The sequence below is a fragment of the Pseudomonas sp. FG35 genome (assembly GCF_057809295.1).
Genome location: NZ_JBMDJR010000010.1, coordinates 1 through 55,809 on the forward strand (window position 1 = coordinate 1; position 55,809 = coordinate 55,809).

Below are 55,809 nucleotides of genomic sequence, written 5' to 3' on the forward strand. Positions count from 1 at the left end.
AGCACGACCTTGCCAAGGTCGGGGTCGCGAGTTCGAGTCTCGTTTCCCGCTCCAAATTCACAAAAACGCCGCTCAGTAATGAGCGGCGTTTTTGTTTGTGCATTTTTTGTCAGGCACTAGAAAAGGACCTCGCGGTCCTTTTTTTGTGGGCCCGCCAATCTGGCGGGCCCGACACGCGATCAGAGCTTCGGCAGCTGCCCGATGCGTCCCATCATTTCGGTGACGATCTGCAGGTCCAGCAGGAACTGGTCAACGGTCTTGAACTCGCCGTCGGTGTGACCGGTGTACTTGACCTCAGGTCGTGCCAGGCCGAACTGCACACCGTTGGGCAGTTCATGCACCGAGGTGGCGCCGGCCGAGGTACCGAATTCGTGTTTCATGCCCAGGTTTTCGGTGGCCACGGCCAGCAGCGCCTTGACCCATTCGCCTTCCGGGTTGCGATACATCGGTTCGGCAATCGAGTAGTCGAAGTTCACTGCGACATGGTTTTTCTTGCTCCAGGCCGCGAGTTTGTCGGCGATTTCTGTTTTGAGCACTTCCGGCGACTTGCCCTTCGGCACGCGCAGGTTGACCGCGAGTTTGAAGGTTTTGTCGTCCATGCCGACGTAGGTCAGGGACGTGGTCAGCGGCCCCATGAAGCTATCCGCGAACCCGACACCCAGCTTGCCGCCCTTGTAATCCAGGCCCCAGTTGTCGGCGGCGTAGTGCGCAGCGTCGGTGATGTGGTTGTGCTTGAAGGCGATCTTGCCGTCCACGCTGTGGATGAAATCGAGCATGCGAGCGACCGGGTTGACGCCGGACTCTGGCTCGGACGAGTGCGCGGAAACACCGGTGACGGTAAGTTTGACGTCTTTGCCATCGACCTTGGCGTTCACTTCAAAATCGCCGCCATTGCGCTTGGCGTATTCGGTGCCGGCCTTTTGCAGGCTGGCCGCCAGGTCGGCGGGTTTGTCGGTCACCAGCGTGACGACCGAAACCGAAGGGATCTGGTTGGTCGCCAGGCCACCGGTCATCGAGATGAGTTCTGCGCCTTTGCCCTCGGCTTTGCGCTTGGCGAACTTGGCCATGACCGTGCCGTAGCCTTTCTCGGCAATCACTACCGGGTAGCCACCGTCCAGTGCCAGGTTGTACTCCGGCGTTGGGTTGCGTTCGAAGTAGTAAGGAATCGCGTCGCCGGTGGTTTCTTCGGTGGTGTCTACCAGCAGTTTGAAATTGCGCGCCAGTGGCAGCTTCTCTTCCTTGATCACCTTCATGGCATACAGCGTCACGACGATGCCGTTTTTATCGTCCTCGGTGCCGCGGCCGTACATGCGGTCGCCGATCAGCGTGACCTTGAACGGATCAAGTTTGGTGCCGTCCTTCAGCACCCAGTTCTCCGGCGTTACCGGCACCACGTCGGCGTGAGCATGAATGCCGACTACGTCCTTGCCGCTGCCGTCGAGGGAGATTTCGTAGACGCGGTTGTCGATGTTGCGGTAGTTCAGGCCGAAAGACTCGGCCAGATCCTTGATCTTGCCGGCGATCTTGATGAATTCGGGATTGTCGTGCTGGTCGACACCGTCCTTGCGGAAGGTCGGGATTTCCACCAGTTCACGCAGGGTTTCCAGCGCAGCTTTGCCGTACTTCAAGCGTGTGTAGAGGCCGAGCAGGCGATGGATTTCGTTCTGCTGTTCGGCGGTCAGCGTCTTGTTGTCGAGGAAAGCGCTGATGGCTGGGCGCAGTTCGTCGGCCTTGCTCAGGTCGTTCTTGGCCAGATCACCGAGAAACGCTCTGAAGTCACTGACCTTTGCCTCATTGAATGTCTTGAGGATGGTCGCGCTCTGCTGCTCGGTAAGGTTCGCGTGGGCTGGCAGTGTCACGGACGAAAGGCTGGCCAGGATCAGCGTCGACGCGGCCAGTTGCTTGAGTGAAAAGTCCATTGCTATGGGCATTCCTTTGCAGGCAGTGAGTAGGAAGTGTCTGATCGATGCGTCAGACGGTTTCGCAAACTAACACCACCCGCAAGTGATAGGGGAGCCCCCGAAGTGGGATGCGTCGCACAGAAATGCAAAAGCGGCGCAGAATCGAAAAAAGCCCGTCCGGTCTGTCTGGATCGGGCTTCTCCGATCAACCTGCTTACATCGACAACACCAGGCGCCCGGCAAACAGGATCAGAATCACCCCCATGCTGCGCTCGAACCAGTGGCCCATGCGCATGAACAGCACGCGCACTTTGCTGCTGGAAAAGAACAGCGCGACGATCACGAACCACAACGCATTCACCCCGCACATCCACAACCCGTACAGCGCCTGAATTTGCAGCGGCGTGCTGGCGCTGATGATCGTGGTGAATATCGCCAGGAAAAACAGCGTGGCCTTGGGGTTGGTGGCGTTGGTCAGGAAACCGGTGGAAAACGCCTTGAACAGCGATTGCTCGACCAGTGGTTCGTCGCTGGTCTTTTCGCCCTCCAGTGCCGTCTTGGGTTTGCTGCGGATCAGGCTGACGCCCAGGTAAAGAATGTAAGCGCCGCCGATCACTTTGGCGACAGTCAGCAGCCAGGGCGTGGTGTGCATCAAGGCTCCAACGCCCAACAGGGTGTACAGCACGTGCACGGAAATTCCCGCGCCGATGCCCAGTGCCGTGCAGATGCCGACCAAGCGGCCGAAGCGCACACTCTGGCGTATGGTCACGGCGAAGTCCGGTCCGGGAGCGACCACGGCCAGAAAGTGGATGGTGGCCAGCGCCAGAAACTCGCCCAGGTAATTCGATGTCATTTCAGCTCCAGAAAGTCAGGGGTGAAGCATTGCCGCGATAGCCGACAAAAAACGAAAGGCTCAAGCGCGGATCGGCCACGCCCGGCGTGACCGAGTGCATGCGACGCGAATTGAACATGATGAAATCCCCCGGTTCCGGGCGTACTTCGAGGGCCGGCGGGCCGAGCAGCGCCGGGTCGATGCCGTAGCTGTCGCCGCGCATCTCGTCGAAGCGGTCCGGCGAGATGTCGTCTTCCCACATCTGCAACGCGCCGCCTTCGGTCGGCATGTTGAGGTAGACGTTGCAGGCGAATTGCGCCTCCAGACTACGGGCCTGAAAACTCTCCGGCGCGTCCTTGGCGAAGATGTCGTGGTGGGCCAGGAAGCACACGCCCGGTTTCACCACCCGGGACAACCCGACGTACATCTTGCGACCGTAGAGGTTTTCCAGGTGGGCGCCCGCCGGCCAGGATTCGTCGAGCATGCAGCGCAGGGTGTCGACCGGCGACGAGTAGGGCGCGCAGCGGTTACGCAGTTCGGCGATGTTGCGGGTGGCGCGCTCGAAGTAGTCTTCGATCAGCAGCGGCTGGTTTTCCGCCTCGTAGAACGCCATGCCGATGCGACCGATGCTGGGCGCGTTGATGTAGCCCTCGAAGCCGGGCGCGAGGATCTTGTCGCCAATCTGGATCGCCTGCGCCTGGGGCAGAAAGCCCTTGACGCGGATGGCGAGGACTTCTTCGTTGGCCAGTTTTTTTATGCACGTCTCATCGAGACGCTCGACGTCAAGCATCATGGTTTCAGGTCCATCTATCGAATAGTCAACGGAACCGGCGAACGCGGTTCCCCCGGCGTCGGACGCTGCATCTGGCAGCGCCCGAAATCCTCAATCCACGCTGTAGTGGACGGACAACGTGCCTTTCTTCTGCGAAAGGGACGCGATCGTGACTGTGCCCAGATCCTTCAGGCTGCGTACATGGGTGCCACCGCAGCCATAGGCTGGCAGTTCACCGAAACCGATTTCCCGTGCGCCTTCGCGCAGGGACGTCAGGCGTGGCAGATCGTGTTCGATCCATTGCCCGATGCCGTATTGAACGACTTGTGCATCGACTTCCTGAGCCGAATCTCCGGGCTTGAATTGCACCCGGCCCTCGTCCGGCCAGTGATGGGCCTTGATCGGCATCCAGCCCATGGCCTGGACAAAGTGGCCGATCAAATGCCCGGCAGAGTGCATGCGGGTGTTGAAGCGGCGGCGTTCTTCGTCGACGCGAATCTGGGTCATGCCCAGTGGCACCGGTTGATCGACGAAATGAATGATCCGGTCCGGTTCCTGAACGACGCGCAGAACCTGGCTGTCGCCAATCCAGCCGGTATCACAGGGTTGGCCACCGCCCTGGGGATGAAAAAGTGTGGCGCGCAACACAACGGCGAATTCGTTCTCTTGGGGCGTGCAGTCGAGGACTTCCACATTGGCCTTGAGGTCATCACTATGGAAAAAGAGGCGAAGCGTCATATTCCATGCCCTTATTAAAGTTTCTTTTTTAATTATATGAATCGTGCAATAACGTGATAATCCGTTCAAACATCAAAGGACTGTTGCGCTGTGAGCATAAATCTTCCACTGCCGCTGCTCGGTGAAATGGCGATTTTCGTCAAGGTCGTAGAGACCGGAAGCTTCTCCGAAGCCGCTCGCCAATTGGGCTCATCGCCATCGGCAGTCAGCCGCAGCATTTCCCGGCTGGAGAAGGCGCTGGCCACGCGGCTGCTGCAACGCACCACGCGCAAACTGCGCTTGAGCGATGGCGGGGAAGAGGTGTTCAAACGCTGTCAGGAAATGGTCAGCGCGGCGAAGTCGGTGATGGAGATCAGCGGCCAGTTCACCCACGAAGCCGAGGGGCTGGTGCGGGTCAGCGTGCCGAAAGCGGTTGGGCGCTTCGTGATTCATCCGCACATGCCGGAGTTTCTGCGGCGCTATCCGAAGGTCGACGTGGAGCTGTTGCTGGAGGACCGCCAGGTCGATCTTATCGACGACCATGTCGACCTGGCCATTCGCATCACGGACCGTCCACCGGCTGGACTGGTGGGACGACAACTGTTGACCATCGACCATTTGCTCTGCGCGACGCCGCAGTATCTGGCCGAACACGGGACGCCGACTCATCCCCATGACTTGCTTAACCACAGTTGCATTTACCTGGGCGAAACCCCGAGCGATGCGCGCTGGAAATTCAAGAAAGGCACGAAAGCCGTCACTGTCGGCGTGCGCGGGCGGTATGCCGCCAATCACACCGGCGTGCGTCTGGGTGCGGTGTTGCAGCACATCGGTATCGGCAGCCTGCCGTATTTCACCGCGCGTTATGCGCTTGAGCAGGGGCTGATCGTGCAGGTGCTGCCGGAATGGACATTCCTGGCCTCGTACCACGGCGGATTGTGGTTGCTGCACTCGCCGACGCGCTATCTGCCGCCGAAGCTGCGGGTGTTCATTGACTATCTGGTGGAGTGCCTGGAGAAAGAGCCGACCCTGAGCAAACCGGGAAAGTCTGGCGGTGCAAAACCGTTGGCCGAGTACGAATTGCCCGAGAGTGAAGGGTTGCTTTGACCTGATAAAAAAAGGCCCGCATGGATCACCGTGCGGGCCTTTTTTTATCGGGCGAAAATCAGTGCTTGCTGTCCTGGGCGGACATCGCCAGCAGCTGTTTTTCCTGGTTCCAGTCGAACGGCTCGTCGTTCTGTTCGGCTTCGTAGCGGCGTTCTTCCAGCGCCTGATACATGTCGATTTCTTCGTCGGAAAGGTAATGCAGGCAGTCGCCGGCGAAGAACCACAGCAGATCCCGCGGGATCAGGTGGGCAATTTGCGGGTAACGGGTAATCACTTGAGTCAGGATGTCCTGGCCCAGGTATTGGCTTTCGATCGGCTCGATCGGCAGGGATGCCAGCAGTTCGTCGAAACGCTCCAGGAACAGGGCATGGCTTTCTTCGGGAACCTGATCGGCCTCACCTACGGCGACCAGGATACTGCGCAGGTGGTCGAGCAAAACCAGATGATCGGCAACGACGTTGGACACGAGATAAGTCCTCAAGAGCAAAACGGGCGCGGGAGTATAAAGCCCCTGCGCCCGTTTTTCACTGATTGAAGGGATCAGCGGATTTTGCCGTCCGCCGGTTTCAGTTGCTCCTTGTCGAAATCATCGACATCGATCACCTTGCGCCGCGCCGCTTCGGCATCACGCAGGGTCTGGGCTTCCACGGCCTGCAACACCCCGGCCTCCAGTGCGGCATCGATGGCGTGTTCGCCGGCAACCGGTTTGACCTGACCGCTCTTGAGCGACGTGTGCAGCTTTTTGTGCAGCGGTTGCGCAGCGTTCAACTGATCGCAGGCGTGTTGCAGAGCACCGACCGCATCGTCGGCCGATTGCGGGCGATAGCAGCCGGCAAGCAGTTCTTCCAGCGCCGGATCGCCCTTGGCCCGGCCGATGACCGCAGCCACTTCGGCGCCGAGTCTGTCCGACGGGCCTTTGTGACGGCGACCGAACGGGAACACGATCACGCGCAGCAGGCAGCCAAAGACTCGGTTCGGGAAGTTGGTCAGCAGTTCATCCAGCGCTTTTTCCGACTGGCCGAGGCTTTCTTCCATGGCCCATCGGAACAGCGGTTCCATGTACGCCGGGGAATCGAGGTCGTGGTAACGCTTGAGCGCCGCCGAGGCCAGATACAGGTTGCTCAGCACATCACCTAGACGCGCCGACAAACGCTCGCGCCGTTTCAGCTCGCCACCCAGCAGCATCATGCTCAGGTCGGCGAGCATGGCAAACGCGGCAGCCTGACGGTTGAGAGCGCGGAAGTAACCTTGGCTGAGCTTGTCTCCCGGTGCATGTTCGAAATGACCGAAGCCGAGGTTCAGCATCAGCGTGCTGGCGGCGTTGCTCACGGCAAATCCGATGTGCTTGAGCAGCAGGCCATCGAATTCCTTGAGCGCCTGGTCCTTGTCCTCGCGTCCGGCGAGGGCCATTTCCTTGAGCACGAACGGATGGCAGCGGATGGCGCCCTGGCCGAAGATCATCAGGTTGCGCGAAAGAATGTTCGCGCCTTCCACGGTGATGAAGATCGGCGCGCCGTTCCAGCTGCGGCCCAGGTAGTTGTTCGGGCCCATGATGATCGCCTTGCCGCCGTGCACGTCCATGGCGTGGCTGATGCACTCGCGACCGCGTTCGGTGAGGTGATATTTGAGGATCGCCGACAGCACAGAAGGTTTCTCGCCCAGATCCACCGCATTGGCAGTCAGCATTCGTGCGGCGTCCATCATCCAGGCGTTGCCGCCGATCCGCGCCATGGCTTCCTGAATGCCTTCGAACGCTGACAGTGGCACGTTGAACTGCTCGCGAATCTGCGCGTATTGCCCGGTCACCAGACTGGTGAACTTGGCCGCGCCGGTACCCACTGCCGGCAGCGAGATCGAACGCCCGACCGACAGGCAGTTCATCAGCATCATCCAGCCTTTGCCGAGCATGTCCTGGCCGCCGATGAGGTAGTCCAGCGGGATGAACACGTTCTTGCCGGAGTTGGGGCCGTTCATGAACGCGGCGCCCAGCGGCAGGTGGCGGCGACCGATTTCCACGCCGGGAGTATCGGTCGGGATCAGCGCGAGGCTGATGCCGAGGTCTTCTTTGTCGCCGAGCAGGTGATCCGGGTCATAGGCCTTGAAGGCCAGGCCGAGCAAGGTCGCGACCGGGCCGAGGGTGATGTAGCGTTTTTCCCAGTTCAGGCGCAGGCCGAGGGTTTCCTGGCCTTCCCATACGCCTTTGCAGATGATCCCGGTGTCGGGCATGGCGCCCGCGTCTGAACCGGCGAGCGGGCCGGTCAGCGCAAAGCACGGAATATCGTCGCCCCGGGCCAGCCGTGGCAGGTAATGATTGCGTTGTTCGTCGGTGCCGTAATGCAGCAGCAGTTCGGCCGGGCCGAGGGAGTTGGGCACCATCACGGTGGAGGCGAGGTCGCCGCTGCGGGTCGCCAGTTTCATCGCCACCTGGGAGTGGGCGTAGGCGGAAAAACCCTTGCCGCCGAACTCCTTGGGAATGATCAGGGCGAAGAAACCGTGTTCCTTGATGTGGGTCCAGGCTTCGGCCGGCAAGTCCATCGACTGGCCGATCTGCCAGTCGGTGACCATCGCGCAGAGTTCTTCGGTCGGGCCGTCGATGAACGCCTGTTCCTCTTCGCTCAGTTGCACCTTGGGATAGGACAGCAGCTTGTCCCAGTCCGGGCGGCCGCTGAACAGTTCGCCGTCCCACCACACCGTGCCGGCGTCGATCGCGTCGCGTTCGGTCTGCGACATCGGTGGCAGGGTTTTCTGGAACCAGCTGAACAGCGGCGCGGTAAAGTGTTTGCGGCGCAGGTCAGGCAACAGCAGCGGGACGGCCACCAGGGCCAGCACGACCCAGAAAATCAGCAGCAACCAGCCCGGTGCGTGGCTGAAAATCCCCATCGCCAACAGGTAAGCGGCGACGATACCCAGTGCCGGCAGCGGGGCGATGCGCCGGTGGGCCAGATACGCCACGCCGACGATCAGAACCAGTATCCACAACAACAGCATATTTAATCCTCCGTGAACCAGGGCGAACCGACCCTCCAGAGCTTAGACGGCATCTGCAAAACGGGGCGGTCAGAGCAAGGTGATTGAAATCGTGGGAAACCCCGGATGTCTTTTGTAGGTTCGGTGGGCAACACGCGTGGGAAATCGTTCGCAGCTTCCGCGTCTTTACGTGCATGTTTGGCCGAAACGTCGTTATCTCTGTGCTGAACCTCTCGCTAGACTCGGGGCTCAATCAGGAGAATGTCGTCATGCACGAGTATCTGAGCCCCGGCCGCTTCATCGATAGTGACCACCCCTCGGTGGTGGAGTTCGCCGAGCAGCACCGTGGTGCCAGTCGCGATCCGCTCGCGCAGGCGATCAGTCTTTATTACGCGGTGCGCGAGGCGGTGCGTTACAACATGTACACCTTCAGCCGCGACCCGCAGACCTTGCGTGGCAGTTTCGCGCTGGCGGCGGGTGAGAGTTATTGCGTGCCCAAGGCCACGTTGCTCGCCGGTTGCGCGCGCCATTGCGGGATCCCCGCGCGCATCGGTCTGGCGGATGTGAAAAATCATCTGTCGACGCCGCGTCTGCTTGAACTGCTGAGAAGCGAAGTGTTCGCCATGCATGGTTATACTGAGCTGTTTCTCAATGATCGCTGGGTGAAAGCCACCCCCGCGTTCAACCAGAAGCTCTGCGAAATGTTCAACGTTGCACCGCTGGAATTCGACGGCATGAACGACAGCGTTTTCCACCCGTACAACAGCGATGGCGCGCTGCTGATGGAGTACCTCGTCGATCACGGCCAGTTCGCTGATGTACCGGAATCTTTTTTCTTCGAACATCTGCAGAAATGTTATCCGCACCTGTTCAACGATCAGCAGACGCCCCTGTCCAGTGACATGCGCGGTGATGTCGGCCGCTTCTGATCCGGCGTATGCTGCCTGCCCATTTACTGGAAAAGAGGCGGACATGCTGAAGATCTGGGGTCGCAAGAATTCGTCGAATGTCAGAAAACCGTTGTGGGCGGCCGAAGAGCTCGGGCTGGCCTACGAGGCCATCGATGCCGGTGGCGCGTTTGGTGTGGTCGACACGCCGGAGTATCGGGCGATGAACCCGAACGGGCGGGTGCCGGTGATTCAGGACGACGGTTTCGTGTTGTGGGAATCGAATGCCATCGTGCGTTACCTGCTGGCAAAACATGCGGCCGATACCTCGTGGTACCCGGCGGATCCGCAGACCCGCGCCACCGCCGACAAGTGGATGGACTGGACGACTTCCAGTTTCGCAGGGCCGTTTCGCACGGTGTTCTGGGGCGTTTTGCGTACCCCGGCAGACAAGCAGGACTGGCCGGCAATCCATGCGGCGATCAAGGAGTGCGACAGCTTGCTGGCGATGGCCGATCAGGCGCTGAAGCACCAGCCGTATCTGTCCGGGAGTGAAATCGGCATGGGCGATATCCCGCTCGGCAGTTTCATTTATGCCTGGTTCGAGATGCCGATCGAGCGCGCGCCACAGCCCAATCTCGAAGCCTGGTACGCGCGGTTGAAGCAGCGTCCGGCGTATCAGAAAGCCGTCATGACCGCGTTGACTTAATACCTACTATCGACACACTTGACTGTACTTGTGCGGCGACGGCAAGCACCATTGCGCTCGAGCGCTGCGGTTGTCTTCCTCGCCGCCGGCTTTTTATCAGTCCTTTTTTCCTTACTGGGTGCGTAAATCCGATATGAGTTCCGCTCTGTCCATCCGGCAGCTAACCAAAACCTACGGCAACGGGTTCCAGGCCTTGAGTGGTATCGATCTGGACGTCGCCGAAGGTGACTTCTTCGCCTTGCTCGGCCCCAACGGCGCCGGCAAATCCACGACCATCGGCATTCTCTCGACCCTGGTCAACAAGACCAGCGGCACCGTGAACATCTTCGGCCACGACCTGGACAAGAACCCGGCGGCGCTCAAGCGCTCCATCGGTGTGGTGCCCCAGGAATTCAACTTCAACCAGTTCGAAAAGACTTTCGACATCGTCGTGACCCAGGCGGGTTACTACGGCATTCCGGCGAAGGTCGCCAAGGAACGCGCCGAGCAATACCTGACCCAGCTCGGTCTTTGGGACAAGCGCGATGTGCCGTCGCGTTCGCTGTCCGGCGGCATGAAGCGTCGCTTGATGATCGCGCGGGCGCTGGTGCATGAACCGCGTCTGTTGATCCTCGATGAACCGACCGCCGGCGTCGACATCGAACTGCGTCGCTCGATGTGGACGTTCCTCACAGAACTGAACCAGAAAGGCATCACCATCATCCTCACCACGCACTACCTGGAAGAGGCTGAGCAGCTGTGCCGCAACATCGGCATCATCGACCACGGCACCATTGTCGAGAACACCAGCATGCGTCAGCTGCTCGGCCAGTTGCATGTGGAGACCTTCCTGCTGGACCTGAAGAACGACCTGAGCGCCGCGCCGCAACTGGCGGGCTACCCGGCGCGTCTGCTGGACGGCCACACCCTGGAAGTCCAGGTCGACAAGTCCGTGGGCATTACCGCGCTGTTCGGCCAACTGGCCCTGCAGAATATCGAAGTGCTGAGCCTGCGCAATAAAACCAATCGCCTCGAGGAGCTGTTCGTGTCCCTGGTGGAGAAAAATCTGTCGAAGGTGGCGGTATGAGTTCCGAGCTGCACCCCAACCTCGTTGCCCTCAACACCATCGTTTACCGCGAAGTCAGACGCTTCACCCGGATCTGGCCGCAGACCCTGCTGCCGCCGGCGATCACCATGGTCCTGTACTTCGTGATCTTCGGTAACCTGATCGGCCGGCAGATCGGCGACATGGGTGGCTTCACCTACATGGAGTACATCGTGCCGGGTCTGATCATGATGTCGGTGATCACCAACTCCTACGGCAACGTAGTCTCGAGTTTCTTCGGCAGCAAGTTCCAGCGCTCCATCGAAGAACTGATGGTGTCGCCGGTGTCGCCGCACACGATCCTGATCGGTTACACGATCGGTGGCGTCTTGCGAGGTCTGATGGTGGGTGTGATCGTGACGATCCTGTCGCTGTTCTTCACCCATTTGCAGGTGCACCATCTCGGTGTGACGGTGCTGGTGGTGGTGCTGACGGCGACGATCTTCTCGCTGCTGGGCTTCATCAACGCGGTGTTTGCGCGCAACTTCGATGACATCTCGATCATCCCGACCTTCGTGCTGACCCCGCTGACCTACCTTGGTGGCGTGTTCTACTCGATCACCTTGCTGCCGCCGTTCTGGCAGACCGTGTCGCTGGCCAACCCGGTGCTGCACATGGTCAACGCCTTCCGTTACGGCATCCTCGGTGTGTCGGACATCCGCATCGGTATCGCGATCACTTTCATGCTGGTGGCGACCGTGGCGCTGTATTTCGGTTGCGCACGGCTGCTGGTGAGCGGGCGCGGAATGCGTACCTGATTTCTTCAATGCTGAATGCAAAACGGCCTCCCACAGTGGAGGCCGTTTTGCATTCAGCGCATGCGACTTTTCTTGCGCCGCGCCCATTGCCGGGCCACCCACCAGCGCCAGTACAGCATCACCAGACAGTAGGCGAGGGCGCCCAGTGCCAGCCCGACCACCACAGAACCCAGCAGGAACGGTTGCCACACGGTCGAGAGCTCGCCGCTGATCCATTCCCAGGTCAATTCGTCTGGGAGCGTGCGGGCGGGCACATCCATCAGCCAGGCCCCGGCCTGATACGTGCAGAAGAACACCGCCGGCATGGTGATCGGATTGGTCAGCCAGACCAGACTGACGGCAATCGGCATGTTGCCGCGCACCATGATCGCGAGGACGGCGGCCACCAGCATTTGCGCGGGAATCGGCAGGAACGCGGCGAACAGGCCAACGGCCATGGCGCGGGCCACCGAGTGACGGTTGAGGTGCCAGAGGTTCGGGTCATGCAGCAACGTACCGAGAAAGCGTAAGGATTTGTGTTCCCTGATGCTCGTCGGGTCGGGCATGTAACGTTTGAATAAGCGCCGGGGCATAAGGCTTCTCGGTCGGTTAAGGCGGCAAGTATGTCTGGATTCTACGAACCGCCCATTCAGACTTTGTGACAATTGATAACGACGCCCTTGCCCCGCAACCGCTATGCCTGAGGGTGGGACTCTCAAGGACGGGCTTATGCGCACAGGGATGATGGCGCTGGCGGTCGGTCTGCTGGCTCCGGTTTTTTTACCGGCCTTGCCGCCGGTCGGGTTATTGCTGCTGTTGCCGTGGGTGGCGCTGATGCTGCTGCCGTTTCGCAGCTATCCACTGGCTTTTTTACTGCTTGGATTCACATGGGCGAGTTTCAACGCGCAGTTGGCGTTGAATGATCGACTGCCTTCCCGGCTGGATGGAGAAACACGCTGGGTGGAAGGACGGGTCGTCGGCTTGCCGCAGAATGCCGAGGGCGTCGTGCGCTTCGAACTGGCCGATGCGCGCTCGCGTCACGAGAAACTGCCGTCGCTGATGCGTCTGGCGTGGTACGCCGGGCCTGAGATCAAAAGTGGCGAACGCTGGCGACTGGCGGTCAAGCTCAAGCGTCCCGGCGGCCTGCTCAATCCGGATGCGTTCGATTACGAAGCCTGGCTGCTGGCGCAGCGCATCGGTGCCACCGGGACGGTGAAAGATGGCCAGCGTCTGGCGCCGGCGCAGTGGGCCTGGCGCGACAGTATTCGCCAGCGCCTGCTTGCGGTGGATGCCCAGGGACGTAACGGCGCCCTGGCTGCGTTGGTCCTCGGTGATGGTTCGGGTCTCGGCCGCGAAGACTGGCAGATATTGCAGGACACCGGCACCGTGCATCTGCTGGTGATTTCCGGTCAGCACATCGGGCTGTTGGCTGCGTTGATGTATGCGCTGGTCGTCGGGCTGGCGCGGGTCGGGATCTGGCCGTTGCGTTGGCCCTGGCTGCCCTGGGCGTGTGGTCTGGCGTTCGCGGCGGCGCTGGGTTACGGACTGCTGGCCGGGTTCGACGTGCCGGTACGGCGAGCCTGCGTGATGGTTGCGCTGGTGCTGTTGTGGCGTTTGCGCTTCCGCCACCTCGGTGCATGGTGGCCATTGCTGTTGGCGTTCGACGGCGTGTTGCTGATGGATCCGCTGGCCAGCCTGCGCCCGGGGTTGTGGCTGTCGTTCGTGGCGGTGGCTGTGTTGATCTTCACCTTCGGCGGCCGTCTGGGGCCGTGGCGCTGGTGGCAGACCTGGACGCGCGCGCAGTGGCTGATCGCGATTGGTTTGTGCCCGGTGCTGCTGGCGCTGAGCCTGCCGATCAGTCTCAGCGGGCCGCTGGCCAATCTGCTGGCGGTGCCATGCGTCAGTTTTGCGGTGCTGCCGCCAGCGTTGCTGGGCACATTGCTGCTGCCGATCCCTTATGTCGGGGAAGGGCTGCTGTGGCTGGCGGGCGGACTGATCGATGGATTGTTCCGGGCGCTGGCCCTGATTGCCGGACGCTGGCCGGCGTGGGTTGCAGAATCGATGCCGGGCTGGATCGTGGCGCTGGGTTGCATCGGTGCAGTGCTGTTATTGCTGCCCCGGGGCGTTCCTTTGCGCCCGCTGGGCTGGCCGTTGCTGCTGGTGCTGGCATTTCCGCCCCGGGAGCGACTGGCCGAAGGCGTGGCGGATGTCTGGCAGCTTGATGTTGGCCAAGGGCTGGCGATTCTGATCCGCACGCGCCATCACGCCTTGCTGTACGACAGCGGCCCGCGCTTCGGCGATTTCGATGTCGGCGAGCGGGTGGTGTTGCCAGCCCTGCACAAGTTGGGCGTCGAGCGACTCGACCTGATGCTGCTCAGCCATGCCGATGCCGATCACGCGGGTGGCGCACTCGCCGTAGCGAAAGGATTGCCGGTCAGTCGGGTCATCAGCGGCGATCCGTCGGGGCTAGCCGAAGCGCTGAACGCCGAGGCTTGTGAAAGTGGTCGGCAATGGCAGTGGGACGGCGTGGCCTTTCATCTATGGCAGTGGACCGACGCCCATGACAGCAACCAGCGTTCCTGCGTGTTGCAGATCGAAGCCAATGGCGAACGGTTGCTGCTGAGCGGTGACATCGACAGCGCCGCCGAACGGGACCTGCTCAACAGCGCACTGGCAGTTCATACCCAATGGCTACAAGCCCCCCACCATGGCAGCCGCAGTTCTTCGTCGATGGCCTTGCTCAAGGCTTTGCAGCCACAGGCCGTGCTGATTTCCCGAGGGCAGGGCAATTCGTTCGGCCACCCGCACCCGACGGTCATCGCCCGCTACCGCAAACAGGGCATACAAATCCATGACAGCGCCGAGCAGGGTGCCATTCATCTGCAACTGGGGCGGTTTCAGCCGGCCCGGTCGATGCGTCAACAACGCCGGTTCTGGCGCGACCCGCCGTTGCCGGGGGCGGAGTACCGTTGAGCACGGTCGTCGGGGCGACGAGTCTTTATCGCGAACCGGTATGGTAAAATGGCGCACTTTTTCGAGGGGGCTGTCACTGTGTGGGAATTGGTCAAATCCGGCGGCTGGATGATGTTGCCGATCATTCTGAGTTCCATCGCCGCCATGGCGATCGTCGCCGAGCGCCTGTGGACCCTGCGCGCCAGTCGCGTCACCCCGGAGCATCTGCTGGGTCAGGTCTGGGTCTGGATCAAGGACAAGCAGCTCAACAAGGAAAAACTCAAGGAATTGCGCGCCAACTCGCCGCTGGGTGAAATCCTCGCCGCGGGCCTCGCCAACTCCAAGCATGGTCGAGAGATCATGAAAGAGTGCATTGAAGAAGCCGCCGCCCGGGTCATCCACGAGCTGGAACGCTACGTCAACGCGCTGGGCACCATCGCTGCCATGTCGCCGCTGCTGGGTCTGCTGGGTACGGTGCTGGGCATGATCGACATCTTCAGTGCCTTCACCGGCGCCGGCATGACCACCAACGCTTCGGTCCTGGCCGGCGGTATTTCCAAGGCCCTGATCACCACCGCAGCGGGCCTGATGGTCGGTATTCCGGCGGTGTTCTTCCACCGTTTCCTGCAACGCCGCATCGATGAACTGGTGGTGGGCATGGAACAGGAAGCGATCAAACTGGTGGAAGTGGTGCAGGGCGACCGTGACGTCGATCTGGCCGGGGGCAAAGCGTGAAATTCCGTCGCAAGCCCCGGGAAACCATCGACATCAACCTCGCGTCGCTGATTGACGTGGTGTTCATCCTGTTGCTGTTTTTCGTCGTGACCACCACCTTCACCCGCGAAACCCAGTTGCGCGTCGATCTGCCGGAAGCGGTCAGCGGTTCGCCGGCCGAGGATCAGCAGGTCAAGCAACTGGACGTGGCCATCAGCGCCGAAGGCGTGTTCTCGGTGAACAACAAGATTCTGCCGAAGAACGATCTGGCGACCCTGATGGAAGCCATGCAGAAAGAAGCCAACGGCGACACCAACATGCCGTTGTCAATCAGTGCTGACGGCAAGACTCAGCACCAATCCGTGATCACCGCCATGGACGCGGCCGGCAAGCTCGGTTTCAGCCATCTGCGCATGACCACGGTCGAGGCGGCGCCCAAATCCTGATGGCCATGTCCGATCGTCTGCTCGCCGCGTGGTACCAAGGGCACCCGGCCCTGACGCTGTTGCGGCCGCTGGAGTGGCTGTACCGCCGCGTCGTGGCCGGCAAGCGTCAGCGTTTTCTCGACGGCGAAGGTGAGATCTATCAGTCACCGGTGCCGGTGATCGTGGTTGGCAATATCACCGTTGGCGGCACCGGCAAGACGCCGATGATCCTGTGGTTGATCGAGCACTGCCGACGCCACGGGCTGCGGGTCGGTGTGGTCAGTCGTGGTTACGGCGCCAAACCGGCGCAACTGCCATGGCGAGTCCAAGCCGATCAGACTGCCGACATCGCCGGCGACGAACCACTGCTGATCGTGCAGCGCACCGGCGTACCGCTGATGATCGACCCCGATCGCAGCGCCGCCGTCAGAGCCCTGCTGGACAGCGAGCCGCTGGACCTGATCCTGTCCGATGACGGCATGCAGCATTACCGCCTCGCGCGGGATCTGGAACTGGTGCTGATCGACGCCGCCCGAGGGCTTGGCAACCGGCGCTGTCTGCCCGCCGGCCCCCTGCGCGAACCGGCAGAGCGCCTGCAAAGCGTTGACGGTGTGCTGTTCAACGGCGCCCTTGAGGACCGCGACGGCGGATTCGCTTTCCGCCTCAAGCCGTCGGCGCTGGTCAATCTGCGCAGCGGCGAACGCCGGCCGCTCGATCATTTTCCGCCCGGTCAGGCCGTGCACGCGGTAGCCGGGATCGGCAATCCGCAACGTTTCTTCAATACCCTCGAAGCGCTAGACTGGCGGCCTGTGCCCCACGCGTTTGCCGACCACGCCGAATACAGCGTGCAGGCCTTGAGTTTCACGCCGTCATTGCCAGTGGTGATGACTGAGAAGGACGCGGTGAAGTGCCGTGCCTTCGCCGCCGACGACTGGTGGTATCTGACGGTCGATGCCGTGCCGTCGCCGGCCTTCGTGGCCTGGTTCGACACGCAGTTGATGCGCCTGTTGCCGGATCGTCTTTTGCCTTAATCCGTTTTTATCCAGGGAATGTTCATGGACACCAAATTGCTCGATATCCTCGCCTGCCCGGTCTGCAAAGGCCCGCTCAAACTCAGCGCCGACAAGACCGAACTGATCAGCAAGGGCGCCGGTCTGGCGTACCCGATCCGCGACGGCATCCCGGTCATGCTGGAAAGCGAAGCCCGTACCCTGACCACCGACGAGCGTCTGGATAAATGACCACCGCCTTCACCGTTGTCATCCCGTCGCGTTACGCCTCGACCCGCCTGCCGGGCAAGCCGCTGCTGGACATCGCCGGCAAGCCGATGATCCAGCACGTCTGGGAGCAGGCGAGCAAAAGCAGCGCCAGCCGTGTGGTGGTGGCGACCGACGATGCGCGGATTGTCGAGGCCTGCAAGGCCTTCGGCGCCGAAGTGGTGCTGACCCGTGAAGATCACAACTCCGGCACCGATCGTCTGGCTGAAGTGGCTGCCAAGCTGGGTCTGGAGCCGGATGCCATCGTGGTCAACGTGCAGGGTGACGAACCGCTGATCCCGCCGAGCGTGATCGATCAGGTCGCCGCCAACCTCGCGGCCCACACCGAAGCGCGCATGGCCACCTTGGCCGAGCCGATCGAAGACGTGGAAACCTTGTTCAACCCGAACGTGGTCAAGGTCGTCAGCGACCTCAACGGTCTGGCGCTGACCTTCAGTCGCGCGACCCTGCCATGGGCTCGCGATGCGTTCGCCAAGCGCCGCGACGTGCTGCCGGAAGGCGTACCGTATCGTCGCCACATCGGCATCTATGCCTACCGCGCCGGTTTCCTTCAGGACTTTGTGAGCTGGGGCCCGTGCTGGCTGGAAAACACCGAATCCCTCGAACAACTGCGTGCCCTGTGGCACGGCGTGCGGATTCATGTGGCTGACGCGTTGATCGCGCCGCCGACCGGGGTCGACACCGCCGAAGACCTCGAGCGCGTCCGTCGCCTGCTGGAGGCCTGATGCGCGTTCTGTTCGTGTGCCTGGGCAACATCTGCCGTTCGCCCACCGCCGAAGGCGTGTTGCGCCACAAGTTGCGCGAAGCGGGGCTGGCGGATCAGGTCGAAGTGGCCTCCGCCGGCACCGGTGACTGGCACGTCGGCAATCCGCCGGACAAGCGCAGTCAGGCTGCGGCCAAGCTGCGCGGTTATGACCTGTCGGCGCAACGCGCGCAGCAGGTCAGCCGCGCCGATTTCGCCAGTTACGACCTGATCCTCGCCATGGACAACAGCAACCTGCGCAACCTCAAGGCCTTGCAACCGTCCACCGGCAAGGCCGAGCTGGACCTGTTTCTGCGCCGCTATGCAGGCGTGGTCGACGAGGTGCCGGATCCGTACTACGACGGCGATCAGGGTTTCGAGCAGGTGCTGGATCTGATCGAGCGTGCCTGCGATCAGTTGCTGATCGAAGTGAAGGGGCGGTTATGAGTTTGCAGGTACAGCCGCAGGTTTCCCTGAAACCCTTCAATACCTTCGGCGTCGACGTTCGCGCGCAGCTGTTTGCCGAAGCCCACAGCGACGCCGATGTGCGCGAAGCCCTGGCATATGCGAGTGCCCATGATGTGCCGTTGCTGGTGATCGGCGGCGGCAGCAATCTGTTGCTCACGGCGGACATCCCGGCGCTGGTGCTGCGCATGGCCAGCCGTGGCATCCGCGTCATCAGCGACGACGGCAACCGCGTGGTGATCGAAGCCGAAGCTGGCGAGCCGTGGCACCCGTTCGTGCAGCACACGCTGGCGCAGGGTTTTTCCGGGCTGGAGAATCTCAGTCTGATCCCCGGCACTGTCGGCGCCGCGCCGATGCAGAACATCGGTGCCTACGGTGTCGAGATCAAGGATGTGTTCGCCGGCCTGACGGCGCTGGATCGCCAGACCGGCGAGCTGCGTGACTTCAGTCTGGAGGAGTGCCGGTTCGCCTACCGCGACAGCGTGTTCAAACAGCAGCCGGGTCGTTGGTTGATCCTGCGAGTGCGCTTCGCATTGAATCGAGTCGCGCATCTGCACCTGGAATACGGCCCGGTGCGGCAGCGCCTGACCGAGCAGGGCATCGAGCAGCCGACGCCGACGGATGTCAGCCGCGCCATTTGCAGCATCCGCAGTGAAAAACTGCCGGATCCGGCGGTGCTCGGCAATGCCGGCAGCTTCTTCAAGAACCCGCTGGTGTCGGCGGCCGTGGTCGCACAGATCAAGGCGCAGCACCCGGATCTGGTGGCCTACGCGCAACCGGACGGGCAGATGAAACTCGCGGCCGGCTGGTTGATCGAGCGAGCGGGCTGGAAAGGTTTCCGCGAGGCCGATGCCGGCGTGCATAAATTGCAGGCGCTGGTGCTGGTCAACTACGGCGCGGCGACCGGGCTGCAATTGCTCGATCTGGCCCAGCGCATCCAGAAAGACATTGCAGAACGTTTCAATGTCGAACTGGAAATGGAGCCCAATCGCTATTGAGGCTACGCTTTCAAGTCTGGACCCAAAGCCCTGCACTATTTAAAAAAGTGCAGGGCTTTTTTGTTAATCGCGGGTTAACGTAGCCAGCTAACGATACCAGCCATTTGCTTCACCAAAGGCCCGGTGCAGACGTTCCCGTCGGTACAAGAGAGCCTGATTAGCCTGAGCCGATCTGCGCGAACCACTACCGTCCCTGCGGTGGCAGATGGCTCGACCCCATAACCTCCAAGAATATGCGGGCGTGCCCATGATTACCCTGAAACTCAATGGTCAAGATCATCCACTCGATGTCACCGAGGACATGCCACTGTTGTGGGCGATCCGTGACGTCGCCGGTTACAACGGCACCAAGTTCGGCTGCGGCATGGGCCTGTGCGGTGCATGCACCATTCATATCGACGGCGCGCCGGCGCGCAGTTGCATCACCCCGATCGGTTCGGTGGTCGGGCAGAACGTGACCACCATCGACAACCTGCATGCCGACCCGGTCGGTCAGATCGTCCAGCAAGCCTGGCTCGACACCGCCGTGGCCCAATGCGGTTACTGCCAGGGCGGGCAGATCATGTCCGCCACCGCGTTGCTCAAGACCAACCCGAACCCGAGCGACGAGCAGATCGAAGAGGCGATGGTCGGCAACATCTGCCGCTGCGGCACCTACAACCGGATCAAGACCGCGATCCGTCAGGCATCCACTCACCTGAAGGAGGCCAAGGCATGAGCCGTCTACCGAACGATTTCGCCCTGAGCAACCTGAGCCGTCGGGGCTTCCTCAAGGGCGTCGGCGCCACCGGGGCGTTGGTGCTGGCGGCGAGCTGGGGCTGGCAGGATGCGCTGGCCGAAGACAAACCGAAGCAGTTCGGCGCCGACGGCATGCCCAACGGCTGGATCGACGATCCGAAGGTCTACGTCAGCATTGCCGCCGACGGCACGGTGACCGTGGTCTGTAACCGTTCGGAAATGGGCCAGGGCGTGCGCACCAGCCTGACCATGGTGGTTGCCGATGAGCTGGAAGCCGACTGGGCGCACGTCAAGGTTCAGCAGGCGCCGGGTGATGAAGTGCGCTTCGGCAACCAGGACACTGACGGCTCGCGCAGCATGCGTCACTGGTACGAACCGATGCGCCGTTGCGGCGCCGCCGCCCGGACCATGCTGGAACAAGCGGCCGCCGCCCAGTGGAAGGTGCCGGTCGGCGAATGCCGCGCGCAACTGCATAAAGTCATTCACACACCGTCCGGACGCGAGCTGGGTTACGGTGAGCTGGCCGCTGCGGCCAGTGCGCTGACGGTGCCGGCCCGTGACAGCCTGCGGCTAAAGCAGCCGTCGGAATTCCGCTATATCGGCAAGGAAGGTACCAAAGCCATCGACGGTGCCGACATCGTCAATGGTCGCGCGGTTTACGGGGCTGACGTGCATTTCGACGGCATGCTGTTTGCGGTGATTGCGCGTCCGGCGGTGTACGGTGGCAAGGTCAAATCGGTGGACGACAGCGCCGCGCTGAAAGTGCCGGGCGTCCTCAAAGTCATCCAGATCGAGCCTCGGCCATTGCCTTCCGAATTCCAGCCATTGGGCGGCGTGGCCGTGGTGGCCAGCAACACCTGGGCGGCATTGAAGGGCCGTGAAGCGCTGAAGATCGAGTGGGACGATGGCCCGAACGCCACGTATGACTCGGTCGCCTATCGCAAAGAGATCGAAGCCGCTTCGCTGAAACCGGGCAAAGTGGTGTGCAATACCGGTGACATCGACAAAGCCATCGGCAGCGCCGCCAGCACGCTGGAAGCCTCTTATTACTTGCCGCATCTGGCCCAGGCACCGATGGAGCCGATGGTCGCCATCGCCCGTTACAAGGATGGCACCTGCGAGGCCTGGGCACCGAGCCAGGCGCCGCAGGTCACCCGCGAGCGGATCGCCGAACGCCTGGGGCTGCCGTTCGATAACGTCACCTTCAATGTCACGCTGTTGGGCGGTGGTTTCGGGCGCAAGTCCAAACCGGACTTCGTCGTTGAAGCGGCCGCGCTCGCCAAGGAATTCCCTGGCAAGGCAGTGCGCGTGCAATGGACCCGGGAAGACGATATCCACAACTCGTATTTCCACACGGTGTCCGCCGAATACCTCAAGGCCGGTGTGGGCAAGGACGGCTTGCCGTCCGCCTGGCTGCACCGCACGGTAGCGCCGAGCATCACCGCGCTGTTTGCGCCGGGCATGAACCACGAGGCCGCATTCGAACTGGGCATGGGCTTTACCAACATGGCCTACGCGATTCCCAACGTGCGCCTGGAAAACCCTGAGGCCACGGTGCATACGCGGGTCGGCTGGTATCGCTCGGTGTCGAACATTCCCCATGGTTTTGCGATCCAGAGTTTCGTCGACGAACTGGCGCACAAGGCCAAGGAAGATCCGCTCAAGTACCAGATCAAACTGCTCGGCCCGGATCGGCAGATCGACCCACGCACGCTCAGTGAAGAATGGAATTACGGCGAATCCCCCGAGCGTTATCCGATCGACACCGGGCGCATGCGCACCGTGCTGGAAACGGCAGCCAAGGCGGCGGGTTGGGGTCGTCAACTGCCCAAGGGTCGTGGTCTCGGATTGGCCGTGCATTACAGCTTCGTCACCTATGTGGCGGCGGTGATCGAAGTCGAGGTCAAGGACGACGGCACGCTGATCGTGCACAAGGCCGATATCGCCGTGGATTGCGGCCCGCAGATCAACCCCGAGCGCATCCGTTCGCAGTTCGAAGGCGCTTGTGTGATGGGCCTGGGCAACGCCGTGTGGGGCGAAATCAGCTTCAAGGACGGCAAGGTGCAGCAAGACAACTTCCATATGTATGAAGTGGCGCGTATGTCGCTGGCGCCGAAGGAAGTTGCGGTGCATCTGGTGACGCCGCCGGGCGAGGTGCCGTTGGGCGGTGTCGGTGAGCCGGGCGTGCCGCCGATTGCGCCGGCGCTGTGCAACGCGATCTTCGCCGCTACCGGTCAGCGCATTCGCAACCTGCCGGTGCGTTACCAGTTGCAGGGCTGGCAAAAGGCGCAAGCGTGATGGACAGCGCCGATCTGAATGTCCTGCGCAGTGTGCTCGAATGGCGTCGTGCCGGGCAGCGAGTGATGTTATTCAGCGTGGTGCAGACCTGGGGCACCGCGCCCCGAGCGCCCGGCGCAATGCTCGCGTTGCGCGAAGATGGCGTGGTGATCGGCTCGGTGTCCGGCGGTTGCGTCGAGGACGATCTGATCGCCCGGCTGCACGACGGACGGATTCCCGCCGACGGGCCGCCGGTGCAGTTGATTACCTACGGCGTGACGCAGGAAGAGGCGGCGCGTTTCGGCCTGCCGTGCGGCGGTACTCTGCGCCTGACTGAGGAGCGAGTCGGCGATCCGGCGTGGGTCGCCGAGTTGCTGGATCGCTGCGAAGCCCACGAAATCGTCGCTCGCGAGCTGAACATCGGCACTGGTGAGGTGGTGCTGCGACCGGCCGGCAAGAGCGACGCCTTGAGTTTCGACGGCCAGACTTTGCGTGCCATTTACGGCCCGCGCTGGCGCCTGCTGTTGATCGGCGCCGGGCAGTTGTCGCGGTACGTGGCCGAGATGGCGCGGCTGCTGGATTTCGAAGTGCTGATCTGTGATCCGCGCACCGAATTCGTCTATGGCTGGGAAGAGCAGCATGGGCGGTTTGTCCCCGGCATGCCGGATGAAGCGGTGCTGAATATCCAGACCGATGAGCGCACGGCGATTGTCGCGCTGACTCACGATCCACGTCTGGACGACATGGCGCTGCTCACGGCGCTCGACTCCAAAGCGTTCTACGTCGGTGCGCTCGGCTCGCGGATCAACAGCCGCAAGCGTCGGGAAAATCTCGCTGAGCTAGGCTTGTCAGAAGCGGCCATCGCCCGTTTGCACGGGCCGATCGGTTTGCATATTGGCAGCCATTCCCCGGCGGAAATCGCCCTGTCGCTGTTGGCGGAAATCGTCGCGATCAAGAATGGTGTCGAGCTCAAGCAGAAGAAGACAGTGGAGAGTGTATGAGCCGATCCATCGGAGTGATTGTGCTGGCAGCGGGCGAGGGCAGCCGCTTTCGCAAAGTGGCGGGCGCCGACAAGGACAAGCTGCTGGCCGATTGCACCGGGCGCGATGGCGCGGTGCGTTCGGTTATCGAGCAGGTGCTGGTGAATCTGCCGGCGAGCCTTGATCAGCGAGTGCTGGTAACGACCGAGGCGCGACCGCAGGCGATGCGCATGGCGCAGGCTTACGGGTGTGACATTGTCGCGATCGAGTCCATGGGAATGGGCGATAGCATCGCGGCGGGTGTGGCGGCTTGCCCGGATGCCGATGGCTGGCTGATTGTGCTGGGGGATATGCCGTTCATCCTGCCGTCGAGTATTGAGCGGGTCGTGGCGGCGATTGCCGAGGATGCGGTCAGCGTACCGACGTTGAACGGTGATTATGGGCATCCGGTCGGGTTTGGTCGCTCGTTCGCCGCAGGATTGATGGCATTGTCCGGTGATCGGGGCGCGCGGCCGTTGTTCGCCCAAGGGCGGGTGATTGAAGTCGCGGTGGATGATCCGGGTGTGTTGTGGGATATCGATGTGCCCGACGCGCTGGTTTTCCCGCCGTCCTGATAAAACCTTGAGATATAAAAAAGCCCCGCCTGGATCACCAGACGGGGCTTTTTAGTGGCTTCTGGAATCAGACGAGGGGTTTAGGCTCGTGTTCTTTTTCCTGAGCCTCTGCGTGTTGCTCGACCGCTTCCTGAACGGAGCGTGGTGCTTCGGCAATCACGGCTTCAACGGCCACTTCCTCAGCGACCGGGGCAGGAGCCGCCTCGACCACTTCGGCAGCTGGAGCAGCAGCGGCGGCAGCGGCAGCCAGTTCGGCTTCCTTCTGCAGACGCTCTTCTTCACGCTTGCGACGACGCACTTCACGCGGGTCGTTCGGCGCGCGGCCGCTTGGGGTCAGGGCGCTGACCGGAGCAGCTTCAACCACAGGGGCTGGCGCTTCGGCAACCACTGGCGCCTCGATGACCGGTGCTTCTGCGACAGGAGTCGGTTCGGCAACCACCACTGGCTCGGCAGCCTTGGCTTCTTCAACAACAGGCGCTTCAACCACTGGCGCTGGTGTTTCAGTGACAGCCGGCTCGGCGACCCAGTTGAACGCGGTCTGTTCTTCGCGAACTTCACGCACGGTTTCGGTCACGGTTTCAGCGACGGTTTCGACAACCGACTCTTCAACTACGGCTGGTGCTTCGAAGGTCACCGCTGGTTCGGCAGCTGCTTCAACCTGAGGCTGAGCTTCGCGAACCGGAGCCACTTCGACTTCCGGAGCGGCAGCTGCTTCTACCGGAGTGGTTGCTTCAACAACCGGCGCTTCTACTGGAGCAGTTTCCAGGGTTGCAGCGGTGGCGCGTTCAGCTTGCTCGTGGGCCTGAGCTTCAGCCGGAGCGCTGATCACGGTGCTGGCAACAGCAGCGGTAACAGCCAGACCAGCAGCCAGATCGGCAGTGCTTGGCGCCTGGGCGTTTTCGCCGGACTCGGACTCCTCCGAACCTTCGATCACGTTGCCGTTGGCATCACGCTGACGCTCGCGACGGTTGCTGCGACGACGCTGACCACGGGAGCGGCGGCGTGGACGATCGCCTTCGGCGTTCTCCGAACCGTCTTCCGGCAGTTGCTCTTCGTTGGTGGTGATTTCTTCTTCAGCGACGGCAGCAGCGGCCTGTTCGGCGCGCGGTTGACGCTCTTCGCGCGGAGGACGTGGCGCACGCTCTTCACGTGGCTGACGGGCCGGACGCTCTTCAGCGGTGGCGGCGGCAGCAACGGCCGGAGCGGCATCCAGCGGCTCGCGCAGTTCACGTACGCGTTCTTCACGCTCGCCACGCGGCTTGCGATCTTCACGCGGAGCACGTGGTGCACGTTCTTCACGAGGGGCGCGTGGTGCGCGTTCTTCGCGGGCTACCGGTGCTTCGTCACGGGATTCGCGTGGCTCGCGGACTTCACGTGGTTCGCGCGGCTGACGCTCTTCTCGCGGCTCACGTGGTGCGCGCTCTTCACGCGGTGCACGTTCTTCGCGCGGTTTGCGTTCTTCATCGCGGCGACCGTTACGGTTACGGCTCTGCTGACGACCGTTGCGACGCTCTTCGTTGCGGGCCGGACGCTCGGTGGCAGGTTTTTCAACCACCACCGGAGCAACTGGCTCTTCCTTGGTGGCGAACAGGCTGACCAGCGACTTCACCAGGCCTTTGAACAGGCTTGGCTCTGGCGCGGCAACCGGAGCAGGTGCCGGGGCCGGTGCGGCGACTTCGGTCGGAACCGGAGCGTTGGCGCGAGCCGGAGCGGTCTTGACCGCGGCTTCCTGGCGAACCAGGGTGCGGGTCGCGGCGGCTGGCTGAACGTCTTCGACATCGGCAGCGGCGGCAGCGATTTCGTAGCTGGACTGGTTGGTCGCGGCTTCTGGACTGTCGTCACGCAGACGCTGAACTTCGAAATGCGGGGTTTCGAGGTGATCGTTTGGCAGGATGACAATGCGGGCGCGGGTGCGCAGTTCGATCTTGGTGATCGAGTTGCGTTTTTCGTTGAGCAGGAACGCGGCCACCGGGATCGGCACTTGAGCGCGAACTTCGGCGGTACGGTCTTTCAGGGCTTCTTCTTCGATCAGGCGCAGGATCGCCAGGGACAGCGATTCGACGTCACGGATGATGCCGGTGCCGCTGCAACGCGGGCAGACGATGCCGCTGCTTTCGCCCAGCGAAGGACGCAGGCGCTGACGGGACATTTCCAGCAGGCCGAAGCGCGAGATGCGACCGATCTGCACGCGAGCGCGGTCGGCTTCCAGGCATTCGCGGACTTTCTCTTCCACGGCGCGCTGGTTCTTGGCAGGGGTCATGTCGATGAAGTCGATGACGATCAGGCCGCCGATGTCGCGCAGGCGCAACTGACGGGCGATTTCTTCGGCGGCTTCAAGGTTGGTCTGCAGGGCGGTTTCTTCGATGTCGCTGCCTTTGGTGGCGCGCGCCGAGTTGATGTCGATGGACACCAGGGCTTCGGTCGGATCGATGACGATGGAGCCGCCGGACGGCAGTTCGACGACGCGCTGGAAAGCGGTCTCGATCTGGCTTTCGATCTGGAAACGGTTGAACAGCGGAACGCTGTCTTCGTAAAGCTTGATCTTGCTGGCGTACTGCGGCATCACCTGACGGATGAAGGTCAGGGCTTCGTCCTGGGCTTCAACGCTGTCGATCAGCACTTCGCCGATGTCCTGGCGCAGGTAATCGCGGATGGCGCGGATGATCACGTTGCTTTCCTGGTAGATCAGGAACGGCGCGGAACGATCCAGCGAGGCTTCCTTGATAGCGGTCCAGAGTTGCAGCAGGTAATCGAGGTCCCACTGCATTTCTTCGCTGCTGCGGCCAAGGCCTGCAGTGCGCACGATCAGACCCATGTCGGCCGGAGCGACCAGACCGTTCAGCGCTTCACGCAGTTCGTTGCGCTCTTCGCCTTCGATGCGACGGGAGATGCCGCCGGCACGCGGGTTGTTCGGCATCAGAACGAGGTAACGACCGGCCAGGCTGATGAAGGTGGTCAGGGCTGCGCCCTTGTTGCCACGTTCTTCTTTTTCGACCTGAACGATGACTTCCTGGCCTTCGCTCAGGACGTCCTTGATGTTGACGCGGCCTTCAGGGGCTTTCTTGAAGTATTCGCGGGAGATTTCTTTGAGGGGCAGGAAGCCGTGGCGCTCGGAGCCGAAATCGACAAAGGCAGCCTCAAGGCTTGGTTCGATGCGAGTGATGCGGCCTTTATAGATGTTGGCCTTCTTCTGCTCGCGTGCACCGGATTCGATGTCCAGGTCGTAGAGGCGCTGGCCATCTACCAGTGCAACACGCAACTCTTCGGGTTGAGTTGCGTTAATCAGCATTCTTTTCATGTAGTACCGTCGGTTTCCGGGCTGCCGGAAACGGCGTTCGGCACACACGACTTCTCACGGTCGGTGTCAGGTGCGTCGGGAGTGGTTGGCCATTCCCGTGTCCAGCGATGTCCGGCCAATTGGGCCGTTATCGCGACGTACGCGTCCTGCTTGCTGTGGCTACTTAAGCACTCAGTCAGGAGGAGGAATCAACCGGTGGCTGTGGACGAGATGAAGCGTCTTGATAAAGCCTGTTGCTACACAGTCCAGCGGTTGTGCATCTCCACCCTACACGTATCCCTGATAATTCGGGTGCTGCCGCGCGCAGAATCCGCAGCGGGTTGGCATTTACCGTGAGCTCCGAAAGGGGAGGTCACGCATCATGGCTAATTCAGGCGGTGTTTCCGGAGCCTTCGCTCGGGGTCATCCGCGGCTGACTGCACTTTGTGAACTGGCCGTGAATATGGCTCGCGTGGCGAGTGAAAACTCTGCTTTGCGGCGTGATTCAGGCCTCATGTCACCTGCGCTTGTTACAGCTGCAAACTCCACCGTTACGTAGCAAAAGCCCCGTAGGACGGCCTCGCGTCCTGGTGAATTGCGTTGGTCAGGGCCGGTTTTTGACCGTGGTTCCGCTGTCCAGGCCGCTTTTGGCGGCGTTCGCGACTATAGCAGCAATGATTAAGTGCTTCAATTCCATAAAAAATTGTTATTATCCGCGCCATGACGACTACTGCCCCCTCGACTCCAGGCGTTCAACTGCTTGAGGTCTCGCCGGAATATGCCGGCCAACGAATCGACAATTTCCTCCTCGCCCGGCTCAAAGGCGTGCCCAAGACCTTGATTTACCGCATTTTGCGCAAGGGCGAAGTGCGCGTGAACAAGGGTCGGATCAAGCCCGAATACAAGCTGCAGGCCGGCGATATCGTGCGCGTGCCGCCGGTGCGCGTGCCTGAGCGTGACGAACCGGTGCCTTTGGCCCAAGGCCTGTTGCAGCGCCTGGAAGCCTCGATTGTCTACGAAGACAAGGCTCTGATCGTGATCAACAAGCCCGCCGGGATTGCGGTTCACGGTGGCAGCGGCCTGAATTACGGTGTTATCGAAGCCTTTCGTCAGTTGCGCCCCGATGCCAAGGAGCTCGAGCTGGTCCACCGCCTCGATCGTGATACCTCCGGTCTGCTGATGATCGCCAAGAAGCGCAGCATGCTGCGTCACTTGCATGCCGCGTTGCGCGGTGACGGTGTCGACAAGCGCTACATGGCGCTGGTTCGCGGCAACTGGGCGACCTCGATCAAGCAAGTTCGCGCGGCGCTCGGCAAGAGCAATCTGCGCTCCGGTGAGCGCATGGTCGAGGTCGACGAGGAGGAGGGCAAGGAGTCTGTGACCGTGTTCAAGGTTCTGCGTCGCTTTGGCGATTTTGCCACTTTGATCGAGGCCAAGCCGATTACCGGTCGCACGCACCAGATCCGCGTCCACACGTTGCACGCCGGACACTGCATTGCTGGTGACACTAAATACGGCGATGACAATTTCAGTAAGGAAATCCGTGATCTGGGCGGCAAGCGCCTGTTCTTGCACGCCTACATGTTGACTGTGCCGCTGCCCGATGGCGGTGAACTCAAGTTGCAGGCGCCGGTCGATGAAATGTGGGCCAAGACTGTGGAGCGATTGAGTGCGCCCATCTGATTACAAACTGCTGATTTTTGATTGGGACGGCACGCTGGCCGATTCCATTCATCGGATTGTCGAGGCGATGCACTCGGCGTCCGGGCGTTCAGGTTTCGAGTTGCGTGATGATTTTGCAGTCAAAGGCATTATTGGTCTGGGCTTGCCCGAGGCGATCCGCACGCTGTATCCCGAAATCAGCGATGCCGAAATGACCTTGTTCCGCGAGTATTACGCCGATCACTACATCGCTGCAGAAGCGGTGCCTTCGCCGTTGTTCGAAGGCGTAGTCGAGTCGATGGCGTCTTTTCGCGAGCAGGGTTATCACCTGGCGGTCGCGACCGGCAAGAATCGTCGCGGGCTGGATCGGGTGCTCAAGGCCAATGGCTGGGAAGATTATTTCGATATCACCCGTGCTGCCGATGAAACTGCGAGCAAGCCGCACCCTCTGATGCTGGAGCAGATCCTCGCTCACTGCGGTGTGCGTGCCGAGCAGGCGCTGATGGTCGGTGACTCGTCCTTCGATCTGTTGATGGCGCGCAATGCGGGGATGGATTCGGTGGCGGTCAGCTATGGCGCGCAATCGATCGAATCGCTGCAACAGTTCGAGCCGCGACTGTCGATCGACCATTTTTCCGAATTGCATGCCTGGCTGGGGCAGCAGGCTTAATACGTTTTTGCTGGGGTGGATGGCATGACCGACGAATGGAAAGCACCGGCCAAGGCAACTGCCGACGACGGTGATGCGAAAAGCTGGAAGCTCCTGGAAAAGACCCTGCTGGCCGGCGTGCAGGAGCAACGTCGTTCGCGGCGCTGGGGCATCTTCTTCAAGCTGTTGACCTTTATTTATCTGTTTGTTGCGTTGATTCTGTTTACGCCGTTGATGGATATGGAGAAAAGCGCCACGCGCAGTGGCAACTACACCGCATTGATCGACGTTACCGGCATGATCGCTGATAAAGAACCTGCCAGTGCCGACAATATCGTAGGTAGTCTGCGCGCGGCGTTCGAGGACAAGAAGGTCAAGGGCGTAATCCTGCGCATCAATAGTCCGGGCGGCAGTCCGGTGCAGTCGGGTTACGTGTATGACGAGATCAAGCGTCTGCGCGGCCTGCACCCCGACACCAAGCTGTACGCGGTGATTTCCGACCTGGGCGCTTCCGGTGCCTATTACATTGCCAGTGCGGCGGATCAGATCTATGCCGACAAGGCCAGTCTGGTGGGTTCCATTGGTGTGACGGCAGCCGGTTACGGCTTTGTCGGCACCATGGAGAAGCTTGGTGTCGAGCGCCGCACTTACACTTCCGGCGAGCACAAGGCTTTCCTCGATCCGTTCCAGCCGCAGAAGCCGGAAGAGACGGCGTTCTGGCAAAGTGTGCTGGATACCACGCACAAGCAGTTCATCAACAGCGTCAAGCAGGGGCGTGGCGATCGACTGAAGGACAAGGAGCATCCGGAGCTGTTCTCCGGGCTGGTCTGGTCGGGTGAGCAAGCGTTACCGCTGGGCTTGATCGATGGCTTGGGCAATGCGAGTTCGGTGGCGCGTGATGTGATTGGCGAAAAAGAGCTGGTGGACTTCACCGTTCAGGAATCGCCGTTCGACCGCTTCTCGAAGAAGCTCGGAGCAAGCGTTGCCGAAAAACTGGCAATGTGGATGGGTTTCAACGGCCCGTCGTTACGCTGATCGAATGCTGCAAGAAAAACCGGCCTGAGGGCCGGTTTTTTGTGGGTCAGGGAATCTGTACGCCTTCCGCCAGCAGCATGTCGATCAGGCGAATCAGTGGCAGGCCGATCAGGCTGGTAGCGTCCGGGCCTTCAGTGGATTGAAACAGGCTAACGCCCAGTCCCTCGGCCTTGAAGCTGCCGGCGCAGTCGTAGGGCTGCTCGGCGCGCAGATAGCGCTCGACGCGGGCCTGATCCAGTACGCGCATGTGCACGGTGAAAGGCACGCAGTCGACCTGACAGTGGCCCGTCTGGCTGTTGAGCAGGGCAAGGCCGGTGAGGAAGGTCACGCTGGCGCCACTGGCGGCCATCAGTTGTTCGCGAGCGTTCTCGAAGGTGTGTGGCTTGCCGATGATGCGCTCGCCGAGTACCGCAACCTGGTCGGAGCCGATGATCAGATGAGCAGGGTGGCTGTCGGCCAAAGCTCGGGCCTTTTGTTCGGCGAGGCGCTTGACCAGCTCGATTGCCGACTCGTCCGGGCGATGGCTTTCATCGATATCCGGCGAGCTGCAGACGAACGGCAGGCGCAGGCGGCTGAGCAATTCCCGACGATAGGTCGAGCTTGAAGCGAGTAATAAAGGCAGCATTCGCATCTCCAGAGGCAGGCGACAGATTCTAGCGGAGCCGCGCAAGTGACGGACAGGGCACAATTTCCTTTGACATGGGTGGGTGCATCCCTATAATGCTGCGCCTATGTTGAATGACCCGATTCCACCTCACGTTGACCCGCGCAAATTGGCTGACCGTGGCACCACCCTTCAAGGTGAACTGCTGCTGGCCGATTTGAAGAGACTCTGCGACCCGCTTTCCGACGATGTCGGTACGGTGCAGGCCAAATTCGTTTTTGAACGAGATGAACGTAAATCTGTGGTGATCCACAGCTTTATCGACACCGAAGTCAAAATGGTTTGCCAGCGTTGTCTTGAGCTGGTCACCCTGCCGATCCACAGCGAATGCAGTTACGCTGTTGTGAAGGAGGGTGCGAATACCCAGTCGTTACCGAAAGGTTATGACGTGCTGGAACTGGGCGAAGATCCATTGGATCTGCAGTCACTGATCGAGGAGGAGCTTCTGCTCGCCTTGCCCATTGTGCCTGCTCATCATCCGGAAGAATGCCAGCAGCCGGCGGGAGCAGATGAGCCCGAACCGAGCGAGGACGAGGTAACGCGGTCCAACCCGTTCAGTGTATTGGCGCAGTTAAAGCGTGACCCAAACGTTTAGGAGTTAATCAATTATGGCTGTTCAGCAGAACAAAAAATCCCGCTCTGCCCGTGACATGCGCCGTTCGCACGACGCTCTCGAGGCTAGCACCCTGTCTGTAGAAAAAACCACTGGTGAAGTTCACCTGCGTCACCACGTATCGCCAGAAGGCGTATACCGTGGCCGTAAAGTGATCGACAAGGGCGCTGACGAGTAATCACTTGTCCGCTCAAGTCATCGCGATTGACGCAATGGGCGGGGACTTCGGTCCCCGCAGCATTGTTCAGGCCAGCCTTGCTTGCCTTTCTGCTACGCCCTCGCTGCACCTGACCCTCGTCGGTCAACCCTCCCTTCTTGAAGAACTGATCACTGGCCAATCGGCTGCCGATCGCGCGCGCCTGACGATTGTTCCGGCGTCCGAAGTCATCACCATGGACGAAAAACCTGCCCAGGCCCTGCGTGGCAAGTCGGACTCGTCGATGCGTGTCGCCCTCGAGTTGCTGCGTGACGGCAAGGTTCAGGCCTGTGTCAGTGCCGGCAATACCGGTGCGTTGATGGCCCTGTCGCGATTTGTGCTCAAGACCCTGCCGGGGATTGATCGTCCGGCCATGGTCGCTGCGATTCCTACTCAGAAAGGCTACTGCCAGTTGCTCGATCTGGGCGCCAACGTCGATTGCAGTGCCGAGCACTTGTTGCAGTTCGCCGTGATGGGGTCCGTGGCGGCGCAGACCTTGGGCATTGCCCGCCCGCGCGTTGCGCTGCTGAATATCGGCACCGAAGACATCAAGGGCAATCAGCAGGTCAAGCTGGCTGCGACGTTGTTGCAGGCGGCCCGGGGCATCAATTACATCGGTTTCATTGAAGGTGACGGCTTGTATCGCGGCGAGGCGGACGTGGTGGTTTGCGACGGTTTCGTCGGCAATATCCTGCTCAAGTCCAGCGAAGGCCTGGCGACCATGATCGCTGCACGCATCGAGGCGTTGTTCAAAAAGAATCTTGCTTCCCGCGCGGTCGGCGCACTGGCGCTGCCATTGATGAGGCGACTGCAGGCTGATCTGGCACCCGCGCGACACAATGGCGCAAGCTTCCTCGGTTTGCAGGGTATTGTCGTGAAAAGTCACGGTTCGGCCGGAGTTCAGGGATTTCAAAGTGCCATTCAGCGGGCGCTGATCGAGATTCAGGAAAACCTTCCCGAGCGCCTGCACGGCCGTCTGGAGGATTTGTTGTCTTAGGCGTTTTCGTCGGACAATGCTTAAATGTGACCGCCCGGTTCAAAGGGCCATCCAACTGTCAGTTTCTTGCGTCCCTCTAGCGGGATGCCATTTTTCCGACGACAAGATCATTAGGGGCTTGTTACATGTCTGCTTCCCTCGCATTCGTCTTTCCAGGACAGGGTTCGCAGTCCCTCGGCATGCTGGCCGAGCTGGGCGCGCAACATCCACTGATCCTCGAAACCTTCAAAGAAGCATCCGATGCTCTGGGCTATGACCTGTGGGCGCTGACCCAGCAGGGTCCGGAAGAGCTGCTCAATCAAACCGACAAAACCCAGCCGGCCATTCTGACCGCTTCGGTCGCCTTGTGGCGTCTGTGGCTGGCGGAAGGTGGCGCGCGTCCGGCCTTCGTTGCCGGTCACAGCCTGGGTGAATACAGCGCGCTGGTCGCTGCCGGCAGTCTGAGCCTGGCTGACGCGGTAAAACTCGTCGAGCGCCGTGGCCAGTTGATGCAGGAAGCCGTTCCGGCCGGTCAGGGCGGCATGGCTGCCATCCTCGGTCTGGAAGATGCCGACGTGCTGGCGGCCTGTGCTGAAGCGGCGCAAGGCGAAGTGGTCAGTGCGGTGAACTTCAACTCCCCGGGCCAGGTGGTGATCGCCGGTGCCAAGGCAGCCGTTGAGCGCGCCATCGAAGGCTGCAAGGCCCGTGGCGCCAAGCGTGCCATGCCGCTGCCGGTCAGCGTGCCGTCGCACTGTGAACTGATGCGCCCGGCTGCCGAGCGTTTCGCCGAGTCCATCGCTGCCATCGACTGGCAGGCGCCGCAGATCCCGGTGGTACAGAACGTAAGCGCCCAGGTGCCGGCGGATCTGGAAACCCTCAAGCGTGATCTGCTGGAGCAGCTTTACAAGCCGGTCCGCTGGGTTGAGTCCGTACAGACCCTGGCCGCCAAAGGCGCGACCAATCTGGTCGAGTGCGGCCCTGGCAAGGTGCTGGCCGGTCTGAACAAACGTTGCGCCGAAGGCGTTTCGACTTCCAACCTCAATACCCCAGACGCTTTCGCTGCTGCTCGCGCAGCGGCTGTCTGAATCAGGAGAAGCTTGCATGAGTCTGCAAGGTAAAGTTGCACTGGTCACCGGCGCAAGCCGTGGCATCGGCCAGGCTATCGCACTGGAACTGGGTCGTCAGGGCGCCATTGTTGTTGGCACCGCGACTTCCGCTTCGGGCGCCGAGCGCATTGCTGCGACCCTGAAGGAAAACGGCATACAGGGCGCAGGTTTCGAACTGAACGTCACCAGCGACGAATCGGTTACCAAAGTGCTGGCGAGCATCCAGGAGCAATTCGGTGCGCCGGTGGCGATTCTGGTCAACAATGCCGGCATCACCCGCGATAACCTGATGATGCGCATGAAAGACGACGAGTGGTACGACGTGATCGATACCAACCTGAACAGTCTGTATCGCCTGTCCAAGGGCGTTCTGCGCGGCATGACCAAGGCGCGTTGGGGCCGAATTATCAGTATTGGCTCGGTGGTGGGTGCCATGGGCAACGCTGGCCAAGTAAACTATGCAGCCGCCAAGGCCGGTCTGGAAGGTTTCAGCCGTGCCATGGCGCGTGAAGTCGGTTCGCGTTCGATTACGGTCAACTCGGTAACCCCAGGGTTCATCGACACCGATATGACTCGCGAGCTGCCTGAAGCACAGCGTGAAGCCTTGCAGACGCAGATTCCGCTGGGTCGTCTGGGACAAGCTCAAGAGATCGCGTCCGTGGTCGCTTTTCTTGCATCCGACGGTGCGGCATACGTGACCGGGGCTACAATCCCGGTTAACGGCGGGATGTACATGTAATTCAAATGTGACGGATTGCTTCAAAAAAATGTCATACGAGCTGTCTAAAATCCGTTATAAAGCTGCAATCTATTTATAGGCAGAGGGCCGCAGGGTTTGAGGAGTGAAGCTTTCAGTTGAAAAGCTGAAAAGTCTTTCTATACACTTACCCACTGGCCAGCTGCCTGAATTTGTCCATTAGGAGTGAAAACAAGGTATGAGCACCATCGAAGAGCGCGTCAAGAAAATCGTTGCCGAGCAACTGGGTGTTAAAGAAGAAGAAGTGGTCAACACCGCTTCCTTCGTAGAAGACCTGGGTGCCGACTCCCTTGACACCGTTGAGCTGGTGATGGCTCTGGAAGAGGAATTCGAGACCGAAATCCCTGACGAAGAAGCTGAGAAGATCACTACTGTACAAGCTGCAATCGACTACGTTACTAGCCACCAGGCGTAATAGTTTGTAATCGTTGCTTGCTGTCATGGAAAAACCGCACTGCCATCATGGCGTGCGGTTTTTTCTTTAGGCCTGATGCAAAGTCGTCATTTGAAAAAGGAGAGTGCTGTGTCGCGTAGACGCGTCGTAGTCACCGGTATGGGTATGTTGTCGCCACTGGGCACGGATGTGCCGAGCAGTTGGCAGGGCATTCTGGCTGGCCGCAGTGGCATTGGTCTGATCGAACACACCGACCTTTCTGCCTATTCCACCCGCTTTGGCGGCTCGGTAAAGGGCTTCAATGTCGAGGAATACCTGTCGGTCAAGGAAGCGCGCAAGCTCGACCTGTTCATTCAGTACGGTCTGGCGGCCGGCTTTCAAGCCGTACGCAATGCCGGTCTGGAAGTCACCGATGCCAACCGTGAACGCATCGGCGTGGCCATGGGGTCGGGTATCGGCGGTCTGACCAACATCGAAGAAACCAGCCGCACCCTGCACGAGACTGGCCCACGCCGGATTTCTCCGTTCTTTGTGCCTGGCTCGATCATCAATATGATTTCCGGTTTCCTGTCCATCCACCTGGGTGCACAGGGGCCTAACTATGCCATCGCCACGGCGTGTACCACCGGTACGCACTGCATCGGCATGGCGGCGCGCAACATCATGTACGACGAAGCCGACGTGATGATTGCCGGCGGTGCCGAGATGGCCGCGTGCGGTCTGGGCATGGGCGGCTTCGGTGCTTCCCGTGCGCTGTCGACCCGCAACGACGAGCCGACCCGCGCCAGCCGTCCGTGGGACAAGGGCCGTGACGGCTTCGTGCTGTCCGACGGCGCCGGTGCGCTGGTGCTCGAAGAGCTCGAGCACGCCAAGGCCCGTGGCGCGACCATCTACGCCGAGCTGATCGGTTTCGGCACCAGTGGCGACGCCTTCCACATGACTTCGCCACCCGCCGACGGCGCCGGTGCTGCACGCTGCATCACCAACGCGCTGCGCGATGCGAAGATCAACGTCGATCAAGTTCAATACATCAACGCCCACGGCACTTCGACCCCGGCCGGCGACCTTGCCGAAGCCAACGCGATCAAGTCGGTGTTCGGTGATCACGCCTACAAACTGGCAGTCAGCTCCACCAAGTCCATGACCGGTCACCTGCTGGGTGCGGCGGGCGCGGTCGAGGCGATCTTCAGCGTCCTGGCGATCAACAGCCAGGTGGCGCCACCGACCATCAACCTCGAAGAGCCGGACGAAGGCTGCGACCTCGATTTCGTGCCGCACACCGCGCGCAATATGGATATCGATGTCGTGCTGTCCAACTCGTTCGGGTTTGGCGGCACCAACGGCACGCTGGCGTTCCGTCGGTTCGCCGGCTGATGGACTGCTGGGTCGACGGTCTGCCGGCTGACGCTCTGTCGCTGAAAGATCGCGGCCTGGCTTACGGCGACGGTCTGTTCGAGACCATCGCCGTGCGAGGTGGCCAGCCATTGCTGCTGGATCGGCATCTGACGCGTCTGGCCGACGGCTGTGCACGTCTGGCCATTGCCGCCGACATCGAGCGGGTTCGCCATGAGCTGCAATCCTATGCCGCCGCGATGGGTGAGGGCGTGCTCAAACTCATCCTCACCCGTGGCGACGGATTGCGCGGTTATGCACCGGATCCTTCGGCGCAGGGCCGACGCATTCTGCAAGGCAATCCTCCCGCCGCTTACCCGGCTGCCTACGCCGAGCAGGGCGTTCGCCTTTTCCCGTGCAGCACGCGTTTGTCGATTCAGCCGTTGCTTGCCGGGCTCAAACACCTCAATCGACTGGAGCAGGTCATTGCCCGCGCCGAATGGCAGGACAGTGAGCATGCCGAAGGTTTGATGCTCGACCAGGCCGGTCGGGTAATCGAAGGTGTGTTCAGCAATCTGTTTCTGGTGCGTGACGGTGTGCTGATCACGGCGGACCTGAAACGCTGCGGCGTAGCCGGTGTGATGCGCGCAGAAATATTGTTTCAGGCCAAGTCCCTGGGCATTCCCGTACAAATCACCGACATCCCCCTCGAACAGCTGCAATGGGCCGATGAAGTCTTTGTCTGCAATAGCGTGTATGGCGTCTGGCCGGTACGCGCCTGTGCTGCTCTGAGCTGGCCGGTTGGCCCGCTCACCCGTAAACTGCAAACCATTGCCCGCGCGCTACTGGATGCCTGATTCGTGAGACGTAAACTTTTGCTGCTGCTGGAAACCGGACTGGTTCTGGCAGGGCTGCTGTTGGGCGCCAGCGCCTGGAAGATTCATTCGGCACTGGAACAGCCCCTGAACATCACGCAGGAAGAACTGCTGGATGTGCCCAAGGGATCCACCCCGACCCGTACTTTTCTTGGACTTGAAGCCGATGGCGTCATCAAGGACGCGTTCTGGCTGCGGGTCTACTGGCGTTTCAATCTGGCCGGCACGCCGATTCACAGTGGTGAATACCGCATGCAGCCGGGCATGACCGTCAACGGCCTGATCGACCTGTGGAAGCGCGGCGATGTGGTTCAGTACAGCCTGACCCTGGTCGAAGGCTGGAATTTCCATCAAGTGCGCGCCGCGCTGGCCAAAGATGAAAAGATCGAGCAGACCCTCAACGGTCTGAGCGACAGTGATGTGATGGCCAAAATCGGTCACAAGGGCCTGTTCCCTGAAGGGCGCTTCTTCCCCGACACCTACCGCTTCGTGCGCGGTGTGACCGATACCGAACTGCTGAAAAAAGCCTTTGATCGCCTTGACGAAGTGCTGGCCAAGGAGTGGGAGAAACGCTCCGCCGACGTGCCTTACACCGAGCCTTATCAGGCGCTGATCATGGCGTCGCTGGTGGAGAAAGAAACCGGCGTGCCTCAAGAACGTGGCCAGATTGCCGGCGTCTTCGTGCGCCGAATGGCGTTGGGCATGCAGTTGCAGACCGATCCGACGGTGATCTACGGCCTGGGTGACCGCTACAACGGCAAACTGACCCGCGCCCATCTCAAGGAAGCCACGCCGTACAACACGTACATGATTCCCGGCCTGCCGCCGACGCCGATCGCCATGGTCGGACGTGAAGCCATTCACGCGGCTCTCAACCCGGTGGATGGCACCAGCCTCTACTTCGTGGCCCGTGGCGATGGCAGCCACGTGTTCTCCGATGATCTGGACGCGCACAACAACGCGGTGCGCGAATACCAGCTCAAGCGGCGCGCGGATTACCGCTCGAGCCCGGCGCCTGCAACAGCGCCCGAGGCCGCTCCGGAAGCCGAGGAGGCGATACCTGCCGCCTCACCCGATACTGCACCGGAATCGTTGCCGCAGCCGCCCGCTCAAGCGCCTGCGCCGACGCCGGAACCGGAAGCCTCCGCTCCCCAAAACACGCAATGACTTTGATTAAGGACTGCCTGTGACTGGCTTGTTTATTACCCTGGAAGGCCCGGAAGGCGCCGGCAAAAGCACCAACCGCGAATACCTCGCCGAGCGCCTGCGCGCCGCCGGTATCGAAGTGGTGCTGACCCGCGAGCCCGGCGGTACACCGCTGGCCGAGCGCATTCGTGAGGTGTTGCTGGCCCCGGTCGACGAAGTGATGAACCCGGACACCGAGCTGCTGCTGGTGTTCGCCGCCCGTGCCCAGCATCTGGCCGAAGTCATTCGCCCGGCACTGGCCCGTGGTGCGGTGGTGCTGTGTGACCGTTTCACCGATTCGACTTATGCCTATCAGGGTGGCGGTCGCGGTTTGTCGCTGGAGCGCATCGCGGCGCTTGAGACTTTCGTGCAGGGCGACCTGCGTCCCGACCTGACGCTGATTTTCGATCTGCCGGTGGAAATCGGCCTGGCCCGCGCAAGTGCCCGAGGTCGTCTGGATCGTTTCGAGCTGGAAGGCCGTGAGTTTTTCGAGGCCGTGCGCAATGCGTTCCTCAAGCGTGCCGAAGACGATCCGGCGCGTTACGTGCGGATCGACGCCGGTCAGCCGTTGGTCAAGGTTCAACAATCACTGGATACCCTGATTCCGAATTTGCTGGAGCTGAGCCGTGGCTGAGGCCTATCCGTGGCAGGACAGCCTCTGGCAGCAACTGGCGGGGCGCACTCAGCATGCCCACGCTTATCTGCTGCACGGCCCGGCCGGGATCGGCAAGCGCGCGCTGGCCGAGCGGCTGATGGCCAGCCTGCTGTGCCAGCGTCCGACGCCTGAAGCCTGCGGCGAATGCAAATCCTGCCTGCTGCTCAAGGCCGGCAGCCATCCGGACAATTACATCCTCGAACCGGAAGAAGCGGACAAGGCGATCAAGGTCGACCAGGTGCGCGATCTGGTCAGTTTCGTGGTGCAGACCGCGCAACTGGGCGGGCGCAAGGTGGTGCTGATCGAGCCGGTGGAGTCGATGAACATCAACGCCGCCAACGCCTTGCTCAAGAGCCTTGAAGAGCCGTCCGGCGATACCGTGCTGTTGCTGGTCAGCCACCAGCCGAGCCGGTTGTTGCCGACCATCAAGAGCCGCTGCGTGCAACAGGCCTGTCCGCTGCCGAGCGAATCCGTGAGCCTGCAATGGCTGGCTCAGGCACTGCCGGAATGTTCCGAAGACGAACGTGTCGAACTGCTGACCCTGGCCGCCGGCTCGCCGTTGGCCGCCGTCACGTTGCAGGGGCAGGGCGTACGTGAACAGCGCGCGCAGGTGGTGGAAGGCGTGAAGAAGCTGCTCAAGCAGCAGCAATCGCCGACGCAACTGGCCGAGGAGTGGAAAAACATTCCGATGCTGCGGCTGTTCGACTGGTTCTGCGACTGGTCGAGCCTGATCCTGCGCTATCAATTGACCCAGGATGAAGCAGGCCTCGGCCTGACCGACATGCGCAAGGTCGTGCAGTACCTGGCGCAGAAAAGTGCCCAGCCTAAAGTGCTGGATATTCAGGACTGGATCCTCGCCCAGCGTCAGAAAGTCCTGAGCAAGGCCAACCTCAATGCGGCGTTGCTGCTGGAAGCGTTGCTGGTGCAATGGGCGAGCTTGCCTGGCCAAAGATAAGAATGTGTACCTAGACTCTGAACATCAGCAGTGGAGGTCAACATGAATGAACCTGTCAGCCCGGGGCCGCGCAACGGCATCTTGTCCCTGACCATCAAGGACAAGTCGGTCCTTTACGCCGCCTACATGCCGTTCATCAAGAACGGTGGCCTGTTCATCCCGACCAACAAGAGCTACAAGTTGGGCGACGAGGTGTTCATGCTGCTGAACCTGATGGACGAGTCGGAGAAGATTCCGGTGGCCGGCAAAGTGGCCTGGATCACCCCCAAAGGCGCCCAGGGCAACCGCGCGGCCGGCGTCGGCGTGCAATTCAACGATGGCGACAACACTGCGCGCAGTCGCATCGAAACTCATCTGGCCGGAGCCCTGAAATCCGACCGTCCCACTCATACGATGTAAGTTGCAGTCCTTTTTATGCTCGTAGATTCCCATTGTCATCTTGATCGCCTCGACCTCGCTGCTCACGACGGTTCCCTGGATGCCGCGCTGGATGCGGCCCGCGAACGCGGCGTCGGGCATTTCCTGTGCATCGGCGTCAGCGCCGACAACGCGGCCGATGTCAAAGCCTTGGCCGAGCGTTACGACGACGTCGATTGCTCGGTCGGCGTGCATCCGCTGGATGTGCAGCCGGGCGCGGCGCCGGCGCTGGACTGGCTGCTGCACGAGCTCAATCACCCGAAAGTGGTAGCGATCGGTGAAACCGGTCTGGACTATCACTATGAGCCGGAAGCCGCCGAGCTGCAGCAGGAATCGTTCCGATTGCACCTGCAAGCTGCGCAGCAGACCGGCAAACCGGTGATCATCCACACCCGTGGCGCCCGCGCCGACACACTCGAACTTTTGCGCGAAGCCGCGTTGCCTCAGGCGGGTGTGCTGCATTGCTTCACCGAAGACTGGGACATGGCCAAGGTGGCACTGGACATGGGTTATTACATTTCCCTGTCGGGCATCGTCACCTTCCGCAACGCCGATGCGTTGCGCGATGTGGCGAGCAAGGTTCCGGCCGATCGGCTGCTGGTTGAGACCGATTCGCCGTACCTGGCGCCGATCCCGTATCGCGGCAAACCGAACCTGCCGCAATACGTGCGGGAAGTGGCAGAGTTTCTGGCGATGCTGCGCGGCGAGAACTACGAGCGTTTTGCCGAGCAGACCACCGAGAACTTCAAGCGACTGTTTCCGCTGGCGCATGTAAAAGCCTGAATCGCAGGCAAAAAAAACCCGGGTTCTGGGGGGTGAATCCGGGTTAAGACCATTAGGAGTAAAACAAAGGCACGCGGTCCCTTGGTACCTTTACCGGCGCGACACTTGGGGGAGATGTCGCCCGACAGTTCAAGTATTGATCAGTCTGGCGCCGAGTCCAGTTGGCCGGCCGGGGTTTTTAAACAAATTTGGAATACGTTCGCTTCGGTTATGTTCTCATTCCCCCCGAAACGTTCGTGAAATGAACAAGAAACACAGATATGGTCGGATGATCCGTGCATTTTTGCGCAAGTTAGGCATAATACGCGGCTTCGAATTTTGACCCCTACAGACCTTTTCTTATGCACAAAGAACCTCGTAAGGTCCGTGAGTTTCGTCGCCGCGAGCAAGAAATTCTCGATACCGCGCTCAAGCTGTTCCTCGAACAAGGTGAAGACAGTGTCACCGTCGAGATGATTGCTGATGCCGTGGGTATCGGCAAAGGCACGATCTACAAGCATTTCAAGTCCAAGGCCGAGATCTATCTGCGCCTGATGCTCGATTACGAGCGCGACTTGAACGAGCTGTTGCACTCGGCCGATGTCGACAAGGACAAGGAAGCGCTGTCCCGTGCCTACTTTGAATTCCGCATGCGCGACCCGCAGCGCTATCGGCTGTTCGATCGCCTGGAAGAGAAGGTGGTCAAGGGCAATCAGGTCCCTGAGATGGTCGAGGAGCTGCACAAGATCCGTGCCTCGAACTTTGAACGCCTGACCCTGCTCATCAAGGGCCGCATCAGCGAAGGCAAGCTCGAAGACGTGCCGCCATATTTCCACTACTGCGCATCCTGGGCGCTGGTGCACGGCGCGGTGGCGCTGTATCACTCGCCGTTCTGGAGCAATGTGCTGGAAGATCAGGAAGGTTTCTTCCAGTTCCTGATGGATATCGGCGTGCGCATGGGCAACAAGCGCAAGCGCGACCCTGAAACGCCAAGCGGCTGAATCATTCAGTCGCCTTATGCGCCGTGTTTTTCGCTACATGGCGCAGTACCGCAGGAATATACTCAGGCATAGGGCTTGCTAAAACTTGAATTGTGAGTCAAGTTTTAGCCGCTCGATTTTCCATCGCCGGAGTGCTTCATGATCGTTGACCGTCAAGGCAGGCGTTTTCGCAATTTGCGGATCAGTCTGACTTCAGCCTGCAATTATGCCTGTACCTACTGCGTGCCCAACGGCAAGCGGCTGGTGGCTGCGCAGGATGAACTGTCGGCCGAGGCCATGGCACGTGGCGTGGCTTATCTGATCGAAGCCGCCGGCATCGAGCGCCTGCGCATCACTGGTGGCGAGCCGCTGGTCAGTCCCAAACTCGAATCGTTCATGAGCGCCGTCGGCAAGATGGGGCTGGAAGACATCAGCCTGACCACCAACGGCCAGCTCCTGGCGAAAAAGCTCCCGTTGCTGGTCGATGCCGGCCTGCGACGCATCAACGTTTCCCTCGATACCCTGGACGCCGGCGCGTTCCGCAGCATTGCCCGTGGCGGTGATCTGGCCACCGTGCTGGATGGCATGGATCAGGCGGCCGCGGCGGGGATGAAGATCAAGGTCAACATGGTGCCGTTGCGCGGGCAGAACCTCGACCAGGTGATGCCACTGCTCGATTACTGCCTCGAGCGCGGTTTTGAGCTGCGCTTCATCGAGCTGATGCGCATGGGCCACCTGGCCACCGATTCCAACGCCTTCCTGCAACAGTTCGTCAGCCTGCAACAGTTGCTGAGTCTGATCGGTGAACATTACGAGTACGCGCAAACCGATGCGCCAGTGGATGCCACGGCAGTTCGCTATGCGATTCCCGGTCTGGGCAATTTCGGCGTGATCGCCAACGAAAGCGTGCCGTTCTGCCGAACCTGCTCGCGCCTGCGCCTGTCGTCCACCGGATGGCTGCATGGCTGCCTGTCGTCGAGCAACCGCCACTACGTCGGTGACCTGCTCGACAAGCCACGTCACGAGGCGCTGCCGGCGTTGCAGCGGTTGCTGGTCAAGGCGCTGGGCGACAAGCAGGAAGTCGCGTTCTCCGGCGGTGCGACCGTCATGAAGATCATCGGCGGCTGAAAATCCTCATCGCGAGCAGGCTCGCTCCCACAGGTAAATGCTGACTCCTGTGGAAGCGAGCCTGCTCGCGATTACGATCGAACAATCGACGAAGATCTGGAAATGGCGCAAAAGCTGCATCCTACGGCCATTCGCCGGTTTTCCGTCACCGGCTTCTGGAGGATTAGGATGCGTAGCCTGGTTTTGCTGCTGGCCGTTTTGGCGCTGGGCGGCTGTATGACTGTCAGTGACATGGCCGAAGGGACTCGCTACCAGATGAGCGACGCGGGGCTGCTGGATCACAGCGACAGCCGTCGCGTAAACAATTTCCGCATTCAGCCGGATTCGTTCATCTACATTGCGCAAGGCTCGTTCGCACCCCCGGGTGGTTCTTACCCGCGTCCAAACGTCGTCGCCGAAGAAGCCTTCAAAGGTTTCGTCGAATACTTCCCGATGGTCCGCCGCGCCCGTGCGCCGGAAGGCCTCGACCAGGCGATGGGTGAGGCCCGCGATGCCGGTGCTCACTACCTGCTGTACACCCGTTTCGCCAAGGCCGACGACCGCATCGGCAACTCCGATGAATGGCTGGACGAGGAAGCCGTGGATCGCCTCGGTATCGACGGCGGCGTGATTCAGATCATGTTGATCGAGACCAGCACCCAGTATTTGATTGATACTGCACGGATCAAGAGTCGTGGCGGTTTACTGACGTTCCACGACAACAAGCCCGAAGACCTGATCGGCCCACCGCTTGCGCAATACGCGCGTAGCCTGCTGGGCGTCGGGGACCAGTAATTCAAGGAGTACGCCATGAGTGGCCCGCAAAAAGCCAATGACCTGCTGGGGCAAATCCCCAAAACCAAAGGCTTGCCGCCGGTGCACTCGTGGAACCCGGATTTCTGCGGCGACATCGACATGCGCATCGCCCGCGACGGCACCTGGTACTACCTGGGCACGCCGATCGGGCGCAAGCCGATGGTCAAGCTGTTCTCCACCATCATCCGCCGCGACGGCGATGATTACTTTCTGATTACTCCAGTGGAGAAAGTCGGAATCAAGGTCGACGACGCGCCATTCGTGGCGATTGCCGTCGAGGTGGAAGGCGAGGGGGAGGCGCAACTGCTGCGCTTTACCACCAATGTCGATGAAATCACCGAGGCCGGCGCGGAACATCCGATCCGCGTCGAGATCGATCCTGCAACGCAAGAACCTGCCCCTTACGTGCATGTGCGCACCAACCTCGAAGCGCTGATCCACCGCAACGTGTTCTACCAATTGGTCGAGCTCGCAGTCAGCCGTGAAATCGAAGGTCAACGCTGGCTCGGCGTCTGGAGCGGCGGCGAGTTCTTCCGCATCGGCCTCGAACCATAAAAAACCGCAGTCTGTGAAAACAGGCTGCGGTTTTTTGTCGTTGACTCTCAATCGTATGATGATTAGCGTAGGCACCCACAGCGAATCGCTTCGGGGTGTCCATGTCGAGCAGTTTTCACGCATCAACGGTTGACTGGCTGGGCGCCTGGATTGCTGCCGGCCAGGTGAAGCCGGGGCAGGCGATCAAGGTCGAGGCCGATCTGGGCGAGCAGCTCGGGGTCAGCCGCACCGTGATCCGCGAAGCCATCAAGACTCTGGTCGCCAAAGGCATGCTCGAAGTCGGGCCGAAAGTCGGCACGCGGGTGCTGCCGATCAAGCGCTGGAACCTGTTCGATCCGCAAGTCGTGGGCTGGCTGTCACGCAGCGGCCTGCCGGAAAATTTCGTCGATGACCTGCTCGACCTGCGCCGCACCATCGAACCGATGGCGGTGCGCTGGGCCTGCGAGCGGGCGACCGTTGAACAGGTGCAAGCCGTGCGGCAGGCCTACAACGCGCTGGAACGGGCGGTCGACAGCGGCATCGATTACAACCGCGCCGACCAGTTCTTCCACGAATGCATTCTCGCCGCCAGCCACAATCAATTCATCGAGCAAATGGTGCCGGCCCTCGGTGCGCTGCTCGCCGTGTCCTTCGAAGTCTCGGCGGCCGATCCCGACGAATTGCGCCGCACACTGCCTATCCATAAAGACATGGCCGATGCCATCGCCGCCCGGGATGCCGCGCGGGGGGTGTGGGCCTGCATGACCCTGATCGACAATGCCGACCTGGCCATCAAGCGGTTCTACCCGCAGGTGATGGCCGACAAGAAAGCCAGCTGACAAAAACAACAAGACAGGAGGTTGCATGACGTGGACTGCGGTGACAGAGCATCGGGCGCAACTGGGCGAGGGCCCGTTCTGGGACGCACCGACCCAGGCACTGTACTGGGTCGACATTGCCGGCAGGCAGGCGCTGCGGCTGATCGGGCAGAACGTGCAGATCTGGCAGATGCCGGAACACGTTTCGGCGTTCATTCCCTGCGCCAGCGGTGATGCGCTGGTGACTCTGAGCAGCGGCGTCTACCGGCTTGATCTGGATTCCCCCGGGCTTGAACCGCAACTGACGCTGTTCTGCGTCGCCGATCCGCAACCGGGCAACCGTGCCAACGAAGCGCGTTGCGATGGCCAGGGCCGGTTGTGGCTCGGCACCATGCAAAACAACATTGGCGAGCAGGGCGAGGATCTGCCGATCATCCGTCGTTCCGGCGGGCTGTTCCGGATTGATCCGGATAAAAGGGTCACACCCTTGTTACGGGGGCTGGGCATTCCCAACACGCTGCTCTGGAGCGACGACGGCACCACGCTGCTGTTCGGCGACAGCCTCGACAGCACCTTGTACCGCTATTTCATTCACACTGACGGCAACCTCGACACTGCCCAGCCTTGGTACAGCGCCGATCAGCACGGTGGCCCGGACGGTTCGGCGATGGACGCCGAAGGCTACGTGTGGAACGCCCGCTGGGACGGCAGCTGCCTGCTGCGCCTGACACCGGATGGCCAGATCGACCGCAGGATCGAACTGCCGATCAGCCGCCCGACCAGTTGCGTGTTCGGCGGCGCCGACCTGAAAACCCTGTACATCACCAGCGCTAAAAGTCCGCTGAACCACCCGCTGGACGGCGCCGTGCTGTCTTTGCGAGTGGACGTCGCCGGAAAGCTCTGTACGCGATTCGCTGGTTAAATCCCAAAATATGGGATGCAAAATTATATATTGAGATTATTTGGCGGTCGGGTTTATAGTCGGCTCCAGCAGTAACACGCACTCACACTTAAAAAGAACAAAACAGGTGAAGTGATGCAGCGAATTTTCATCGCACTCCACAGCGGAGTCAGCGCTTCGGGCCGTTTCGGTACCGCGGCGTGCGCGCGCCTGTTTTGTTCCACAAGCCTTCCAGACCGGACATCGTCAGATGCCCGGTTTTTTTATGCTTTCGAACAGGAGTCCTGATTCATGGCTGAACCTCTGTCCCTGCCACCGGTGCCCGAGCCACCAAAAGGCGAGCGTCTGAAAAACAAGGTTGTGTTGCTGACCGGCGCCGCCCAAGGCATCGGCGAAGCAATCGTCGCGACCTTCGCCTCGCAGCAGGCCAAACTGGTGATCAGCGATATCCAGGCCGAAAAGGTCGAGAAAGTCGCCGCCCACTGGCGCGAGCAGGGCGCCGATGTACAAGCGATCAAGGCCGATGTATCGCGTCAGCAGGATCTGCATGCCATGGCCAAACTGGCCATCGAGCTGCACGGTCGCATCGACGTGCTGGTCAACTGCGCCGGGGTCAATGTGTTCCGTGATCCGCTGGAAATGACCGAAGAAGACTGGAAACGCTGCTTCGCCATCGACCTCGACGGCGCCTGGTACGGCTGCAAAGCCGTGTTGCCGCAGATGATCGAGCAAGGCATCGGCAGCATCATCAACATCGCCTCGACCCATTCGACGAACATCATTCCCGGCTGCTTCCCGTACCCGGTGGCCAAGCATGGCCTGCTCGGCCTGACCCGCGCGCTGGGCATCGAGTACGCGCCGAAGGGTATTCGGGTCAACGCGATTGCGCCGGGCTACATCGAAACCCAGCTCAACGTCGATTACTGGAACGGTTTCGCCGACCCGCACGCCGAACGTCAGCGCGCTTTCGATCTGCATCCACCCAAACGCATCGGTCAGCCGATTGAAGTGGCGATGACTGCGGTGTTCTTGGCCAGTGATGAAGCGCCGTTCATCAATGCCTCGTGCATCACCATCGATGGTGGTCGCTCGGTGATGTACCACGACTGACAAAAGCGGATTTCAGGTGGAAAGGTCCGCCTGAAATTCAATCATCATACGATATGACTATTGTCGTCATGATTCGCAGGAAACGCTTTGACCGCTTTAACGTTTTTCAAATAACGCTCAAGAAAAATAACAAGGAGTCTGCTTATGAAACGTCGTTTCGGGATTCGTACCCTGTGCAGTACCGCGCTGGCGGTCACTGCGTTCAGCCTGAGCAGTGCCCTGCTGGCCGCCGATCCGGTGAAAATCGGCTTCCTGGTCAAGCAGGCCGAAGAGCCGTGGTTCCAGACTGAATGGGCCTTCGCCGAGAAAGCCGCCAAGGACAAAGGCTTCGAGCTGATCAAGATCGCCGTGCCGGACGGCGAGAAAACCCTCTCCGCTATCGACAGCCTTGCGGCCAACGGCGCCAAGGGCTTCGTCATCTGCCCGCCGGACGTGTCGCTCGGCCCGGCGATCATGGCCAAGGCCAAGCTCAACGACCTGAAAGTGATCGCCGTCGACGACCGTTTCGTAGATGCCAACGGCAAGTTCATGGAAGACGTACCGTACCTCGGCATGGCCGCCTTCGAAGTCGGCCAGAAGCAGGGCGCCGCCATGGCTGCCGAGGCGAAAAAGCGTAACTGGGACTGGAAAGACACCTACGCGGTGGTCAACACCTACAACGAACTCGACACCGGCAAGAAGCGCACCGACGGCTCGATGAAGGCCCTCGAAGACGCGGGCATGCCGAAAGATCACATTCTGACCGCCGCCCTGAAAACCCTCGACGTACCAGGCAGCATGGACGCCACCAACTCGGCGCTGGTCAAGCTGCCGAGTGCGGCGAAGAACCTGATCATCGGCGGCATGAACGACAACACTGTGCTCGGCGGCGTGCGCGCCACTGAAGCCGCCGGTTTTGCCGCGGCCAACGTGATCGGTATCGGCATCAACGGCACCGACGCCATCGGCGAGCTGAAAAAGCCCAACAGCGGCTTCTACGGTTCGATGCTGCCGAGCCCGCACATCGAAGGCTACAAGACCGCCGAGATGATGTACGAGTGGGTCACCACCGGCAAAGAACCGCCGAAGTACACCGCAATGGACGACGTCACCCTGATCACCCGCGACAACTTCAAGCAGGAGCTGGAGAAGATCGGTCTGTGGAACTGACGGCAGCGGCGGCCCGGCCAGCCGGGCCGCTTGAACGGTGTGATGAGGTGGCTTAAATGCACGCGCAAGTACAGACACAAGAACACAGCGCCAGCGGCAGCCTGCGTTTCAACGGGATCGGCAAGACCTTCCCGGGCGTGAAGGCGCTGGACGGCATCAGTTTCGTCGCGCATCCCGGGCAGGTTCACGCCTTGATGGGCGAGAACGGCGCCGGCAAATCGACCCTGCTGAAGATCCTCGGCGGTGCCTACATCCCGAGCAGCGGCGAGCTGCAGATCGGCGAGCGGACGATGGCCTTCAAGTCCACTGCCGACAGCATCGGCAGCGGCGTGGCGGTGATTCACCAGGAACTGCATCTGGTGCCGGAAATGACTGTGGCCGAGAACCTGTTTCTCGGTCACCTGCCGGCCAGTTTCGGCCTGATCAATCGTGGTGCGCTGCGCCAGCAAGCCTTGGCTTGCCTCAAAGGCCTGGCCGATGAAATCGACCCGCAGACCAAGGTCGGACGCCTGTCCCTCGGCCAGCGGCAACTGGTGGAAATCGCCAAGGCGCTGTCCCGTGGCGCGCATGTGATTGCCTTCGACGAACCGACCAGCAGCCTCTCGGCGCGGGAAATCGACCGGTTGATGGCGATCATCGGCCGGCTGCGCGACGAGGGCAAAGTGGTGCTCTACGTCTCCCATCGCATGGAAGAAGTGTTCCGCATCTGCGACGCGGTGACGGTGTTCAAGGACGGTCGCTACGTGCGCACCTTCGACGACATGAGCCAGTTGACCCACGATCAACTGGTGACCTGCATGGTCGGTCGCGACATTCAGGACATCTACGATTATCGCGGTCGCCCGCGCGGTGCCGTGGCGCTGAGAGTCGATGGCTTGCTTGGCCCGGGCCTGCACGAGCCGATCAGTTTCGATGCGCACAAGGGCGAGATTCTGGGTTTGTTCGGGCTGGTCGGGGCCGGGCGCACCGAGCTGTTCCGGCTGCTCAGCGGTCTGGAGCGCAACACCGCCGGACGCCTGGAATTGCGCGGCCATGAACTGAAGCTGCGTTCGCCCCGCGATGCGATTGCCGCCGGGATTCTGCTGTGCCCGGAGGATCGCAAGAAGGAAGGCATCATTCCGCTTGCCAGTGTCGCCGAGAACATCAACATCAGTGCGCGCGGTGCGCATTCCGGGCTCGGCTGCCTGCTGCGCGGGATTTGGGAAAAGGGCAACGCCGAGAAACAGATCAAGGCCCTGAAAGTGAAAACGCCCCACGCCGGGCAACAGATCAAGTTCCTGTCCGGCGGCAATCAGCAGAAGGCGATTCTCGGCCGCTGGCTGTCGATGCCGATGAAAGTCCTGCTGCTCGACGAGCCGACCCGGGGTATCGACATCGGCGCCAAGGCCGAGATCTACCAGATCATCCATAACCTGGCCGCCGACGGTATTTCGGTAATCGTGGTGTCCAGCGATCTGATGGAAGTGATGGGTATTTCCGACCGCATTCTGGTGCTGTGCGAGGGCGCCCTGCGTGGCGAAGTCAGCCGCGACCAGGCCAACGAATCCAACCTGCTGCAACTGGCTTTGCCGCGCCACCGCGCTGACGGCGTGGCGAACTGAGAGGTGACTATGATGACAACCCAAAACGAAACTCTGCCGACCGAGCGCAAACCTCTGGATATGCGGCGCTTCCTCGACGACTGGGTGATGCTGCTGGCGGCGGTGGGCATTTTTGTCGCCTGCACCTTGCTGATCGACAACTTCCTCTCGCCGCTGAACATGCGTGGCCTGGGCCTGGCGATCTCCACTACCGGGATCGCCGCGTGCACCATGTTGTACTGCCTGGCGTCGGGGCATTTCGACTTGTCGGTGGGTTCGGTAATCGCCTGCGCCGGGGTGGTCGCGGCGGTGGTGATGCGCGACACCAACAGCGTGTTTCTCGGCGTCAGCGCCGCGCTGGTGATGGGCCTGATCGTCGGCCTGATCAACGGCATCGTGATCGCCAAGTTGCGGGTCAACGCGTTGATCACGACGCTGGCGACCATGCAGATCGTCCGTGGCCTGGCCTACATTTTTGCCAACGGCAAAGCAGTGGGCGTGTCCCAGGAATCGTTCTTCGTGTTCGGCAACGGCCAGTTGTTCGGCGTGCCGGTGCCGATCCTGATCACCATCGTCTGCTTCCTGTTTTTCGGCTGGCTGCTGAACTACACGACCTACGGGCGCAACACCATGGCCATTGGCGGCAACCAGGAAGCGGCGCTGCTGGCGGGGGTGAATGTTGATCGCACGAAGATCATCATTTTCGCGGTGCATGGGGTGATTGGTGCGTTGGCGGGGGTGATTCTGGCTTCGCGGATGACTTCAGGGCAGCCGATGATCGGGCAGGGTTTTGAGCTGACGGTGATTTCGGCTTGCGTGCTGGGCGGGGTGTCGCTGAGTGGCGGGATCGGGATGATCCGGCATGTGATTGCCGGGGTCTTGATTCTGGCGATTATCGAGAATGCGATGAACCTGAAGAATATCGACACGTTTTATCAGTATGTGATTCGTGGGTCGATTCTGCTGTTGGCTGTTGTCATTGACCGTCTGAAACAGCGCTGAGATCAAGAGCTCCCTCACCCCCCGCCCTCTCCCGGAGGGAGAGGGAGCTGACCGAGGTGTCTTGCGCTCTACATTGACCTGAATAATTCAGTCGATTATGGATTCAGCGAGCGGGCTCAGGTCGGCGTATCTCCCAAATATCCCCCATTCAGTTCCCTCTCCCTCCGGGAGAGGGCTAGGCGGGCGGCGTTCCGATGAGGGCGCTCTTGATCTTCCCGCCTTCCGTCACCCCACCCAAAATTTCCCTTGCCCGTCTCAACCCGTTTCGGTTATCACTTTGTACATGATTAGACAGGTACGATTTGACAAGAAACAACGGGTGGTCGACGAGCTCGTCCGACGCATCGAAAGCGGCCTCATGGAGGACGGCTTTCTGTTGCCCGGCGAGCATCAGTTGGCTCAGGAATTCAACGTCAGCCGAGGCACGTTGCGCGAAGCGCTGGCCGAACTGAAGCGGCGCAATTACATCGCCACGCAAAGCGGGGTCGGTTCCATCGTCACGTTTGACGGGGTGGTACTCGACCAGCGCAGCGGCTGGGCCCAGGCCCTGGCCGACAGCGGGGCGCTGATCAATACCGACGTGTTGCGCCTGGAAGCCGTGACCCGCGAGGATCTGTTGCCGCGTTTCGGCTCCGATCAATTCATTCTTCTCGAACGTCGCCGCCGTTCCAACGATGGCACGGCGGTGTCCCTTGAACGCTCTCTGATGCCCGCCAGCGGAGGCCTGGAAAGCCTGCCGCGAGTGGGCCTGATCGATAACTCGCTGACCATCACCCTGGCCGCCTACGGCTACATCGGCGAGCGCGGCGATCAGTGGATCGGTGCCGAACCGCTCAACGCCGTGGATGCCAAACTGCTCGGCCGTCCCGAAGGCACGGTATTCCTCAAGGCGCTGCGCACCACGTATGACCGGCAAAACCGTTTCATGGAACAGGTCGAAAGCCTGCTCGACCCGGTGCATTTCCGGCTGCACCTGCAATTTGGAGAATCGAAATGACCGCCCTTGACCGTGCCCTGGGCGCGTTTTACGGCCTGGCCCTCGGCGATGCGTTGGGCATGCCGACCCAATCCCTGAACCGCGAAACCATCAAGCAGCGCTTCGGCCAGATTACCGAACTGCAGGACGCCGGCCCCTTGCAGCCGATTGCCGCGAACATGCCCAAGGGCTCGATTACCGATGACACCGAACAGGCGATTCTGGTCGGCGAGTTGCTGGTTGAAGGCAAGGGCCGGATCGAACCGGCGGTGCTCGCGCAACGGCTGATCGAATGGGAAGCCGAGATGCAGGCCAAGGGCTCGCAGGACTTGCTCGGTCCGTCGACCAAACGTGCGATCGAAATGATCCTCGCCGGCCACTCGCCGGAAGAGGCCGGACGTTACGGCACCACCAACGGCGCAGCGATGCGCATCACCCCGGTGGGGATCGCGGCGGATGTCGCCGACTCCGAACGCTTTATCGCGGCGGTGGTGCAGGCCTGTCAGGTCACTCACAACACTACGCTGGGGATTTCCAGCGCAGCGGCGGTGGCGGCGGTGGTTTCGGCCGGCATCAACGGTCTGGATCTGGGTGAGGCGCTGAACCTCGGCCAACAGATCGCCCAGCAAGCGGAGTCTCACGGGCACTGGGTGGCCGGCGGGCGTATCGCGTCGCGGATCAGTTGGGCGCGCAGCATCAGTGTCGAAAGCGACCCGGTGTTGCTCGCGGATCTGCTGTACGACGTGATCGGCACCTCGGTGGCGTCGCAGGAATCGGTCGTAGTGTCGTTCGCCCTCGCGCAGCAAGTCGCGGTCGGTGAAATGACGCCGTTCGATGCGCTGTGCATGGCCGCGAGCCTGGGTGGCGACACCGACACCATCGCCGCGATTCTCGGCGCCATGCTCGGGGCCTGCCTGGGCCTGCAGAGCTGGCCGGTGCCGATGATCGAGACGGTGAAGGCCGTCAATGGTCTGGAGCTGGAACCGTTGGTGACAGGGCTGTTGGCCTTGCGCTGATTGAACTGACGTTATCGTCGGATCGCCGCCCGGAGCAAGTTTGCTCCCACAGGGGTAACGCCGTACTTGTGGGAGCGAGCTTGCTCGAGATGGCCGCGCCGCAAATCCTGAATACTCACCCGCAATGGATCGCGCAGACAGGCCCAGGAAGGGGCGGGATGTCTTGTCGTTCTGCGTCATTGCCACAACCACAATAAAGGCAAACAGGAGCATTTTTCATGAGTTCATCGAACACCGGGCAAAGCGCCGGGCAACTGGAAACCCGGGGCATCGAACCGGTGCCGGAAGGCGAGTGCAACGGCCATCCGCTGCAACTGTTCTGGGTCTGGTTCGCTGCCAACATTTCCATCCTCGGCCTGCCGCTGGGCGCCACGCTGGTTGCGTTTCGCGGCCTGGCGATCTGGCAGGCAATCATCGTCGCGATCCTCGGCGCTGCCGGTTCGTTCGCGGTGGTGGGGATCATCTCGATCGCCGGCCGTCGCGGTCGTGCGCCGAGCCTGACGCTGTCGCGGGCGATCTTCGGTGTGCGCGGCAATATCGGCCCGACGCTGGTGTCGCTGATGTCGCGCCTGGGCTGGGAAACCGTCAACACCACCACGGCGGCGTTCGTGCTGCTGTCGTTGTGCTCGATCCTGTTCGGCTCGCCGGTGGAAGCCAAAAGCGCGCCGGTGCTGACCCTGATTTTCATCGCGATTTTCGTGCTGCTGACCCTGTCGGTGTCCGGCCTCGGCCACGCCACCTTGCTGGTGATCCAGAAGTGGGCGACCTATGTGTTCGGCGCACTGAACATTCTGGTCGGCGGCTTCCTCTGCGCGACCATCGACTGGAGCGCGGTGTTCAACGCCACGCCGGCACCAATGAGCGCGATGATCATCGGTATCGGCACCATGGCCGCCGGTACCGGCATCGGCTGGGCCAACGCTGGCGCCGACATGTCGCGCTATCAGCATCGCAGCGTCAAAGCCGTGCGCCTGGTGGCTTCGGCAGCGTTCGGCGCGGGGATTCCGCTGGTGTTGCTGATCACCCTCGGCGGCCTGCTGTCGGTGGGCAACAACGATCTGGCGTCGGCGACTGATCCGATCGTGGCGATCCGCGACATGCTGCCGACCTGGATGACCGTGCCGTACCTGATCACCGCATTCGGTGGTCTGCTGCTGTCGAACAACCTGTCGGTGTACTCCGCCGGTCTGACCACGCTGACCCTTGGCCTGAAGGTCAAGCGCGTGTACGCGGTAGTGGTCGACATCGTTGCGATATTCGCCGGTTCGATCTACTTCATGCTGATCGCCGACAGCTTCTACGGCCCGTTCATTACCTTCATTTCCCTGCTGGCGGTGCCGATCACCGCGTGGGTCGGGATCTTCGTGGTCGACCTGATTCACCGTCACTACTACAGCCCCAAAGACCTGCTCGACGTCAGTCCGAGCAGCGCCTACTGGTACAGCGGCGGCATCGAGTGGCGCGCATTCGGCGCGTGGGCGATCGCGATCGTGCTGGGCTTCAGTTTTACCACCATCGGCACCACGGCTGAAAATGTCTGGTTCAAGGGCTTCCTGTCCGACTCGTGGCTGGGCCACAACGGCCTCGGCTGGATCGTGACGTTCGTGGTCGCCGGCGGCATTTACTTCGTACTCGGCGGGGCGAGAGATCGCCGCGCCGCGCAATCCGAGAATGCTCATGCCTAAGATGTTGCATACCGGCCAAGTCATCATTGACCTGGTCATGGCCGTGGATGCGCTGCCGCAGATCGGCGGTGACGTGCTGGCGCAGTCCGCCAGTTTCGAAGCCGGCGGCGGCTTCAATGTGATGGCTGCCGCTGCGCGCAACGGCTTGCCGGTGGTCTATCTCGGTCGTCATGGCAATGGGCGTTTCGGTGATCTGGCACGGCAGGCGATGAACGCCGAAGGCATCCGCATCGGCATCGAACAACCTGCAGAACGTGACACCGGGATCTGCGTGGCGCTGACCGATGCGTCGGCCGAGCGCAGTTTCATTTCCTACATCGGCGCCGAAGGCGAGGTCACGACGGCGGAGCTGAACAGCGTCACCGCCGAGGAGGGGGACTACGTCTACGTCAGCGGCTACAGCCTGCTGCACAGCGGCAAGGCCCAGGCGTTGCTGGACTGGACGCTGGCGCTGCCGAGGACGATCAACGTGGTGTTCGATCCGGGCCCGCTGGTGGAATCGCCGGACTCACCGATGATGCAGGCGTTGCTGCCGCGCATTGATGTGTGGACCAGCAACAGCGTCGAGGCACTGCGCTTCACTGGCGCGGCGGATATCGAAACCGCGCTGGACCGGTTGACCATGCACCTGCCACTTGAGGTGCTGATGGTCGTGCGCGACGGCCCGCAGGGTTGCTGGATTCATCAGTGCGGTGAACGTCAGCATGTGCCGGGCTTCAAGGTGCAGGCA

At 61.2% G+C, this 55,809-nt stretch carries 56 protein-coding genes (1 of these 56 only partly in view); 47 read left to right on the forward strand and 9 right to left on the reverse strand.

The genetic code is table 11. From position 1 onward, the window contains the following. Window positions 1-179: 179 nt before the first annotated feature. The 4 genes from ACODTD_RS19740 to ACODTD_RS19755 all read right to left on the reverse strand — a co-directional run bounded on the left by ACODTD_RS19740 (window position 180) and on the right by ACODTD_RS19755 (window position 4,243). Window positions 180-1,919: a dipeptidase gene (locus ACODTD_RS19740; RefSeq protein ID WP_489105112.1), complete on the reverse strand. Its 1,740-nt coding sequence runs from the start codon at window positions 1,917-1,919 to the stop codon at window positions 180-182. A gap of 196 nt (window positions 1,920-2,115) precedes the next feature. After that, window positions 2,116-2,754 (reverse strand): LysE family translocator, encoded by a 639-nt coding sequence (locus ACODTD_RS19745; RefSeq protein WP_201815926.1) that lies wholly within the window; start codon window positions 2,752-2,754, stop codon window positions 2,116-2,118. Window position 2,755: 1 nt separating this feature from the next. Continuing rightward, window positions 2,756-3,526 carry a 2OG-Fe(II) oxygenase gene (locus ACODTD_RS19750; RefSeq protein ID WP_085745074.1) on the reverse strand — a complete coding sequence of 257 codons (771 nt, stop codon included), beginning with the start codon at window positions 3,524-3,526 and terminating at the stop codon, window positions 2,756-2,758. Between the two features lie 90 nt (window positions 3,527-3,616). After that, entirely contained in the window at window positions 3,617-4,243 is a 627-nt protein-coding gene (locus ACODTD_RS19755) for an alanyl-tRNA editing protein (RefSeq protein ID WP_489105113.1), read from the reverse strand. Between the two features lie 90 nt (window positions 4,244-4,333). Between ACODTD_RS19755 and ACODTD_RS19760 the strand changes: the two genes are divergently transcribed. Beyond that, complete coding sequence (locus ACODTD_RS19760; protein ID WP_011335458.1) at window positions 4,334-5,329, forward strand: LysR family transcriptional regulator; 996 nt, start codon at window positions 4,334-4,336, stop codon at window positions 5,327-5,329. Window positions 5,330-5,387: 58 nt separating this feature from the next. On the opposite strand, the gene ACODTD_RS19765 is transcribed toward ACODTD_RS19760, so the two are convergent. Next, window positions 5,388-5,795 carry a PA2817 family protein gene (locus tag ACODTD_RS19765; protein WP_007950758.1) on the reverse strand — a complete coding sequence of 136 codons (408 nt, stop codon included), beginning with the start codon at window positions 5,793-5,795 and terminating at the stop codon, window positions 5,388-5,390. Between the two features lie 74 nt (window positions 5,796-5,869). Then, a complete protein-coding gene (locus ACODTD_RS19770) occupies window positions 5,870-8,317 on the reverse strand; it encodes an acyl-CoA dehydrogenase (protein ID WP_011335457.1) in 2,448 nt (815 codons plus the stop codon). Window positions 8,318-8,565: 248 nt separating this feature from the next. Here ACODTD_RS19770 and ACODTD_RS19775 point away from each other — a divergent pair, with 248 nt between their 5' ends. The 4 genes from ACODTD_RS19775 to ACODTD_RS19790 all read left to right on the forward strand — a co-directional run bounded on the left by ACODTD_RS19775 (window position 8,566) and on the right by ACODTD_RS19790 (window position 11,734). Further along, the gene (locus tag ACODTD_RS19775) at window positions 8,566-9,225 is read left to right on the forward strand and encodes a transglutaminase-like domain-containing protein (RefSeq protein ID WP_489105114.1); all 660 of its coding nucleotides are present in this window, start codon (window positions 8,566-8,568) and stop codon (window positions 9,223-9,225) included. A 43-nt stretch (window positions 9,226-9,268) separates the two neighbouring features. Next, window positions 9,269-9,892, forward strand: a complete 624-nt coding sequence (locus ACODTD_RS19780; protein ID WP_041475399.1) for a glutathione S-transferase family protein — start codon at window positions 9,269-9,271, stop codon at window positions 9,890-9,892. Between the two features lie 133 nt (window positions 9,893-10,025). Then, the gene (locus ACODTD_RS19785; protein ID WP_201815918.1) at window positions 10,026-10,958 is read left to right on the forward strand and encodes an ABC transporter ATP-binding protein; all 933 of its coding nucleotides are present in this window, start codon (window positions 10,026-10,028) and stop codon (window positions 10,956-10,958) included. Beyond that, a complete protein-coding gene (locus tag ACODTD_RS19790) occupies window positions 10,955-11,734 on the forward strand; it encodes an ABC transporter permease (protein ID WP_489105115.1) in 780 nt (259 codons plus the stop codon). The genes ACODTD_RS19785 and ACODTD_RS19790 overlap by 4 nt, the downstream gene beginning before the upstream one ends. A gap of 53 nt (window positions 11,735-11,787) precedes the next feature. Here ACODTD_RS19790 and ACODTD_RS19795 read toward each other — a convergent pair whose 3' ends face one another. Continuing rightward, window positions 11,788-12,306, reverse strand: coding sequence for a DUF2062 domain-containing protein (locus tag ACODTD_RS19795; protein WP_489105116.1), 519 nt, complete (start codon window positions 12,304-12,306; stop codon window positions 11,788-11,790). 136 nt (window positions 12,307-12,442) lie between these two features. On the opposite strand from ACODTD_RS19795, the gene ACODTD_RS19800 reads away from it, so the two are divergent. The 12 genes from ACODTD_RS19800 (at window position 12,443) to ACODTD_RS19855 (ending at window position 23,895) form a co-directional block, all read left to right on the forward strand. Beyond that, complete coding sequence (locus tag ACODTD_RS19800) at window positions 12,443-14,686, forward strand: DNA internalization-related competence protein ComEC/Rec2 (RefSeq protein WP_285354725.1); 2,244 nt, start codon at window positions 12,443-12,445, stop codon at window positions 14,684-14,686. Between the two features lie 78 nt (window positions 14,687-14,764). Beyond that, window positions 14,765-15,400 (forward strand): MotA/TolQ/ExbB proton channel family protein, encoded by a 636-nt coding sequence (locus ACODTD_RS19805; RefSeq protein WP_011335450.1) that lies wholly within the window; start codon window positions 14,765-14,767, stop codon window positions 15,398-15,400. Next, window positions 15,397-15,825 carry an ExbD/TolR family protein gene (locus ACODTD_RS19810; protein WP_007950767.1) on the forward strand — a complete coding sequence of 143 codons (429 nt, stop codon included), beginning with the start codon at window positions 15,397-15,399 and terminating at the stop codon, window positions 15,823-15,825. The genes ACODTD_RS19805 and ACODTD_RS19810 overlap by 4 nt, the downstream gene beginning before the upstream one ends. Next, entirely contained in the window at window positions 15,825-16,835 is a 1,011-nt protein-coding gene (lpxK, locus tag ACODTD_RS19815) for a tetraacyldisaccharide 4'-kinase (protein ID WP_285354730.1), read from the forward strand. Before ACODTD_RS19810 ends, lpxK begins: the two co-directional genes overlap by 1 nt. 24 nt (window positions 16,836-16,859) lie before the next feature. After that, a complete protein-coding gene (locus tag ACODTD_RS19820) occupies window positions 16,860-17,045 on the forward strand; it encodes a Trm112 family protein (RefSeq protein ID WP_003179363.1) in 186 nt (61 codons plus the stop codon). Next, window positions 17,042-17,806 (forward strand): 3-deoxy-manno-octulosonate cytidylyltransferase, encoded by a 765-nt coding sequence (kdsB, locus tag ACODTD_RS19825; protein ID WP_285354733.1) that lies wholly within the window; start codon window positions 17,042-17,044, stop codon window positions 17,804-17,806. Before ACODTD_RS19820 ends, kdsB begins: the two co-directional genes overlap by 4 nt. Then, window positions 17,806-18,270, forward strand: a complete 465-nt coding sequence (locus tag ACODTD_RS19830; RefSeq protein WP_007950772.1) for a low molecular weight protein-tyrosine-phosphatase — start codon at window positions 17,806-17,808, stop codon at window positions 18,268-18,270. The genes kdsB and ACODTD_RS19830 overlap by 1 nt, the downstream gene beginning before the upstream one ends. Beyond that, window positions 18,267-19,286 (forward strand): UDP-N-acetylmuramate dehydrogenase, encoded by a 1,020-nt coding sequence (gene murB / locus ACODTD_RS19835; protein ID WP_011335447.1) that lies wholly within the window; start codon window positions 18,267-18,269, stop codon window positions 19,284-19,286. The genes ACODTD_RS19830 and murB overlap by 4 nt, the downstream gene beginning before the upstream one ends. Window positions 19,287-19,533: 247 nt before the next feature. Further along, the gene (locus tag ACODTD_RS19840; protein WP_039770687.1) at window positions 19,534-20,004 is read left to right on the forward strand and encodes a (2Fe-2S)-binding protein; all 471 of its coding nucleotides are present in this window, start codon (window positions 19,534-19,536) and stop codon (window positions 20,002-20,004) included. Continuing rightward, window positions 20,001-22,322 (forward strand): xanthine dehydrogenase family protein molybdopterin-binding subunit, encoded by a 2,322-nt coding sequence (locus ACODTD_RS19845; RefSeq protein ID WP_489105117.1) that lies wholly within the window; start codon window positions 20,001-20,003, stop codon window positions 22,320-22,322. The genes ACODTD_RS19840 and ACODTD_RS19845 overlap by 4 nt, the downstream gene beginning before the upstream one ends. Then, window positions 22,322-23,302, forward strand: coding sequence for an XdhC family protein (locus ACODTD_RS19850; protein ID WP_011335444.1), 981 nt, complete (start codon window positions 22,322-22,324; stop codon window positions 23,300-23,302). The genes ACODTD_RS19845 and ACODTD_RS19850 overlap by 1 nt, the downstream gene beginning before the upstream one ends. Next, window positions 23,299-23,895 carry a nucleotidyltransferase family protein gene (locus ACODTD_RS19855; RefSeq protein WP_201815910.1) on the forward strand — a complete coding sequence of 199 codons (597 nt, stop codon included), beginning with the start codon at window positions 23,299-23,301 and terminating at the stop codon, window positions 23,893-23,895. Before ACODTD_RS19850 ends, ACODTD_RS19855 begins: the two co-directional genes overlap by 4 nt. 67 nt (window positions 23,896-23,962) lie before the next feature. Here ACODTD_RS19855 and rne read toward each other — a convergent pair whose 3' ends face one another. Beyond that, the gene (rne, locus tag ACODTD_RS19860; RefSeq protein WP_201815908.1) at window positions 23,963-27,193 is read right to left on the reverse strand and encodes a ribonuclease E; all 3,231 of its coding nucleotides are present in this window, start codon (window positions 27,191-27,193) and stop codon (window positions 23,963-23,965) included. A 699-nt stretch (window positions 27,194-27,892) separates the two neighbouring features. Here rne and rluC point away from each other — a divergent pair. From rluC to sppA, 3 genes are read left to right on the forward strand one after another with little or no spacing between them, the layout of a single operon-like run. Then, complete coding sequence (gene rluC, locus ACODTD_RS19865) at window positions 27,893-28,855, forward strand: 23S rRNA pseudouridine(955/2504/2580) synthase RluC (RefSeq protein WP_011335441.1); 963 nt, start codon at window positions 27,893-27,895, stop codon at window positions 28,853-28,855. Further along, window positions 28,842-29,504, forward strand: a complete 663-nt coding sequence (locus tag ACODTD_RS19870) for an HAD-IA family hydrolase (protein ID WP_085607333.1) — start codon at window positions 28,842-28,844, stop codon at window positions 29,502-29,504. Before rluC ends, ACODTD_RS19870 begins: the two co-directional genes overlap by 14 nt. 24 nt (window positions 29,505-29,528) lie before the next feature. After that, window positions 29,529-30,518 carry a signal peptide peptidase SppA gene (gene sppA, locus ACODTD_RS19875; RefSeq protein WP_011335439.1) on the forward strand — a complete coding sequence of 330 codons (990 nt, stop codon included), beginning with the start codon at window positions 29,529-29,531 and terminating at the stop codon, window positions 30,516-30,518. A gap of 46 nt (window positions 30,519-30,564) precedes the next feature. On the opposite strand, the gene ACODTD_RS19880 is transcribed toward sppA, so the two are convergent. Continuing rightward, window positions 30,565-31,143, reverse strand: coding sequence for a Maf family protein (locus ACODTD_RS19880; RefSeq protein WP_011335438.1), 579 nt, complete (start codon window positions 31,141-31,143; stop codon window positions 30,565-30,567). Window positions 31,144-31,249: 106 nt separating this feature from the next. Here ACODTD_RS19880 and ACODTD_RS19885 point away from each other — a divergent pair, with 106 nt between their 5' ends. The 27 genes from ACODTD_RS19885 to ACODTD_RS20015 all read left to right on the forward strand — a co-directional run. Continuing rightward, window positions 31,250-31,777 (forward strand): YceD family protein, encoded by a 528-nt coding sequence (locus tag ACODTD_RS19885; protein ID WP_003204262.1) that lies wholly within the window; start codon window positions 31,250-31,252, stop codon window positions 31,775-31,777. Window positions 31,778-31,790: 13 nt separating this feature from the next. After that, window positions 31,791-31,973 carry a 50S ribosomal protein L32 gene (gene rpmF, locus ACODTD_RS19890; protein WP_003179396.1) on the forward strand — a complete coding sequence of 61 codons (183 nt, stop codon included), beginning with the start codon at window positions 31,791-31,793 and terminating at the stop codon, window positions 31,971-31,973. A gap of 4 nt (window positions 31,974-31,977) precedes the next feature. Then, window positions 31,978-32,988 (forward strand): phosphate acyltransferase PlsX, encoded by a 1,011-nt coding sequence (gene plsX, locus ACODTD_RS19895; RefSeq protein ID WP_201815904.1) that lies wholly within the window; start codon window positions 31,978-31,980, stop codon window positions 32,986-32,988. Between the two features lie 125 nt (window positions 32,989-33,113). Next, window positions 33,114-34,052, forward strand: a complete 939-nt coding sequence (gene fabD, locus ACODTD_RS19900) for an ACP S-malonyltransferase (protein WP_011335436.1) — start codon at window positions 33,114-33,116, stop codon at window positions 34,050-34,052. Between the two features lie 16 nt (window positions 34,053-34,068). Beyond that, on the forward strand, window positions 34,069-34,812 hold the full coding sequence (gene fabG, locus ACODTD_RS19905) for a 3-oxoacyl-ACP reductase FabG (RefSeq protein WP_007950790.1): 744 nt from the start codon (window positions 34,069-34,071) through the stop codon (window positions 34,810-34,812). Window positions 34,813-35,008: 196 nt separating this feature from the next. Continuing rightward, window positions 35,009-35,245 carry an acyl carrier protein gene (acpP, locus tag ACODTD_RS19910; RefSeq protein WP_003175607.1) on the forward strand — a complete coding sequence of 79 codons (237 nt, stop codon included), beginning with the start codon at window positions 35,009-35,011 and terminating at the stop codon, window positions 35,243-35,245. Between the two features lie 108 nt (window positions 35,246-35,353). Beyond that, window positions 35,354-36,598 carry a beta-ketoacyl-ACP synthase II gene (gene fabF, locus ACODTD_RS19915; RefSeq protein ID WP_041475396.1) on the forward strand — a complete coding sequence of 415 codons (1,245 nt, stop codon included), beginning with the start codon at window positions 35,354-35,356 and terminating at the stop codon, window positions 36,596-36,598. After that, a complete protein-coding gene (gene pabC, locus ACODTD_RS19920) occupies window positions 36,598-37,413 on the forward strand; it encodes an aminodeoxychorismate lyase (protein ID WP_011335434.1) in 816 nt (271 codons plus the stop codon). Before fabF ends, pabC begins: the two co-directional genes overlap by 1 nt. A gap of 3 nt (window positions 37,414-37,416) precedes the next feature. Further along, the gene (gene mltG, locus ACODTD_RS19925; protein ID WP_011335433.1) at window positions 37,417-38,598 is read left to right on the forward strand and encodes an endolytic transglycosylase MltG; all 1,182 of its coding nucleotides are present in this window, start codon (window positions 37,417-37,419) and stop codon (window positions 38,596-38,598) included. A 19-nt stretch (window positions 38,599-38,617) separates the two neighbouring features. Next, entirely contained in the window at window positions 38,618-39,250 is a 633-nt protein-coding gene (gene tmk, locus ACODTD_RS19930; RefSeq protein WP_011335432.1) for a dTMP kinase, read from the forward strand. Further along, on the forward strand, window positions 39,243-40,226 hold the full coding sequence (locus tag ACODTD_RS19935; protein WP_201815900.1) for a DNA polymerase III subunit delta': 984 nt from the start codon (window positions 39,243-39,245) through the stop codon (window positions 40,224-40,226). The genes tmk and ACODTD_RS19935 overlap by 8 nt, the downstream gene beginning before the upstream one ends. A 42-nt stretch (window positions 40,227-40,268) precedes the next feature. After that, window positions 40,269-40,625, forward strand: a complete 357-nt coding sequence (locus ACODTD_RS19940) for a PilZ domain-containing protein (protein ID WP_011335430.1) — start codon at window positions 40,269-40,271, stop codon at window positions 40,623-40,625. Window positions 40,626-40,640: 15 nt separating this feature from the next. Continuing rightward, entirely contained in the window at window positions 40,641-41,426 is a 786-nt protein-coding gene (locus ACODTD_RS19945) for a TatD family hydrolase (protein WP_201815898.1), read from the forward strand. 341 nt (window positions 41,427-41,767) lie between these two features. Then, window positions 41,768-42,406, forward strand: a complete 639-nt coding sequence (locus tag ACODTD_RS19950; protein ID WP_201815896.1) for a TetR/AcrR family transcriptional regulator — start codon at window positions 41,768-41,770, stop codon at window positions 42,404-42,406. Between the two features lie 138 nt (window positions 42,407-42,544). After that, window positions 42,545-43,513, forward strand: coding sequence for a GTP 3',8-cyclase MoaA (locus tag ACODTD_RS19955; protein WP_096820964.1), 969 nt, complete (start codon window positions 42,545-42,547; stop codon window positions 43,511-43,513). A 168-nt stretch (window positions 43,514-43,681) separates the two neighbouring features. Continuing rightward, window positions 43,682-44,287 carry a DUF4823 domain-containing protein gene (locus ACODTD_RS19960; protein WP_064598539.1) on the forward strand — a complete coding sequence of 202 codons (606 nt, stop codon included), beginning with the start codon at window positions 43,682-43,684 and terminating at the stop codon, window positions 44,285-44,287. Window positions 44,288-44,302: 15 nt separating this feature from the next. Further along, window positions 44,303-44,863 carry a DUF1285 domain-containing protein gene (locus ACODTD_RS19965; RefSeq protein WP_285354774.1) on the forward strand — a complete coding sequence of 187 codons (561 nt, stop codon included), beginning with the start codon at window positions 44,303-44,305 and terminating at the stop codon, window positions 44,861-44,863. A 101-nt stretch (window positions 44,864-44,964) separates the two neighbouring features. After that, window positions 44,965-45,681: a FadR/GntR family transcriptional regulator gene (locus ACODTD_RS19970; RefSeq protein ID WP_064383471.1), complete on the forward strand. Its 717-nt coding sequence runs from the start codon at window positions 44,965-44,967 to the stop codon at window positions 45,679-45,681. Window positions 45,682-45,706: 25 nt separating this feature from the next. Continuing rightward, window positions 45,707-46,582, forward strand: coding sequence for an SMP-30/gluconolactonase/LRE family protein (locus tag ACODTD_RS19975; RefSeq protein ID WP_489105118.1), 876 nt, complete (start codon window positions 45,707-45,709; stop codon window positions 46,580-46,582). A 270-nt stretch (window positions 46,583-46,852) separates the two neighbouring features. Beyond that, window positions 46,853-47,671 (forward strand): SDR family oxidoreductase, encoded by an 819-nt coding sequence (locus ACODTD_RS19980; RefSeq protein ID WP_011335425.1) that lies wholly within the window; start codon window positions 46,853-46,855, stop codon window positions 47,669-47,671. A 144-nt stretch (window positions 47,672-47,815) separates the two neighbouring features. Then, complete coding sequence (locus ACODTD_RS19985; protein ID WP_197869173.1) at window positions 47,816-48,820, forward strand: substrate-binding domain-containing protein; 1,005 nt, start codon at window positions 47,816-47,818, stop codon at window positions 48,818-48,820. 56 nt (window positions 48,821-48,876) lie between these two features. Continuing rightward, window positions 48,877-50,421 carry an L-arabinose ABC transporter ATP-binding protein AraG gene (araG, locus tag ACODTD_RS19990; protein WP_489105119.1) on the forward strand — a complete coding sequence of 515 codons (1,545 nt, stop codon included), beginning with the start codon at window positions 48,877-48,879 and terminating at the stop codon, window positions 50,419-50,421. A gap of 12 nt (window positions 50,422-50,433) precedes the next feature. Continuing rightward, on the forward strand, window positions 50,434-51,402 hold the full coding sequence (araH, locus tag ACODTD_RS19995) for an L-arabinose ABC transporter permease AraH (protein WP_011335422.1): 969 nt from the start codon (window positions 50,434-50,436) through the stop codon (window positions 51,400-51,402). 283 nt (window positions 51,403-51,685) lie between these two features. After that, window positions 51,686-52,399 carry a GntR family transcriptional regulator gene (locus tag ACODTD_RS20000; RefSeq protein WP_011335421.1) on the forward strand — a complete coding sequence of 238 codons (714 nt, stop codon included), beginning with the start codon at window positions 51,686-51,688 and terminating at the stop codon, window positions 52,397-52,399. Beyond that, on the forward strand, window positions 52,396-53,394 hold the full coding sequence (locus ACODTD_RS20005; protein WP_011335420.1) for an ADP-ribosylglycohydrolase family protein: 999 nt from the start codon (window positions 52,396-52,398) through the stop codon (window positions 53,392-53,394). The genes ACODTD_RS20000 and ACODTD_RS20005 overlap by 4 nt, the downstream gene beginning before the upstream one ends. 218 nt (window positions 53,395-53,612) lie before the next feature. Further along, window positions 53,613-55,079 (forward strand): purine-cytosine permease family protein, encoded by a 1,467-nt coding sequence (locus tag ACODTD_RS20010; RefSeq protein WP_489105120.1) that lies wholly within the window; start codon window positions 53,613-53,615, stop codon window positions 55,077-55,079. Continuing rightward, window positions 55,072-55,809, forward strand: partial view of a PfkB family carbohydrate kinase gene (locus tag ACODTD_RS20015; protein WP_201815870.1) — the 5' portion only. It continues 192 nt past the right edge of the window; only the first 738 of its 930 coding nucleotides appear in the window; it begins with the start codon at window positions 55,072-55,074; the stop codon falls past the right edge of the window. Before ACODTD_RS20010 ends, ACODTD_RS20015 begins: the two co-directional genes overlap by 8 nt.

Excerpts from the sequence above, each read along its gene's own strand:
- ACODTD_RS19740 (WP_489105112.1), bottom strand. The coding sequence starts at position 1,919 with ATGGACTTTTCACTCAAGCAACTGGCCGCGTCGACGCTGATCCTGGCC.
- ACODTD_RS19745 (WP_201815926.1), bottom strand. The coding sequence starts at position 2,754 with ATGACATCGAATTACCTGGGCGAGTTTCTGGCGCTGGCCACCATCCAC.
- ACODTD_RS19750 (WP_085745074.1), bottom strand. The coding sequence starts at position 3,526 with ATGATGCTTGACGTCGAGCGTCTCGATGAGACGTGCATAAAAAAACTG.
- ACODTD_RS19755 (WP_489105113.1), bottom strand. The coding sequence starts at position 4,243 with ATGACGCTTCGCCTCTTTTTCCATAGTGATGACCTCAAGGCCAATGTG.
- ACODTD_RS19770 (WP_011335457.1), bottom strand. The coding sequence starts at position 8,317 with ATGCTGTTGTTGTGGATACTGGTTCTGATCGTCGGCGTGGCGTATCTG.
- ACODTD_RS19775 (WP_489105114.1), top strand. The coding sequence starts at position 8,566 with ATGCACGAGTATCTGAGCCCCGGCCGCTTCATCGATAGTGACCACCCC.
- ACODTD_RS19780 (WP_041475399.1), top strand. The coding sequence starts at position 9,269 with ATGCTGAAGATCTGGGGTCGCAAGAATTCGTCGAATGTCAGAAAACCG.
- ACODTD_RS19785 (WP_201815918.1), top strand. The coding sequence starts at position 10,026 with ATGAGTTCCGCTCTGTCCATCCGGCAGCTAACCAAAACCTACGGCAAC.
- ACODTD_RS19790 (WP_489105115.1), top strand. The coding sequence starts at position 10,955 with ATGAGTTCCGAGCTGCACCCCAACCTCGTTGCCCTCAACACCATCGTT.
- ACODTD_RS19795 (WP_489105116.1), bottom strand. The coding sequence starts at position 12,306 with ATGCCCCGGCGCTTATTCAAACGTTACATGCCCGACCCGACGAGCATC.
- ACODTD_RS19800 (WP_285354725.1), top strand. The coding sequence starts at position 12,443 with ATGCGCACAGGGATGATGGCGCTGGCGGTCGGTCTGCTGGCTCCGGTT.
- lpxK (WP_285354730.1), top strand. The coding sequence starts at position 15,825 with ATGGCCATGTCCGATCGTCTGCTCGCCGCGTGGTACCAAGGGCACCCG.
- ACODTD_RS19820 (WP_003179363.1), top strand. The coding sequence starts at position 16,860 with ATGGACACCAAATTGCTCGATATCCTCGCCTGCCCGGTCTGCAAAGGC.
- kdsB (WP_285354733.1), top strand. The coding sequence starts at position 17,042 with ATGACCACCGCCTTCACCGTTGTCATCCCGTCGCGTTACGCCTCGACC.
- ACODTD_RS19830 (WP_007950772.1), top strand. The coding sequence starts at position 17,806 with ATGCGCGTTCTGTTCGTGTGCCTGGGCAACATCTGCCGTTCGCCCACC.
- murB (WP_011335447.1), top strand. The coding sequence starts at position 18,267 with ATGAGTTTGCAGGTACAGCCGCAGGTTTCCCTGAAACCCTTCAATACC.
- ACODTD_RS19840 (WP_039770687.1), top strand. The coding sequence starts at position 19,534 with ATGATTACCCTGAAACTCAATGGTCAAGATCATCCACTCGATGTCACC.
- ACODTD_RS19845 (WP_489105117.1), top strand. The coding sequence starts at position 20,001 with ATGAGCCGTCTACCGAACGATTTCGCCCTGAGCAACCTGAGCCGTCGG.
- ACODTD_RS19850 (WP_011335444.1), top strand. The coding sequence starts at position 22,322 with ATGGACAGCGCCGATCTGAATGTCCTGCGCAGTGTGCTCGAATGGCGT.
- ACODTD_RS19855 (WP_201815910.1), top strand. The coding sequence starts at position 23,299 with ATGAGCCGATCCATCGGAGTGATTGTGCTGGCAGCGGGCGAGGGCAGC.
- rne (WP_201815908.1), bottom strand. The coding sequence starts at position 27,193 with ATGAAAAGAATGCTGATTAACGCAACTCAACCCGAAGAGTTGCGTGTT.
- rluC (WP_011335441.1), top strand. The coding sequence starts at position 27,893 with ATGACGACTACTGCCCCCTCGACTCCAGGCGTTCAACTGCTTGAGGTC.
- sppA (WP_011335439.1), top strand. The coding sequence starts at position 29,529 with ATGACCGACGAATGGAAAGCACCGGCCAAGGCAACTGCCGACGACGGT.
- ACODTD_RS19880 (WP_011335438.1), bottom strand. The coding sequence starts at position 31,143 with ATGCTGCCTTTATTACTCGCTTCAAGCTCGACCTATCGTCGGGAATTG.
- ACODTD_RS19885 (WP_003204262.1), top strand. The coding sequence starts at position 31,250 with ATGTTGAATGACCCGATTCCACCTCACGTTGACCCGCGCAAATTGGCT.
- rpmF (WP_003179396.1), top strand. The coding sequence starts at position 31,791 with ATGGCTGTTCAGCAGAACAAAAAATCCCGCTCTGCCCGTGACATGCGC.
- fabD (WP_011335436.1), top strand. The coding sequence starts at position 33,114 with ATGTCTGCTTCCCTCGCATTCGTCTTTCCAGGACAGGGTTCGCAGTCC.
- fabG (WP_007950790.1), top strand. The coding sequence starts at position 34,069 with ATGAGTCTGCAAGGTAAAGTTGCACTGGTCACCGGCGCAAGCCGTGGC.
- acpP (WP_003175607.1), top strand. The coding sequence starts at position 35,009 with ATGAGCACCATCGAAGAGCGCGTCAAGAAAATCGTTGCCGAGCAACTG.
- pabC (WP_011335434.1), top strand. The coding sequence starts at position 36,598 with ATGGACTGCTGGGTCGACGGTCTGCCGGCTGACGCTCTGTCGCTGAAA.
- ACODTD_RS19940 (WP_011335430.1), top strand. The coding sequence starts at position 40,269 with ATGAATGAACCTGTCAGCCCGGGGCCGCGCAACGGCATCTTGTCCCTG.
- ACODTD_RS19945 (WP_201815898.1), top strand. The coding sequence starts at position 40,641 with ATGCTCGTAGATTCCCATTGTCATCTTGATCGCCTCGACCTCGCTGCT.
- ACODTD_RS19950 (WP_201815896.1), top strand. The coding sequence starts at position 41,768 with ATGCACAAAGAACCTCGTAAGGTCCGTGAGTTTCGTCGCCGCGAGCAA.
- ACODTD_RS19955 (WP_096820964.1), top strand. The coding sequence starts at position 42,545 with ATGATCGTTGACCGTCAAGGCAGGCGTTTTCGCAATTTGCGGATCAGT.
- ACODTD_RS19960 (WP_064598539.1), top strand. The coding sequence starts at position 43,682 with ATGCGTAGCCTGGTTTTGCTGCTGGCCGTTTTGGCGCTGGGCGGCTGT.
- ACODTD_RS19965 (WP_285354774.1), top strand. The coding sequence starts at position 44,303 with ATGAGTGGCCCGCAAAAAGCCAATGACCTGCTGGGGCAAATCCCCAAA.
- ACODTD_RS19970 (WP_064383471.1), top strand. The coding sequence starts at position 44,965 with ATGTCGAGCAGTTTTCACGCATCAACGGTTGACTGGCTGGGCGCCTGG.
- ACODTD_RS19975 (WP_489105118.1), top strand. The coding sequence starts at position 45,707 with ATGACGTGGACTGCGGTGACAGAGCATCGGGCGCAACTGGGCGAGGGC.
- ACODTD_RS19980 (WP_011335425.1), top strand. The coding sequence starts at position 46,853 with ATGGCTGAACCTCTGTCCCTGCCACCGGTGCCCGAGCCACCAAAAGGC.
- ACODTD_RS19985 (WP_197869173.1), top strand. The coding sequence starts at position 47,816 with ATGAAACGTCGTTTCGGGATTCGTACCCTGTGCAGTACCGCGCTGGCG.
- araG (WP_489105119.1), top strand. The coding sequence starts at position 48,877 with ATGCACGCGCAAGTACAGACACAAGAACACAGCGCCAGCGGCAGCCTG.
- araH (WP_011335422.1), top strand. The coding sequence starts at position 50,434 with ATGACAACCCAAAACGAAACTCTGCCGACCGAGCGCAAACCTCTGGAT.
- ACODTD_RS20000 (WP_011335421.1), top strand. The coding sequence starts at position 51,686 with ATGATTAGACAGGTACGATTTGACAAGAAACAACGGGTGGTCGACGAG.
- ACODTD_RS20005 (WP_011335420.1), top strand. The coding sequence starts at position 52,396 with ATGACCGCCCTTGACCGTGCCCTGGGCGCGTTTTACGGCCTGGCCCTC.
- ACODTD_RS20010 (WP_489105120.1), top strand. The coding sequence starts at position 53,613 with ATGAGTTCATCGAACACCGGGCAAAGCGCCGGGCAACTGGAAACCCGG.